The 56,069-nt window shown below is 65.6% G+C and carries 54 protein-coding genes, 2 tRNA genes and 1 pseudogene (1 of these 57 running past the window's edge); 33 read left to right on the top strand and 24 right to left on the bottom strand.

From position 1 onward, the window contains the following. From C477_RS03030 to C477_RS03020, 3 genes are all read right to left on the bottom strand, one after another. Positions 1-531, bottom strand: the 5' portion of a protein-coding gene (locus C477_RS03030) for a hypothetical protein (protein ID WP_008892956.1). 69 nt of this gene lie to the left of the window's left edge; the window shows 531 of its 600 coding nt (coding positions 1-531); its start codon is at positions 529-531; its stop codon lies beyond the left edge, outside the window. A gap of 150 nt (positions 532-681) precedes the next feature. Further along, positions 682-1,095 (bottom strand): RNA-binding domain-containing protein, encoded by a 414-nt coding sequence (locus C477_RS03025; RefSeq protein WP_008892955.1) that lies wholly within the window; start codon positions 1,093-1,095, stop codon positions 682-684. Continuing rightward, positions 1,092-1,688, bottom strand: a complete 597-nt coding sequence (locus C477_RS03020; RefSeq protein WP_008892954.1) for an AAA family ATPase — start codon at positions 1,686-1,688, stop codon at positions 1,092-1,094. The genes C477_RS03025 and C477_RS03020 overlap by 4 nt, the downstream gene beginning before the upstream one ends. 364 nt (positions 1,689-2,052) lie before the next feature. Here C477_RS03020 and C477_RS03015 point away from each other — a divergent pair, with 364 nt between their 5' ends. The 3 genes from C477_RS03015 to C477_RS03010 all read left to right on the top strand — a co-directional run bounded on the left by C477_RS03015 (position 2,053) and on the right by C477_RS03010 (position 2,782). After that, positions 2,053-2,436, top strand: coding sequence for a hypothetical protein (locus C477_RS03015; RefSeq protein WP_008892953.1), 384 nt, complete (start codon positions 2,053-2,055; stop codon positions 2,434-2,436). Positions 2,437-2,512: 76 nt separating this feature from the next. Further along, positions 2,513-2,656: a hypothetical protein gene (locus tag C477_RS23255; protein WP_008892952.1), complete on the top strand. Its 144-nt coding sequence runs from the start codon at positions 2,513-2,515 to the stop codon at positions 2,654-2,656. Positions 2,657-2,707: 51 nt separating this feature from the next. Then, positions 2,708-2,782 (top strand) — tRNA-Arg (locus C477_RS03010). Positions 2,783-2,940: 158 nt separating this feature from the next. On the opposite strand, the gene C477_RS03005 is transcribed toward C477_RS03010, so the two are convergent. Then, positions 2,941-3,363 (bottom strand): hypothetical protein, encoded by a 423-nt coding sequence (locus tag C477_RS03005; protein WP_008892951.1) that lies wholly within the window; start codon positions 3,361-3,363, stop codon positions 2,941-2,943. A gap of 418 nt (positions 3,364-3,781) precedes the next feature. Between C477_RS03005 and C477_RS03000 the strand changes: the two genes are divergently transcribed. Both C477_RS03000 and C477_RS02995 read left to right on the top strand, forming a co-directional pair. Beyond that, entirely contained in the window at positions 3,782-5,020 is a 1,239-nt protein-coding gene (locus C477_RS03000; protein WP_008892950.1) for a C45 family autoproteolytic acyltransferase/hydolase, read from the top strand. Between the two features lie 203 nt (positions 5,021-5,223). Then, positions 5,224-8,388 (top strand): thermonuclease family protein, encoded by a 3,165-nt coding sequence (locus C477_RS02995; RefSeq protein ID WP_008892949.1) that lies wholly within the window; start codon positions 5,224-5,226, stop codon positions 8,386-8,388. Between the two features lie 76 nt (positions 8,389-8,464). Here C477_RS02995 and C477_RS02990 read toward each other — a convergent pair whose 3' ends face one another. Next, positions 8,465-9,556, bottom strand: a complete 1,092-nt coding sequence (locus C477_RS02990) for a glutamate-cysteine ligase family protein (RefSeq protein ID WP_008892948.1) — start codon at positions 9,554-9,556, stop codon at positions 8,465-8,467. A gap of 407 nt (positions 9,557-9,963) precedes the next feature. On the opposite strand from C477_RS02990, the gene C477_RS02985 reads away from it, so the two are divergent. The 4 genes from C477_RS02985 (at position 9,964) to C477_RS02970 (ending at position 12,484) form a co-directional block, all read left to right on the top strand. Then, positions 9,964-10,584: an FAD-dependent oxidoreductase gene (locus C477_RS02985; RefSeq protein WP_008892947.1), complete on the top strand. Its 621-nt coding sequence runs from the start codon at positions 9,964-9,966 to the stop codon at positions 10,582-10,584. A 5-nt stretch (positions 10,585-10,589) separates the two neighbouring features. Beyond that, the gene (locus tag C477_RS02980; protein WP_008892946.1) at positions 10,590-11,210 is read left to right on the top strand and encodes a VOC family protein; all 621 of its coding nucleotides are present in this window, start codon (positions 10,590-10,592) and stop codon (positions 11,208-11,210) included. Beyond that, positions 11,207-11,875 (top strand): alpha/beta hydrolase, encoded by a 669-nt coding sequence (locus C477_RS02975; RefSeq protein ID WP_008892945.1) that lies wholly within the window; start codon positions 11,207-11,209, stop codon positions 11,873-11,875. Before C477_RS02980 ends, C477_RS02975 begins: the two co-directional genes overlap by 4 nt. 99 nt (positions 11,876-11,974) lie before the next feature. Then, complete coding sequence (locus C477_RS02970; RefSeq protein ID WP_008892944.1) at positions 11,975-12,484, top strand: hypothetical protein; 510 nt, start codon at positions 11,975-11,977, stop codon at positions 12,482-12,484. Positions 12,485-12,500: 16 nt separating this feature from the next. On the opposite strand, the gene C477_RS02965 is transcribed toward C477_RS02970, so the two are convergent. From C477_RS02965 to C477_RS24680, 5 genes are all read right to left on the bottom strand, one after another. Continuing rightward, the gene (locus tag C477_RS02965; protein ID WP_008892943.1) at positions 12,501-12,917 is read right to left on the bottom strand and encodes a universal stress protein; all 417 of its coding nucleotides are present in this window, start codon (positions 12,915-12,917) and stop codon (positions 12,501-12,503) included. 131 nt (positions 12,918-13,048) lie between these two features. Then, complete coding sequence (locus C477_RS02960; RefSeq protein ID WP_008892942.1) at positions 13,049-14,227, bottom strand: inorganic phosphate transporter; 1,179 nt, start codon at positions 14,225-14,227, stop codon at positions 13,049-13,051. Positions 14,228-14,449: 222 nt separating this feature from the next. Then, positions 14,450-15,544: an aminopeptidase gene (locus tag C477_RS02955; RefSeq protein WP_008892941.1), complete on the bottom strand. Its 1,095-nt coding sequence runs from the start codon at positions 15,542-15,544 to the stop codon at positions 14,450-14,452. A 72-nt stretch (positions 15,545-15,616) separates the two neighbouring features. After that, on the bottom strand, positions 15,617-15,751 hold the full coding sequence (locus C477_RS24685) for a hypothetical protein (protein ID WP_008892940.1): 135 nt from the start codon (positions 15,749-15,751) through the stop codon (positions 15,617-15,619). A 716-nt stretch (positions 15,752-16,467) separates the two neighbouring features. Next, complete coding sequence (locus C477_RS24680) at positions 16,468-16,593, bottom strand: DUF7859 family protein (protein ID WP_008892939.1); 126 nt, start codon at positions 16,591-16,593, stop codon at positions 16,468-16,470. Between the two features lie 498 nt (positions 16,594-17,091). Here C477_RS24680 and C477_RS02945 point away from each other — a divergent pair, with 498 nt between their 5' ends. After that, positions 17,092-18,435, top strand: coding sequence for a DUF7125 family protein (locus tag C477_RS02945; protein WP_008892938.1), 1,344 nt, complete (start codon positions 17,092-17,094; stop codon positions 18,433-18,435). 49 nt (positions 18,436-18,484) lie between these two features. Here C477_RS02945 and C477_RS02940 read toward each other — a convergent pair whose 3' ends face one another. Further along, the gene (locus C477_RS02940; RefSeq protein WP_008892937.1) at positions 18,485-19,183 is read right to left on the bottom strand and encodes a MinD/ParA family ATP-binding protein; all 699 of its coding nucleotides are present in this window, start codon (positions 19,181-19,183) and stop codon (positions 18,485-18,487) included. Next, positions 19,180-19,545, bottom strand: coding sequence for a DUF7857 domain-containing protein (locus tag C477_RS02935; RefSeq protein ID WP_008892936.1), 366 nt, complete (start codon positions 19,543-19,545; stop codon positions 19,180-19,182). Before C477_RS02935 ends, C477_RS02940 begins: the two co-directional genes overlap by 4 nt. A 258-nt stretch (positions 19,546-19,803) precedes the next feature. Here C477_RS02935 and C477_RS02930 point away from each other — a divergent pair, with 258 nt between their 5' ends. Together C477_RS02930 and C477_RS02925 are read left to right on the top strand one after the other, a co-directional pair. Further along, a complete protein-coding gene (locus C477_RS02930) occupies positions 19,804-20,817 on the top strand; it encodes a type II glyceraldehyde-3-phosphate dehydrogenase (protein WP_008892935.1) in 1,014 nt (337 codons plus the stop codon). A 110-nt stretch (positions 20,818-20,927) separates the two neighbouring features. After that, a complete protein-coding gene (locus C477_RS02925) occupies positions 20,928-21,329 on the top strand; it encodes an Hsp20/alpha crystallin family protein (RefSeq protein ID WP_008892934.1) in 402 nt (133 codons plus the stop codon). A 30-nt stretch (positions 21,330-21,359) separates the two neighbouring features. On the opposite strand, the gene C477_RS02920 is transcribed toward C477_RS02925, so the two are convergent. The 3 genes from C477_RS02920 to C477_RS02910 form a co-directional block, all read right to left on the bottom strand. Continuing rightward, positions 21,360-22,232, bottom strand: a complete 873-nt coding sequence (locus tag C477_RS02920) for an ATP-grasp domain-containing protein (protein ID WP_008892933.1) — start codon at positions 22,230-22,232, stop codon at positions 21,360-21,362. 277 nt (positions 22,233-22,509) lie between these two features. Beyond that, positions 22,510-23,040, bottom strand: a complete 531-nt coding sequence (locus C477_RS02915) for a 50S ribosomal protein L16 (protein WP_008892932.1) — start codon at positions 23,038-23,040, stop codon at positions 22,510-22,512. Positions 23,041-23,285: 245 nt separating this feature from the next. Continuing rightward, positions 23,286-23,516, bottom strand: a complete 231-nt coding sequence (locus C477_RS02910; protein WP_049914183.1) for a hypothetical protein — start codon at positions 23,514-23,516, stop codon at positions 23,286-23,288. A gap of 562 nt (positions 23,517-24,078) precedes the next feature. Here C477_RS02910 and C477_RS02905 point away from each other — a divergent pair. From C477_RS02905 to C477_RS02895, 3 genes are all read left to right on the top strand, one after another. Beyond that, positions 24,079-25,257: a CBS domain-containing protein gene (locus C477_RS02905; RefSeq protein ID WP_008892930.1), complete on the top strand. Its 1,179-nt coding sequence runs from the start codon at positions 24,079-24,081 to the stop codon at positions 25,255-25,257. A 155-nt stretch (positions 25,258-25,412) separates the two neighbouring features. Further along, positions 25,413-26,441 (top strand): ABC transporter ATP-binding protein, encoded by a 1,029-nt coding sequence (locus tag C477_RS02900; protein WP_008892929.1) that lies wholly within the window; start codon positions 25,413-25,415, stop codon positions 26,439-26,441. After that, on the top strand, positions 26,441-27,244 hold the full coding sequence (locus C477_RS02895; protein WP_008892928.1) for an ABC transporter permease: 804 nt from the start codon (positions 26,441-26,443) through the stop codon (positions 27,242-27,244). Before C477_RS02900 ends, C477_RS02895 begins: the two co-directional genes overlap by 1 nt. Before the next feature lie 77 nt (positions 27,245-27,321). Here C477_RS02895 and C477_RS02890 read toward each other — a convergent pair whose 3' ends face one another. Then, positions 27,322-29,940, bottom strand: coding sequence for an efflux RND transporter permease subunit (locus C477_RS02890; RefSeq protein WP_008892927.1), 2,619 nt, complete (start codon positions 29,938-29,940; stop codon positions 27,322-27,324). A gap of 190 nt (positions 29,941-30,130) precedes the next feature. Here C477_RS02890 and C477_RS02885 point away from each other — a divergent pair, with 190 nt between their 5' ends. Continuing rightward, on the top strand, positions 30,131-30,805 hold the full coding sequence (locus C477_RS02885; RefSeq protein WP_008892926.1) for a helix-turn-helix domain-containing protein: 675 nt from the start codon (positions 30,131-30,133) through the stop codon (positions 30,803-30,805). A 64-nt stretch (positions 30,806-30,869) separates the two neighbouring features. Here C477_RS02885 and C477_RS02880 read toward each other — a convergent pair whose 3' ends face one another. After that, complete coding sequence (locus C477_RS02880) at positions 30,870-31,724, bottom strand: alpha/beta fold hydrolase (RefSeq protein WP_049914193.1); 855 nt, start codon at positions 31,722-31,724, stop codon at positions 30,870-30,872. A gap of 408 nt (positions 31,725-32,132) precedes the next feature. Beyond that, on the bottom strand, positions 32,133-33,149 hold the full coding sequence (locus C477_RS02875; RefSeq protein WP_008892924.1) for an NADP-dependent oxidoreductase: 1,017 nt from the start codon (positions 33,147-33,149) through the stop codon (positions 32,133-32,135). 144 nt (positions 33,150-33,293) lie between these two features. Here C477_RS02875 and C477_RS02870 point away from each other — a divergent pair, with 144 nt between their 5' ends. After that, complete coding sequence (locus C477_RS02870; RefSeq protein ID WP_008892923.1) at positions 33,294-33,998, top strand: carbonic anhydrase; 705 nt, start codon at positions 33,294-33,296, stop codon at positions 33,996-33,998. A 138-nt stretch (positions 33,999-34,136) separates the two neighbouring features. Here the strand turns inward: C477_RS02870 and C477_RS02865 are convergent, their stop codons facing one another. From C477_RS02865 to C477_RS02850, 4 genes are all read right to left on the bottom strand, one after another. Continuing rightward, on the bottom strand, positions 34,137-34,793 hold the full coding sequence (locus tag C477_RS02865) for a trimeric intracellular cation channel family protein (protein WP_008892922.1): 657 nt from the start codon (positions 34,791-34,793) through the stop codon (positions 34,137-34,139). A gap of 45 nt (positions 34,794-34,838) precedes the next feature. Continuing rightward, the gene (locus C477_RS02860; protein WP_008892921.1) at positions 34,839-37,352 is read right to left on the bottom strand and encodes a DUF2309 domain-containing protein; all 2,514 of its coding nucleotides are present in this window, start codon (positions 37,350-37,352) and stop codon (positions 34,839-34,841) included. After that, positions 37,342-38,841, bottom strand: coding sequence for a proton-conducting transporter transmembrane domain-containing protein (locus C477_RS02855; protein WP_008892920.1), 1,500 nt, complete (start codon positions 38,839-38,841; stop codon positions 37,342-37,344). The genes C477_RS02860 and C477_RS02855 overlap by 11 nt, the downstream gene beginning before the upstream one ends. A 302-nt stretch (positions 38,842-39,143) precedes the next feature. Continuing rightward, entirely contained in the window at positions 39,144-39,608 is a 465-nt protein-coding gene (locus C477_RS02850) for an Lrp/AsnC family transcriptional regulator (protein ID WP_008892919.1), read from the bottom strand. 239 nt (positions 39,609-39,847) lie between these two features. Between C477_RS02850 and C477_RS02845 the strand changes: the two genes are divergently transcribed. The 8 genes from C477_RS02845 (at position 39,848) to C477_RS02810 (ending at position 46,754) form a co-directional block, all read left to right on the top strand. Continuing rightward, positions 39,848-40,066 carry a hypothetical protein gene (locus C477_RS02845; protein ID WP_008892918.1) on the top strand — a complete coding sequence of 73 codons (219 nt, stop codon included), beginning with the start codon at positions 39,848-39,850 and terminating at the stop codon, positions 40,064-40,066. A gap of 111 nt (positions 40,067-40,177) precedes the next feature. Beyond that, on the top strand, positions 40,178-40,372 hold the full coding sequence (locus C477_RS02840; RefSeq protein ID WP_007259363.1) for a cold-shock protein: 195 nt from the start codon (positions 40,178-40,180) through the stop codon (positions 40,370-40,372). A gap of 323 nt (positions 40,373-40,695) precedes the next feature. Beyond that, positions 40,696-41,061 (top strand): cupin domain-containing protein, encoded by a 366-nt coding sequence (locus C477_RS02835; protein WP_008892917.1) that lies wholly within the window; start codon positions 40,696-40,698, stop codon positions 41,059-41,061. An 86-nt stretch (positions 41,062-41,147) separates the two neighbouring features. Continuing rightward, positions 41,148-42,257 (top strand): FecCD family ABC transporter permease, encoded by a 1,110-nt coding sequence (locus C477_RS02830; protein WP_008892916.1) that lies wholly within the window; start codon positions 41,148-41,150, stop codon positions 42,255-42,257. Further along, on the top strand, positions 42,257-43,108 hold the full coding sequence (locus tag C477_RS02825; protein ID WP_008892915.1) for an ABC transporter ATP-binding protein: 852 nt from the start codon (positions 42,257-42,259) through the stop codon (positions 43,106-43,108). The genes C477_RS02830 and C477_RS02825 overlap by 1 nt, the downstream gene beginning before the upstream one ends. Before the next feature lie 42 nt (positions 43,109-43,150). Then, positions 43,151-44,257, top strand: a complete 1,107-nt coding sequence (locus tag C477_RS02820) for an ABC transporter substrate-binding protein (RefSeq protein WP_008892914.1) — start codon at positions 43,151-43,153, stop codon at positions 44,255-44,257. Positions 44,258-44,344: 87 nt separating this feature from the next. Then, positions 44,345-45,454, top strand: coding sequence for an ABC transporter substrate-binding protein (locus C477_RS02815; RefSeq protein WP_008892913.1), 1,110 nt, complete (start codon positions 44,345-44,347; stop codon positions 45,452-45,454). Between the two features lie 67 nt (positions 45,455-45,521). Next, complete coding sequence (locus C477_RS02810) at positions 45,522-46,754, top strand: ABC transporter substrate-binding protein (RefSeq protein WP_008892912.1); 1,233 nt, start codon at positions 45,522-45,524, stop codon at positions 46,752-46,754. A 101-nt stretch (positions 46,755-46,855) separates the two neighbouring features. On the opposite strand, the gene C477_RS02805 is transcribed toward C477_RS02810, so the two are convergent. After that, entirely contained in the window at positions 46,856-49,189 is a 2,334-nt protein-coding gene (locus C477_RS02805; protein WP_049914181.1) for a methyl-accepting chemotaxis protein, read from the bottom strand. A gap of 205 nt (positions 49,190-49,394) precedes the next feature. Between C477_RS02805 and C477_RS02800 the strand changes: the two genes are divergently transcribed. Together C477_RS02800 and C477_RS02795 are read left to right on the top strand one after the other, a co-directional pair. After that, complete coding sequence (locus C477_RS02800; protein WP_008892910.1) at positions 49,395-51,461, top strand: DEAD/DEAH box helicase; 2,067 nt, start codon at positions 49,395-49,397, stop codon at positions 51,459-51,461. A gap of 148 nt (positions 51,462-51,609) precedes the next feature. Beyond that, positions 51,610-52,314, top strand: coding sequence for a DUF7504 family protein (locus tag C477_RS02795; RefSeq protein WP_008892909.1), 705 nt, complete (start codon positions 51,610-51,612; stop codon positions 52,312-52,314). 56 nt (positions 52,315-52,370) lie between these two features. On the opposite strand, the gene C477_RS02790 is transcribed toward C477_RS02795, so the two are convergent. Next, positions 52,371-52,625: a hypothetical protein gene (locus C477_RS02790; RefSeq protein ID WP_008892908.1), complete on the bottom strand. Its 255-nt coding sequence runs from the start codon at positions 52,623-52,625 to the stop codon at positions 52,371-52,373. A gap of 85 nt (positions 52,626-52,710) precedes the next feature. Here C477_RS02790 and C477_RS02785 point away from each other — a divergent pair. The 6 genes and pseudogenes from C477_RS02785 to C477_RS02760 all read left to right on the top strand — a co-directional run. Then, positions 52,711-52,783: transfer RNA gene (locus tag C477_RS02785), tRNA-Pro, on the top strand. Between the two features lie 212 nt (positions 52,784-52,995). Beyond that, entirely contained in the window at positions 52,996-53,223 is a 228-nt protein-coding gene (locus C477_RS02780; protein ID WP_008892907.1) for a hypothetical protein, read from the top strand. Next, positions 53,207-54,337, top strand: coding sequence for a hypothetical protein (locus tag C477_RS02775; protein ID WP_008892906.1), 1,131 nt, complete (start codon positions 53,207-53,209; stop codon positions 54,335-54,337). Before C477_RS02780 ends, C477_RS02775 begins: the two co-directional genes overlap by 17 nt. Further along, positions 54,321-55,103 carry a hypothetical protein gene (locus C477_RS02770; protein ID WP_008892905.1) on the top strand — a complete coding sequence of 261 codons (783 nt, stop codon included), beginning with the start codon at positions 54,321-54,323 and terminating at the stop codon, positions 55,101-55,103. The genes C477_RS02775 and C477_RS02770 overlap by 17 nt, the downstream gene beginning before the upstream one ends. After that, positions 55,070-55,330, top strand: a complete 261-nt coding sequence (locus tag C477_RS02765; protein WP_008892904.1) for a hypothetical protein — start codon at positions 55,070-55,072, stop codon at positions 55,328-55,330. The genes C477_RS02770 and C477_RS02765 overlap by 34 nt, the downstream gene beginning before the upstream one ends. 524 nt (positions 55,331-55,854) lie before the next feature. After that, positions 55,855-56,069 (top strand): annotated as a pseudogene (locus C477_RS02760) (hypothetical protein); the annotation flags it as partial.

The following is a 56,069-nucleotide window of genomic DNA, read 5'->3' as shown; positions in this document are numbered from 1 at the left end:
GTGACCGTGACTCGAGTGCTGTTCGGTCACGGTCGGCGTCAGCTCCTCGCCGGTTTCGGAGCGAAGCACCGCGTCGAACTCCTCGGGGACGTGCGCGGTAAACAGCGAGTAGAGGCCCTTGGACTCGACCTCGAGTTCGATCGCCGTTTCGCCCTCGGATTCGAAATCGACGCGGTAGAGCGTCTCGGACGAGGGTTGAACCGCGTCGCCGTCGGACACCGACGCGTCCGCCTCGTCGCGCTCGAAGAGTTCCGTCGCGGTTTCCCCCGCGTGGAAGAGCCCGTGTTCCCCGTCTTCGTCCGTCGGCACGATCGCGAAGTGCATGTCTGGATCGGGGCCTTCGTGATAGGTGTACAAGTACGTCCCCTGCTCGAGGTCGTACAGACCGCCCCACTCCCACGGCGGGTCGTCGTGCTCGTGTTCGTGGTCGTCGCCGCCGGTAATACTGTTGAGACAGCCGCTCGCGAGTACCGAGAGCGCCCCCGTGAAACCCAGCCCGAACCGCCGTCTCGTGATGTCAGTCGCGGTCATCCTACCACGACCTGTCGCCACGAGAAAAATAGCGCTTTCGTAGTCGCCGTCGATCAGTGCCGTACCGTCCGCTGCAGATCGCTGCTCGATCGAACCAACGTGACGATCCCGCTGCCCGTCGGTGGGAGTGCGGATCGAATCGGCCTAAAATCAGGCGTCGACCGGGCGGCCGTCCTCGGTCGGCGGCGCGATGTGGTCGATGTACTCCTCGACGGTCGGCTCCTCGACGCGGACACGGACGTTGATCTCGCCGAGCTCGTCCGGCTCGCCGACCGAGAAGTTGATTCGATCCATGAAGGCAGCCTGCTTCTTGAGCGCGAAACTGAACGTGTCGCCCTCGCGGTTCGCGAAGAACTCGCCGCGGGCGGTATCGAGGATCTCCTGTCGGTGGAGCAGATCGGAGAAGTGGTCCATCGCGTGCGCTTCGGCCCTGACCTCGCCGAACTCCTCATCGAGGTCGGCGTTGGGGAAGACGTTGGCCACGGCGTCGACGACCCGACTCGTGACTTCGGTGTCGTAGATCGGCGCCGTGATCTCGACGTCGACGCGGTAGATGTCGGTCATGGGTCAGTGTTGGAGACGGAGTCGGGTGTCGGTTCCGGTTCGGAGCCGGGGCCCTCGCGGATGATCGCCTCGACGCGCTCGTGGAAGGCCTCGAGCGCGTCGGTGTTCTCGACGACGACGTCGGCCCGATCCATCGCATCGTCCATCCCGAAGCCGCGCTCGCGCTCGTCGCGGGCAGCCAGTCCTTCACCGCCGTCGCTCTCGCCGGCGTCCCGGCCGCGGGCGTCGATGCGCTCGGCCCGCAGTTCGAACGGCGCCTCGATGCTGACCAGCGTGAACGCCTCGCCGAACCGTTCCTCGAAGACGTCGACCTCGGTGTCCGACCGGATACCGTCGACGAGGACGGTGTCGTGGTCCTCGAGGCGGTCCTCGATCATCGGGAGCGATCGCTCGGCGATCGCGGTCGGCCCGTTCTCGTCGCGCAGCGCCTGCGCGACCTTCCCGTGGTCCTTCGTCGGGTCGAGTCCCCGGTCGGTCGTCTCCTGGCGGACGACGTCGCCCATCGTCACCACCGGGATGCCGTGTTCGCGCGCGACGGTCGCGGCCTCGCCCTTCCCGCTGCCGGGCAGTCCCACCGTTCCGATGACGTGCATCGGAGAAATGTATCGGCGAGACGTGCATAAGCGCTGTTGTTCGTCGCTCGAGTCCACCGAGAGTGCGGCGAACGAAACGGTCGGATTGCGATCAGCGAAACGTCCGTCGGTCACGGGTATCCGACTCGCTCACAGTATGCGACACGCCCCGCCCGAAACAGATTGTCGCCGTGCTCGCGTCTGCACCCGCGACCGGACGCGTGGCGGTCGTACCCTCCCCCTTGTCCGGTGTGCAACGGCGGCGACGAGTGCAACCGTTCACTCGGCTCGCGTTACGACGGACAATTCGATACAAGCCGGACTAACAATTCGAACCGACTGTCGCCGTTATTTAGCAGTCGATCATCGCCGTCGACTGCACGCTATGACAGCTCCGAAACTCGACCGACGACGGTTCGCCGCGACAGTTGGTGCCGGCGCGATCGCCGCCCTCGCCGGCTGCAGTGACCTCGGGTCCGAGGAGAACGAATCTGACGGCGAGGACGGCGGGTCCTCCGACGGGAGCGACCCTGCCGCGAACGAGACGAGCGACGAGCCCAGCACCGGCGAGAACGACGACGCCGCACCGAGTACGGGCACGAACGACTCCGAAGACGGCGGCATGTCCGGTCCGAGCGCGGACGAGAACGACTCCGCGGGCGGCGAAAACGAGTCCGGCGCCGGCGAAACCGAATCGGACAATCCGTTCAGCGACAACGCCAGTACCGAGGACACCGAGTCGGACGCGGAACGCAACATCGCCGGCTAGAATCGGCATTAGGGACGGAAGACGGTGTCGCCATCTCGCGGCTTTTTTCGCGGTTGTCTCGGACCGTACCGACAGCGTGCTGCCCGTCTCCGCTCGAGCGGTCCCCGTGCGGAGTTGGTTCGCGGCCCTCTTCGCGGCGACGATCGTCGGCCACCGGGTAGCGATCTGGCTGGTCGACCGGTTGCCCTTCGTCACCTCGCTGTACCGGCTTCGCGGGTAGCTACGGAGAATCCACACCGCTTATACCGATCCGACATGGAATCCTACTCGAGGGCGCGTAGCTCAGTCCGGAAAGAGCGTCGGACTTCTAATCCGACGGTCGTGGGTTCAAATCCCATCGCGCCCGTGCAGCGAGGAACGCAGTGACGAGCGAACCGGCACGTGGGATTTGAAGCAGGGAGGAGCTTTGCTCCGACCGTGGTTCAAATCCCATCGCGCCCGCTTCTATTGCGAACAGTCCGTGAGCGATAGCAGTCCCCCTTCGTCGCTGAGGGCACCACTCCGTCAGGGGTCGGCGACGCTCAAGTCCGTCTCCCCGATGCTGACGTATTCGTCGCGCTCGTCGCGTTCGACGTCGATACGGAGCCGCTTTTCGGGGAGCGCGTCACCGGTCGTCAACTCGAGGACGTCGCCCGAGTCGATCCCGTCGTCCCACTCGCCGACGTACTCGCGGCTGGCGGTGTACGCCTCGCCGTATCGGCCGTCGGCGTAGGCGACTGTATCGCCGATCCGAACCCTGAGACCCGATAGATTACCGCTGACGTTCGTCGCCGTGATCCGGACCAGTTCGGCACCGTCGACCGTTCGGACGTCGAACTCGAAACTCCCCTGCGGACGGGACGGCGGCGACCCGGTCACCGGCGGTTCGAGACAGCCGGCGGTACCGACGATAGTGAAGGTCCTCAGCAGGTTGCGCCGGGCTCGCATTAGCGGGGTACTCTATCTCTCAATGCAAGGATAGTTGAACGTTTCCGATACACTAATGCCGGCCACTAACGTTAAATAGAATGTCGGCAGTGCCGGACACCGGCATCACAGTGGGGATCGGGGGGAAAGACATCGATCATCGCCACGCGCGACGATCACCAATCCCCGCTGCCGACGCGCGTACACCCTTTAGTTTAGTACCTATTTGCGCTTCGAGTCCGCTCGCGTAGTGATCAGCGTACTCGAGGAGAGTGATGAGAGGAAGCGGTCCGTTACCGCGGCAACAGGGAATCGCCACATCCTCCCCAGCCGATTCGCTCCCGTCGATCACCTGCACTGGTCGCCGAACGGCTGCCGTACCCGGCTCGGAGACTAATTCAGGCCGGCGATACAACCACCTCGAGGCCTAGCTTCCGATATGGACGACACGGCCGTCGACACTATTGCGTACGACGATGTGATCGCTGGCGTCGACTCATTCGCCGAGCACGCGCAACGGCGCGCCGAGACCGAGCGCGAGGCCGTCGAGTGGGCGATCGACGAACTCGAGTCGATCGTCGACGAGCGGGGCGTCGACCTCGAGCCGCTGCTCGAGTACGGTCGCCGCAGTCAGGAGAGCCTCCCCGATCGCCACCGGCGGGCCTACGAGGCGATGGCCGATGTGTTCGACGTCGATCCGGCGGTCTACGAGGTGTACGTCTTCGCCTACTCCGAGTTGTGCGAGGAACTTGCCGAGGGGGAGGGCCGCTCGGAGAAGAATCCGAAAGGGGTCGGAAACGGAATCGGGGAGGGGTGTACGAACGCGCTCGTCGCGCCGCTGACGGTCGATCCGGAGTCGACGACCGACGCGGGGCCGGACGCCGCCACCGGCGGCCCGCTGGTGCTCAAGAACCGCGACATCGCGGGTCGAGGAGCCCGGCCGAAGTCGGTCGTCGAACAGCCGCCGATCGACGACTACTACGGCATCCTGACGATCGACACCTGCGGGACGGTCGCGATGTTCAAGGGGGTCAACGATCAGGGGCTGGTCGCCGCGAACACGTACATCGACTGCGAAGGCGAGGGCGAGGACGTCTCGCCCGAGACCCAACTGCGAAACGGCACCGTCATCCGGATGATCCTCGAGGAGTGTGCGACCGCCGAAGAGGCTCGCGAGTTCCTCGAGTCCCGGCCCACGCGTCGTTTGATGGGCCAGACGCTGTTTCTGGCCGACGACACCGACGCCGTTCTGCTCGAGATCGACCCCGCGACCGAGCAGATATTCGTCGACGACGGTTCCGTGGTGACGCGAACGAACCACTTCGTCCGCTCGGAGTCGACCGAGGCCGAGAGTTCGACGAAACGCCGGCAGCGCGCCCTCGAGTTGCTCGAGGGCGACGAGCGCCTCGATCGGGACGATCTCTGGGCGATCGCGCGCGACCACGCGAACGGGCCGGGCGACGACTCGATCTGTCGCCACCCCGAGCCGGAGACGGACGAACCCCACGCCTTCGGGCAGCTGACGACCGCGAGCGCGGCCGTCTTCGAGGGCGGCTCGCCCGAGATCGAGGTCGCGGCGGGCAACCCCTGCGAGACCGATCGGACCCGCTGTGCGTTCGGCGACGAGGTGCCGACGGATCTCCGGACCGGCCAGCGATGGCTCGATCGCTTGCATTGAGCGGCCCCCGCTGCGCGTTCGATAGGTCAGCTCCGAGTTCTGGTTTCGGCCACTCTCTTGATTCGAGACAACAGTAGAGGGATGCTGTTGTGCGAAAACAGGAACCTGATCGGTTCCGCTGAATTCTGATTGCCCGAACCGATTACATACCGGAACGTACTGCTATTACGAACGTTCATCTAAGTCAACTAAAACGTTCACGCATGGGTTCCCTTCCGAACGGCCATGCGCGTCGACTGGATCGCCGATCGTTCGTTTCGCTGCTCGGTGCGACGACCGGGACGCTCGCGATCTCCGGGTCGTCGAGCGCTCGAGGCACCGGTTCTACAGATGCGGACGCGGACGAGGGCCTCGAAGCGCTCTCGTTCTATTCGACGGCCGCCCAGATCAGCGCCGAGTACGGCGAACTGACCGACGAGAACTACGTCGTCGCGTGGGCCTCCGAAGACGCGTACGTGACGACGACCAGCGGCGGCACCGACGAGTCCGACGTCGTCTCCTACGAGGACGGGCGCATTCCGCTGATCACGCAGGACGAGAACGTGCTGGGGATCGGTAGCGCCGGTTTCCTCAGCGACGAGCGCGGCGGGTTCGACGTCGGCAACGAGGAGTTCGTGCTCGAGGTCTGGGACGAACTGATGGGGCCCGACAGCACGGTGCTGTGGGACGAGAGCCACCGCCAGTACTGGGACCTCTCGAGTCACACCGTCTTCCGTCGCTACGCCGAGGACAACGGCTACGACCTGCGCCCGCTCGAGGAGTTCGACACCGACGGGCCGACCCTCGAGTTCTACTCGACGGCGAGTCAGGTCTCGCCCGACGACGACGCGCTCACGGAAGACCGCGTGGCGGCCGCGGACGCACTCGAGGTGCTCGCGTGGGCCGAACCGACGGCGACGAACGTCGATCGGTCGGACGCCGAACCGTACCGCTACGCCGACGACGAGCGGATTCCGCTGATCACGCGCGACGACCGCACGGTCGGGCTCGGCGCACCGCTCGCGGCAGACGACAGCGATCACGACGAGAACCGCGCGTTCCTCCTGGGCGTCTGGGACGATGTCGTCGACGGCGAGACGGTCTACTGGGACGAGAGCCACGACCAGTACTACGGGAGCTCGCGGTTCGAGACGTTTATCGCCGACGCCGAGCGCGAGGGGTACGCCGTCGAGGCCACCGACGACCTGCTGGCGCTCCTCGAGGGCTCGATGAGCGGATCGAGCGGTGCCGACGCCGCGGACGCCGACGCGGTCGTGATCACGACGCCCGCCGAGCCGTTCACCGACGGCGAACTCGCGGCCCTCGAGGCGTTCGTCGCCGACGGCGGGGCCGTCTTCCTCCACGACCAGTCGGACTTCGGCGGTCACGCCGAGACGGCTCACCTGAACGCGATCGCCGAGCGGCTGGACCTCGGCTTCCGGTTCAACGACGACCAGGTCGAGGACGGGACCTCGGGCTGGGACGACTACGTCTTCGAGACGAGCGATTTCGACCGGTCGTACCTCGGCGAGGCGGAGACTGCGGTCGGTCTCGCGGACGCCGACGGCCTCGTCGTCACGACGCCGGACCGGGCGTTCACCGATGCCGAACTCGAGACGCTCGAGTCGTTCGTCGCCGACGGCGGCGCCCTCTTCCTGTTCGACCAGTCCGACTTCGGCGGCAACGATCGGACCGGAAACTTGAACGAAATCGCCGAGCGGCTGGACCTCGCGTTCCGGTTCAACGGCGGCCAGGTCGAGGACGAGGTCCACAACGCCGGACCGGAGTACGTTCCGCTCGCAACCGACTTCTCGCCCGAGTTCGACTACTTCGGCGGCCGGGACGGCGTCGATATCGAGTTCGAGCGCGACGGCGAGTACTACGGTCGAGTCGTCCGCGTGTTCGACGGCGACACCGTCGAGGTCGAGTTCGACACCGAGTACGGCTACCGCGAGGTCGTGCGCAACGTCGGCGTCGACACCGCGGAGACGCCACCAACGGAGGTGACTCCCGAAGAGTGGTTCGGAATCCCCGACGACGCCGACGACCACCTGCACGACTGGGGCGAGCGGGCGGCCGAGTTCGCCCTCGAGCGACTCGCTCCCGAGGGCGCCGCGGTCGACGAGTCCGACCTCGAGGGGCGCCACGTGAAGGTCACATTCGACGAGGCCGAACCACTGCGGGGCAACTACGGGCGCCTGCTGGGCTTCGTCCACTACGATCCCGACGCGTTCGAAGCCGACTTCGAGAACGGTTCCTTCTCGACGAACCACAACCGGGAGATCGTCGCCGAGGGGTACGCCCGCGTCTACTCCTCGGGCTTTGCGGCCCACGACGAGTTCGCCGCGCTCGAGGAGGACGCCCTCGCTGCGGGCCGGGGAGTCTGGTCGGCGGCCGATTTCGACGCGCTCGGCGAAATTCGGAACGAGCCGGTCGAGGACCTGTACCTCCCGTCAGCCCGGAGCGTCCGCAGCGCCCGCGGCCGAAACGGCGGTCGACTCGAGGACGACCGCGTCGCGGTCGCGGCCGAGCCGAGCGCCGAACAGCGCCTCGAGACCGGCGGGATCGCGTACGACGACGGTTCGGAAATCCCGCTGGTCGGCGTCGACGAACGTCGCCGCGTCGCGCTGGTCGGCGGAATCCCGATCCACGAGGATTACGAGGCCGACGCGGCGTTCGGCGTCGACACGAGCGGCTACGGTAACTTCCCGTTCCTGACGAACTTGATCGACGCCCTCTCCGCGAGCGACGCCGACGGCGACGTTCTCATCGTCGGCGGCCAGGGTCAGTTCAACGCCGCGGGCTCGATCTCGCTCGAGGACTGCATGTACTACCAGCGGTACCTCGAGGGGGTCGGTCTCCGACTGCGACAGATAAACGATCTCGCGGCGACGCTGCCCGCCGAGATGGAGACGGAGCTACCGCGGGCCGTGTTGCTCAGCGCGCCCGCCCGGGAGCTCGAGATCGGCGAACTCCTCGCCCTTCGCAGGTACCGAAAGGCCGGCGGCGCCGTCGTCCTGCTCGGTAGCGCCGCGGCCGCCGCCGAGCACGCGCGCCACCTCAACGCCGTCGCCGCGAAGCTCCGGACGGACCTCCGGTTCAACGCGGACGCAGTCGTCGACGAAGAGCGACACCTCGGAGACGACCCGACGGTCCTCGAGACGACCGCGTTCGACGACTCGCTCCCGCTGTTCGACGCGTACGACCCCTCGAGGGACTGGACCGACGAGAAGGGGGGTGGAGACGCTCCCGGAAACAGCGGCCACGCGCCGGGTCATCGCGGGAACGGACCTGGTAACAGCCCCAACGCGCCGGGCCACGGGAATCACAGCGGTCGCGGGCGTCGCAAGAAGGGGCGCGGACGATCCGGCTCAGGATCGTGGTTCTGATCGCAGACCGCTAACTCCGACCGCGGTCACGGTCGAGAGCCGCTTCGGCTCCGCGTCCGCTCGACGCGGCGCTCCCTCAGGCGCGAACCCGACGCCGCTCGAGGTCGGCCTCGAGTCCCCGTGCGGCCTCGAGCCGCAGTTTCTTCGCCCGGCGTTTCGAGAGCCGCTCGTCGGGCAGTCGGCCGGCCAGCGGGTCGTACGCCGACGGCGTGAACCCGAGGTTCTGCAGATAGTTCCGGACGCTCGCGTCCTCGAGGCCGTCGTGGATCGCGGCGTCGGTGACGGTTTCGACGGTGTCGAACGACGGGAGGGTCACCGAACCCTCGTTGTCGCCGTGGGTGTCGGTCGGGTCGCCGTCGCCGATCGCGGTCCCGCGGGCGTCGGCGCGGCTAACGAGCGAGCGGACCGTCTCGGCGAGGCGCAGCACCTGACTCGGCAGGGCCGCGTCGGGCGAGCGCCACTCGACGGTCGGCATCGCCTGCCGCAGTCGGACCGGCGTCCAGACCGCGTCGTAGGGATCGAACGCCTCGTCGAACGCGTCGGGATCGACGCCGCGCTCGAGCGCGCGCTCGCGGAAGCAGTCGTAGGCGTTCTCGAGTTCTTCCTCCCACTCGGCAGCGCTGTCGACGTAGGGCCAGAGCTGGCCCTGGTCGGGACAGGGCTCGTAACACGAGCGCCGATAGAGGAACGGCCGGGCGCACTCGAGAATGTGCTCGCCGCGGTAGTGCGAGGAACTGTTCACGAGCGCGAAGGCGGGATCGAGCGCCGTCAGCATATTCAACTGGTCGGCGACGTTCGATTGCTCGAAGTGTATGTGCGTGCCCGCACAGACTCGCGCGTCGTCGAACGCCGGGCCGACGATCCGCCGCTGGAGGTCGGTCCCCCGCTTGTCGCGGTAGGGGATCTCCGACGGGGCGGCGTGCAGCGGCGTCGCCAGCGGGACGAGTCGCTTGTCCCGTTCGCGGGCCGCGTCGACGATTTCCCCGATCAGACCGAGGAACTCCTCGCGGAGCTCGGCCATCGACGAGCAGGGCGTCGTCTTGATCTCGAGCATCGGTTCGACGAACTCTGGATCGATCTGTTCGGAGTAGTCGAGCAGTGATCCGGGTGAAACCAGGTCGCCGTCGTCGTCGATAACCCAGTACTCCACCTCGAGGCTTGTGTTCATGGATGTCTCCGTTAGGCTGCGGTATCGAGTGGCCCTCGAGCAAGCCGTCACCGGGCCACGGTTGATGGACGGCGCCGACGGCCGCGGGGGGACGGGGTCGCGGGCCGGCGCCGGGTGGTTCTGTTCCGTACTGTCAGGATTGACCGGTTTTGCTTGAACCGGTTGAGCCTGCGCACGCCAGGGCGATATTAGTGAGTACAGGCCGCTCATCGCAAAAATACGGACGGTTCGGTGAGAGGGTTTGTCCGCTCGAGCGATACGTCGATCGCGGATCGGCGGGTGCGGGTCGACCGTCGGGGCGACCGTCCGCTCGCCGTTCGATCGCCGCGCCCGGTAACACGCGTGTTACGTAGTTGGCCCGGCGTCTCTGCGGGGTTCATACGGCTGCGGTAACATTCTGTAACCACATGAGCGACGAGACGACTGCGGACGAACCCGAACGGAACGCATCTGTGATCGTCGTCGGCGGCGGTGTCGCCGGCCTGAGTGCCGCGCTCTTCACCGCGAAGAACGGCCTCGAGACGACGGTGTTCGACACGGACGAGACCTGGATGCACAAGGCGCACCTGTTCAACTACCTGGGGATCGGCTCGGTCGGCGGCAGCGAGTTCATGGCGACGGCCCGCCAGCAGGTCGACGACTTCGGCGCGGACCGCCGGCAGGGTGAGGAAGTGACTGCGGTCCGCGAGTCCGGCGACGGTTTCGCCGTCGAAACCGACGAGGGCGAGTACGAATCCGATTACGTCGTCCTCGCGACGGGCGCCAACCGCGACCTCGCGGAGGAACTGGGCGTCGACTTCGCCGAGGACGGCACCGTCGACGTCGGCGTCGAGATGGAGACCAGCGTCGAGGGCGCCTACGCGACGGGCGCGATGGTCCGCCCCGAGGAGTGGCAGGCCGCCATCGCCGTCGGCGACGGCGCCGCCGCAGCACTCAACATCCTCTCGAGCGAACGGGGAGAACACTACCACGACTTCGACGTTCCCGCGGACGCCGAGCGCGTCTTCGGCGAACTGGTCGCGGAGTAACACCCATGTCACAGGATCACCCCAACCCAGTCACGCCCGAACTGCCCGACAGCCCCGTCCACACGACCGGAACCGACCACATCACCATCTGGGGGAGCAATGAGGCCGACACGATCGAGTTCTACCGCGACCTGCTGGGCATGCCCCTCGTGCTCCGCCAGCCGAACCTCGACGACCCCTCGCAGACCCACCTGTTCTTCGACACCGGAGACGGGCGCATCCTCACCTTCTTCGTCAGCGACGACCGGCCCTCCGCCCGCGGCCAGCGGGCCGGCGTCGGCGCCGTCCACCACCTCTGTTTCAGCGTCGACCCCGACGAGTACGAGGACACGATGCAGGCGCTCGAGGACGCGGGCCACGGCTACAACGTCTTCGACCGAGGTATCTTCCACTCGATCTACACCCGCGACAACAACGGCCTCGTGATCGAGCTCTCGACGGACAAGTACGAGATTCCCGACGACCGCCGCGGCGAGGTCTTAGCGAAGGCCCAGGAACTCCGCGAGGCGGACGGCGCCGACTACGCCAAGGACGAACACCTCCGCGGGGCGATCGAGGCGCTCGGCCTCGAGGTCGTCGAACACGACCTGCCCGACGCCGACGCCGGCGTCGGTGGTGTCGAATGAGCGCCGGCGACGGCGCCGACGGCCCTCACCAGGGCCAGCCCCTCGTGACGGGCGGCACCGCCCTCGAGGACGCCGAGGCCGCGATCGTCCTCACCCACGGCCGCGGCGCGACCGCCCAGGGGATGGTCCAGATGGCGAACGAAGTGGGTCGGGAGGGCGTCGCCTTCCTCGCGCCGCAGGCGGCCCGGAAGACGTGGTACCCCAACTCCTTCCTCGAACCCGTCGAGCGCAACGAGCCCGGACGAACCTCGGGCCTGCGGGCGATCAGCGACGCGATTTCCGAGGCCACCGACGCCGGCATTCCGACCGAGCGCATCATGTTGATGGGCTTCTCGCAGGGGGCCTGCCTCGCCAGCGAGTTCGTCGCCCGCAACCCGCGGCGGTACGGCGGCCTCGTCGCTCTGAGCGGCGGCCTCATCGGCGCGGACGTCGACCCCGACGACTACCTCGCCGACGATCCGGACCTCGAGGCGACACCCGCCTTCCTCGGCTGCAGCGACGTCGACCCCCACATTCCCGAGGAGCGCGTCCACGAGACGGCCGACGTCCTCGAGTCCATGAACGCCGCCGTCACCAAACGGCTCTACGAGGGCATGAGTCACGGCGTCAACGAGGACGAACTCGAGTTCGTCTCCGGAATGGTCGCGGACCTCGTCGATAACTGACGCTCGGCCGCCGCCGCCGTTCTCCGCGACGTTTCGCCGCGAGTGATACTCACTCCCGCCGTGACTGGCGCTTATCCTCCTCAACGGCGTAGGACCACTATGGCACCGAACGGCGCGGACCGGCGCGGTGCGAAGCGGCGGACGGTCCTGTCGGCAGTGGCCGGCGCGGTCGCGACCGTCTCCGTCGCCGGCTGTCTGGGCGGCGCGGATTCGGAAAAGGAAGACCCCGAGCCCGGACTCGATCAGGCGACGGCGGTCGAGGGCGACACCGACCCCGAGGCGTGGCGCGACGTCGAGTCGCTCCGGTTCGACGGCTACGTCGGGGGATGGCTCGGCCTCGAGCCGAGCGCGATCGAGGGGGTCGAGAACCCGACGCTCGTCCTCGTCGAGGGCCGCGAGTACGAGGTCACCTGGGAGAACAAGGACGGCATCCACCACAACTTCGCGTTCTGGGACGACGAGCGGGAGGTCGTCGAGGACTACTCGACCGACGGCACCGACGTCGAGGGCGAGCGCGAGACGCTCGTCTTCGAGGCGACCCCAGAGATGGACACCTACCGTTGCGAGTACCAGCCGGCGGGACAGAAGGGGCCCGTCGAACTCATCTGACCCCTCGAGGGGGCGCTCACCGGACGAGGGTGACTGAGACGGGGGCGCGCCGGACGATCCGTTCGGCGACGCTGCCCAGCAGGATTCGAGAGACGCCCTGTCGGCCGTGGCTGCCGACGAGGATGTGATCGACGTCGTTTTCCTCCGCGTACTCGACGACCTCTCGAGCGGGATCACCGGAGGCGACGTCCATCTGGAAATCGACGCCGCTCGTATCGACGAGTTCCATCAGGTCCTCGCGCAGTCTCGCGGCGGCTTCCTCCTCGCGGTCGTCGAGCAAGTCCTGAATGGCCCTGATGCTCGCTTCCGTGTAGCCGTCCGCGAACTCGACGACGCGCAACAGGATGATCTCCTCGTCGGCGTACTCGTCGAACGCGTATTCTACTGCCTTCTGTGCGGGCGCGGAGCCGTCGTATGCGACGAGGACTTTCATGGTTGCAAATAGCGCGTCCGCTGATATAAACCCGTCCGCTGGGCCCCGGGGATCGGACTCGGCGTCTCGGCGCCCGCTCGAGCGACCGTCGGCCGTCGCCGCCGAACGGGCCGATCGATCGAAGGGAGCGCTCAGTACCTGAAGAGCGGAACGAACTCGAACAGCACGAACGCCCCGACCGTCGCGACGAGCGGGACGACGTTCTGCATCACGACGACCCGGGCCGTCGTCGAGGGATCGAACAGCGACGCCGCTTCCGGCGCGTCGGCGGCTTCCTGCGTGCTGGACGCCGGCGAATCGTGCTCCCCGTCGGCGTGCTGGCCGCCGACGGCGGTCGGCGCGTCCTCGCTGCGGGAGACGTCGGAGAGCGTCGGCGTCCGGGACGCCCGTCCCCACCCCAGTCCGACGATGCTCATCGTCGCCACGATGACGAAACTCGCGGGAATGCCGACCGCCGAGAGGCTCACGACGATTGCCGAACTGATGACGGCGACGACGATCGCCGCCGGCAGCGGCAGCGCCGTGATGTCGTTGCCAAGCGTCTCGAGGGTCCGCCGGGCGATCGTGAACGCGCCGACGGCGACGGCGGCCGAACCGAGCAGGAGCAGCGGATCGAGCTCCAGCTCGCCGGTCGCGTACAACGGCGCGACGGCGTTGGCGATGTTACTCGTTCCCGATGCGTAGGCCATCAGACAGCCGACGGCGACGACGGCGATCGCACCCGATAGCTCGCGCCGTCCGTCGGTCGATTCGACGACGGGTTGCGGCGTGATTCCCGACGAAACCACCCGTACGAGCGGTCGCTCTCGCCGACCTTCCTCGAGCGCGAGCCACGCCCGCAGCCGCGGATACCAGTACCGGCCGACGACGGCTGCGACCCAGAAGCCGACGACCGGCGCGACGAGCCACCACGTGACGATCTCGCTCAGCACTGAGCGATCGAGTTCCCCGGCCGCAAATCCCAGCGCGGCGACCGCGCCGACGGCGGTCATCGACGTCGAGGTGGGGACGCCCGCGTAGTTGCCCAGGAACAACGCCCCGCCGATCACCAGCAGGACGGCGGCGCTCGAGCGAAGCGTGAAGACCGACTGATCCCGAAGAAGATCGCCCGCGAGCGTATGGACGACTTCCGGACCGACGGTCAGGGCCCCGAGCGCGAAACAAACGGACATGAGCGCCGCCGCGACGCCCTTCCCGATCACGTCGGCGCCGACGGCGGGCCCGAACGCCGGCCCGGTCGTCGAGCCGCCGATGTTGTAGCCGACGAAGAGCGCGACGAGAACGCCGACGCCGAGCAACAGCGCAGACATCAGTGTATTGTCCGTCGATACGTTATGCGAAATATTTGTGGATTATGGATGTGACAGAGTCTCCCCAACGCTGTCATACCGCTCTCTGTTCACAGGTTCGAAGCGTCCGTCGCAGGCGCAAAACCGTCGATAAAAACTACCGAAGGCGCACGGCGCTTTCGAACCCTCGCTTGCGCCGTCGTGCGCGAGAAGGCCGCTTACTCACTGCGTTTGCTCGCGGTCCTACTGTTCGAATCCGTCCTCGAACCGGAACGTCCCGTCGCGCTGCACCACTTCTCCGTCCACTTCGATGACCGAATCCTCGCTCATGTCGACGATCATGTCGACGTGGACCGCCGAATCGTTGGCCTCGTTGCCCTCGCCGACGGTGTCGTCGTAGGCCCGGCCGACCGCCATGTGGACCGTATCGCCCATCTTCTCGTCGAACAGCATGTTGTAGGTGAACTGATCGATGTCGCGGTTCATGCCGATGCCCAGTTCGCCGAGTCGGCGCGCGCCGTCGTCCGTGTTGAGGACTTCCGTGAGGACCTCTTCGTTCTTCGCCGCCGAGTGATCGACGACCTCGCCACCCTCGAACTCGAGGTAGACGTCCGTGATCTCCCGGCCCTGATGATAGAGGGGCATGTCGAACAGCACCTCGCCCTCGACGCTGTCGGGTTGGGGCGCGGTGAAGACCTCGCCGCCGGGCAGGTTGTGCTCGCCGTGGTCGTTGAGCGTCGGGTTGCCGGCGATCGACATCGTGACGTCGGTCGTGTCGCCGCTTTTGATCCGGATCTCCTCGGCGGGATCCATGATCTCGACCATGTTCTCCTGGTGTTCGCGCTGTTCCTCCCAGTCCTTGTTGACGGCGTCCCAAACGAAGTTCTCGTAGCCCTCCGTGCTCATCTCGGCCAGTTGGGCGTTGGCCGGCGCAGGATACTGCGTGAGACACCAGCGCTTCGAGAGGCGTTCCTCCAGGATCGGGCGGTGGGCCTGCTGGTAGGCCGCCTGCGTCTCGGGGTCGACGTCACTGGTCTGGGTGACGTTGTCCGAGGCACGGATGGCGATGTAGACGTCCGTGTTCCGGATGAGCGCGAGTTCGTGCTCGGGCGTGTCGAAGTCCTCGTCGGCAGCCCGCAAAAAGGCCCGCCGCTGGCGCTCGCCCGTGCGTTGGCTGACCGTCACCGGGTTCGCACCCCGATCGCCAATGACCTCGTGGAGGGCGACGACCAGGTCCTCGGCGATGGGGTGGGCGTCGACGACGACGTTGTCGCCTTCCTGCAGATCGACCGAGTGGTTCGCGATGACCTCGGCGTGCTCGCGGATACGTGGGTCCATATGACAGACGTCTGGGACCGCGGGGATACCGTTTTCGCATCGACACCCGGTTCCGGGGTCGCCGCGTTCCGACTAGTCCCGGTTCGAGAGGGAGATCCCGAGGTAGATCGCCGCGATCGCACAACCCACGCCGCCGCCGAACGCGAGCGCGAACGGCGACTCGAGGCTGACCTCGCCGTCCTCGTCGACTGAAAACCAGAAATACAATTAGTCGAGTTGACCGTCTCATCCCCGAACGCGGTTTATCTGTAGCCGTCGGCGTTCACGAGATCAGTTTACCCGCAATCTCTCAGGGAATGTTCTTATGAGAAATAGAAGTCTATCGTTCCGATTGGGGGATAAACATCAAGCCATTAGTAGAAACGTTGCGGATAGCGATAAATTCGGACACGATTACGCAACTGCGAAGATGGTGCAGTCCATTGAATCCGTGGTTCGTTCGAGTTTTTCACCTGATCAATTGGAGTAGTAGCCGTGATCCCGATACGAGCACTCCGAGTAGGGAGATACCGATCAAGACCAAAAATATCCGCATCGAGGGATCGTCCAAATAGCCATATGTGCCTATCATCCCACAAAGAGCGAACAAGCCGGTCTCCAGCAGCCGTGATTGTAACGGAGTGAAGTCAATCATTAAATTCTGTCATGGAATTCTGGCAGTAATAGATTACGCAGTCTTTTACTGAGATTAAATATCGTAAGCTGGAACTGGCATTACTACCGTCCAATAAATCTCGATTTCTACGCCGCACCCATTATTTTAGTATATTAATCTATATAATATTCGGGAGCTGTACTAATTGCAGTAGTCACCGGCACCGATACCGCTCTAGCACCGTCAAAGAAATTATCAGTTCACTGATTTCAGAAGTAGTAGCTCCTGCTGCTAGGGCCCAAACCGCATGATGAAATCGAGTCTTCGATTACCGCATTCCATCTCGGAACTCGAGGATGGTCCGTCGGACGAGCAGGTACGAGAAGAAGATCAATGCGAGGAGGATCACCACGATGGCGATGATGACGGGGTCGTCGGGGATGAAGTCGAACATACTGGAGGTATCGTGCCAGCGCGCAAAATCGTTTCGACCGCGGTCACGTGTTGGCGACGCAACCCGATTCGGGCGCGATCGTTGCGTTTGGCGACCGAAATAAACTCAAATCGACGTTTCACCTTGCGCTGACTATATTCTTCGGTGGAACGTAGTCGAGCGTGCGTCTCGGTCGCGGCCCGCGACGGCGCGATCGAGACGGATCGCCCGCGGCCCCGCTATCACCCTCCCATCCCCGACCGCTTCGATCCGACGCGGGCGATCGACGGCCGCGCCGTCGATGCCCTACTCTCTCCAGTCGCGGTTCCGACGGGACTTGGGACGCGACGGTCCCGCTGACGTGACGGTTTCTGTGGATCGCCTCCGGAGTCGGTTTCGTCTCGTACGACGCGTCGATAGCAGCCTCTCGATCGGTCCGCGACGGCTCTCGAGCAACGGGACTAGTATTCGGCGGCTTCGTGTGCACGTTCAAATAGGAAGCGGAAGCCTAACCGAGGCATGATCGCAATCGCCGGTGCGAAAGGTGGCTGTGGCAAGACGACGACGACGCTGGGCCTCGCCGAAGCGTTCGGTCGTGGCGGAACGCCCGCGCTCGCGGTCGACGCCGACCGACAGCTTCCGAACCTTCACGTCAGGGGTGGCATTGATCGCGAACCGACGCTCGCGGCGGCACGCGGAGAAGACGACGTCCTGCAGGTCGCCCAAAAGGATCCGCGGTCGTCGAACGTCGCGTTGCTCCCGGCGCCCAAATCCTCCGCGCAACTCGATACGGAGACGGCCCTCGATGGGCTGGCGCCCGACTCGGTGCAGTTGCTGATCGACTGCCCGTCGGGCGCGGGCCCCGACGTCGTCGATCCGCTCTCGGTCGCCGACGGGGTGATCGTCGTCACGACCGCGGACGACCGGAGTCTGGACGCCGCCGAGACGACCGTGGAGATGACGAACCGGCTCGGCGTCCCGGTGCTCGGCGCCATCGTCAACCGGTCGTCCGACGTGCCCGATACGGTCCGGTCGTGGGTCGATGTACCCGTACTGGGCGTCGTTTCCGAAGTCGACGACCCGCTGTCGGCCGACGACTCCCGGGCCGTCTACGACGAGATCGTGCGGACGCTCCAGACGAAGAACGCGACGGCCCGGACGCCGCCGGCGTCCGCCGACGAACTGCTGGGGACCGGCGTCGACGCCCTCGATCGCCGACTCGGCGGCGGCGTCCCGCCCGGCACCGTCGTCGCACTGACGGCCGATCCGGCGAGTCAGAGCGAACAGTTCCTCTACCAGACGACGGCCGCCCGCGGCTCGCTGTACGTCACGACGCGTCGCTCCGAACGGAACGTCGACCGCGCGATCGAGGCGTCGACGCTCGAGACGGGCACCCCGACGGTCCGCCGGATCGACGGCGAGGGAGCGGCGCCCTTCGACCGGTTCCGGGAGTTCCTCGACAAGCTTCCCGATGGCGCGAACCTGCTCGTCGACACCGCGAGCGCGCTCGAGCGACGGGACAGGGAGGCGTACGTCGCGTTCATGAACGACCTGAAAGACGGAATGGTTGAGACCGACGGCGTCGCCGTCCTCCACTGTCCGACGCGAACGGTTCCGGAAAACCGCGAGATCACGACCCACTTCGCGGATGTCGTGCTCGAACTCGAGACCGTCTCGTCCGGCGCCGACGCGGACGTCGAACACTACCTTTCGGTCCCGAAACACCGCGCCGACTGCGGCTTCTCCGAGACGATCGAACTGCGCTTCGACGGAACGTCGAACGCGATTACGGTGCCGGCCGACGGGGAACTGGCCGCCGGCTCCGATTCGGGCGTCGCCGGCGAGCATCAGGCGGACGAGTAACAAGCTGAGAGACGTCCCGACGCCACGCCGTCGCGTGGTCGTTGGTCGATCAGCGCACGCCGAGACGGCTCGAGAGCCGCCGTTCGGACCGTTCGACGGTCCGGGCGATCCCGTCGAACGCGCCGACCGCCGGACAGTCCGGATCGACATCGTCGACGGGCAGCCACCGCGACTGGGCGTCGTCGATCGTCGCTCGAGTTTCGACGATCGCGGTCGTCGCACCGAACGTCTCTTCGACGCGCCTCGCGAGATCGTCGTCCTCGTCGCGGTCGGCCAGGTTGAGGACGATCGACGCGATCGGCGTCTCCAGATCGGCCGCGACGCGTCGCGTCCGGACGGCATCGACGAGCGCGGCTTCGTCGGGCGTCGTGACGAGGACGGCGAGGTGAGCCGTCTCGAGTTGCGCCCCCACGTCCCTCGCGAGGCCGGCGGGACAGTCGATGACGACCCGGCCGTACTCCCGCTCGAGTCGTTCGACGACGCGGCCGAGCGCGGAGAGATCCGCCGCACGGGCCCCGGCCAGCGTCCGCCCGCAGGAGAGGTAGCGAACCGGTCCGAACCGTTCGACGGCCGCGACCGGGTCGGCGCGGCCGGCGAGGACATCGTGGAGGTCGGGGCCGGTTCCGGGCGGGAGGTCGGCCGTCGCGAGGTCGCCGTCGACGACGACCGCGTCGAGTTCGTACCCGAGGTTGAGCGACGTCGTCGACTTCCCCACCCCTCCCTTGCCGCCGGTTACCGCGACGATCATAGCTCCCGCGAGAGGACGTCGGTCGTCGGCGCCCACTCCTCGAGGTCGGCGAGGACGGTCTTCGACGAGGACGACTCGTCGCCGTCCGCTCGGCAAACCTCAACGATTTCGACCGGCGACTCGATCGGGGGCGCCGGACTGGCGAATCCGAGGCCGCGCGTCCGGCCCGGTTTGACCGTCCCCGTCCACTCGTCGTCGTCCCATTCGGGGGCCGCGACCGACCCCGCCCGCGGCGGCCAGATCGGTCCCTCGAGTCGACTCCGCAGGCGAACCGTCTGCGGCGTCGACCGAGTGTTGGTGACAGTCGCCCGGACCAGCGTCACGTCCTCGCGTCGCTCACACGTCGCTTCCACCTCGACCATGCCACTATTATCGCGCCCAATGACGTATAAATTACATCACCAGTACGGTGATGCGTCGCCCTTCGAACGAGGGAGTAGCGGAATCTCTGGCGCCGACTCGCATCGCCGGCGACCGGCGCGATACCGATCCAGCCGCCGTTCGCGACCGTTCCGGCTCGCTGAATCGCTACGGAAATCTGCATAAAACTCTCTTTCGAGTTAAAATCGGTCGAGAAGCCTCGAAACGGTTATCCCCCTCGGTAGTGGACTCCCGGGTACATGATCCAGGTCGCGATCAACGGCTACGGCACGATCGGCAAACGCGTCGCGGACGCCGTCCGCGAACAGCCCGATATGGAGGTTCGCGGCGTCGCCAAAACGCGTCCCAACTTCGAGGCCGAGACGGCCGTCGACAAGGGATTCCCGCTCTACGCCGCCGTCGAAGAACGAGCCGATCGGTTCGAGGAAGCCGGCCTCGAGATCGCCGGTCCCGTCGAAGACCTCGTCGACGCGGCCGACGTCGTCGTCGACGCTACGCCCTCCGGCATCGGCGCCGAGAACAAGTCGATGTACGAGGAGTACGACACGCCCGCGCTCTACCAAGGCGGCGAGGACGCCGACCTCGTCGACACTAGCTTCAACGCTCGTTCGAACTTCGAGGACGCGACCGGGGCCGATCACGTCCGCGTCGTCTCCTGTAACACGACCGGCCTCTCCCGCGTGATCGCGCCCCTGCGGGAGGCCTACGGCGTCGAGAAGGTCCGCGCGACGCTCGTCCGGCGGGGCGGCGACCCCGGCCAGACCTCCCGCGGCCCGATCAACGACATCCTGCCGAACCCGGTCACGATCCCCTCCCACCACGGTCCCGACGTCGAGACCATCTTCGACGATCTGGACATCGACACGTTGGGCATGAAGGTGCCCGCGACGCTGATGCACATGCACAGCCTGAACGTCACCCTCGAGGAGGAAGTCGACGCGAGCGAGGTTCGCGACCTGTTCGCCGATGAGTCCCGCCTCTTCCAGATCCCCGAACGGATGGATATCGACGGCAGCGGGAAGCTCAAGGAGTACGCGCTTGACGCGGGTCGCCCGCGCGGCGACGTCTGGGAGAACTGCATCTGGGAGGAGTCGGTTTCGACGGTCGGCAACGACCTCTACCTCTTCCAGGGGATCCACCAAGAGAGCGACGTCGTCCCCGAGAACGTCGACGCGATCCGAGCGGTGCTGGGCGAAGCCGACGCGGAGGAAAGCATCCAGACGACAAACGAGACGATGGGAATCGGGCTGTAGCGGCGCTGTCGCTTCCTCGCGGCTTCGTCATCGCCGTTCGTCGGTTTCGTTCACCCCAAACAACTAGTGACGACAGAAAGTTTTTGGCCCGCGGTCCACTATCGTTTCGCATGCGCCGAGACGACCGCGACGAACCCTTCGACGACCTGTTCCGCGAGATCGAACGAATGATGAACGAAATGATGAACGGCGCGGACGCGAACGTCGACTTCTCCTCCTCGAGCGACGTCGGTAACGGCTTCGGCATGGACACCCACGTCGATATCCACGAGACCGACGACGAGCTCCGGGTCGTCGCCGATCTCCCGGGCGTCGAGAAGGACAACATCGAACTCGAGTGCGACGGGAAGACCCTGACCATCTCCGCCGAGAGCGAGCACCGCCAGTACGACGAGCGCGTCTCCCTGCCGACCCGCGTCAACGAACACACCGCTTCGGCGACCTACAACAACGGCGTCCTCGAAGTCGTCTTCGATCCCGCGGAGCAGTCTTCGGGTATCAGCCTCGAGTAATCCGGGCCGTCGCGGTCGGTTTCCCCGTTTTCACTGCCGGTCGGCAGCCGTTCGAATTGCGTCCGCGAGTCGATCGTAGAAGTCCGGTTCGTACTTCGTTTCGTCGTCGATCGTCGGCCGCGCGTTCGTTTCGTTAACCACCAGTCGGTCGTCGGTCTCGAGTAAATCGACGCCGAGGAACGGGATTTCGAGCTCCGCTGCGACCCGCTCGGCCAGCTCGCGGTACTCCTCGGGCAACTCGACGCCGGTCGCCTCCGCGCCGCGGTGGACGTTGTGTTTCCACTGGCCCTCGGCAACGGCCGCGTCGGGTAGTCGCCGCTCGACGGCGCCGACGTACTCGCCCTCGAGGACCATCACGCGGTAGTCGGTCGCGTCGGGGAGGTACTCCTGGACGAGAAACGACTGGTCGCCCGTCGCCTTGTAATCGTGGACCAATGAGAGGTAGTCGCAGATCCCGAGGAAGGAATCGAGGTCGTGAGCCTTCGCGACGCCGACGCCGCGGGTCGTCGAGTTCGGCTTGACGACCACCGGCGGATCGAACCGCTCGAAGACGGCGGTCAGTTCCGCTTCGCCGACGTCGTTCGAGACGTAGACCGACTCCGGAACCGGCAGGTCGGCCCGCTCGAGTCGCGCGATCACTTCGGCCTTGTTCCGCGAGGTCAACACCGTTTCGTGGTCGTTGAGCCACGGGATCTCGAGCAGGGCGTCGGCGACGCCGCCCTCCATGAGCCGGCCGGGGTAGACGAACCCCACGTCGTAGTCGTCGGGGTCCCACGGCGGATCGCCGAGCGCGATCGTGCGCTCGCGCACGGGCACGTGATGAACCCGTATTCCCCGCTCGGACAGCGGCTCGCGCATCCGCCGGAACGTCTGTTTCGCGTTCGCTACCGCGAGATCGATCATAGTCGGCACTCGGGAGTAGAGGGACAAAAAGGTGCTCGAGACGGGCGGACTCGAGGCCGTAACCGTGGCCGGGAGTGCGTCTCGAGCAGACGCGAGAGACGCACGACTCAGGGAAGGGTAGGCACTACCCAATTACGACCGCGAGCGACCGAAGAGAGCGAGCGGACCGACGACCGACGTGGAGAACGCTATGCGTTCGGAACGGAGGGAGGAGTGTTTTTAATCGAATTTTTGCCGAGGGCCGCCAACGGCGGCCCGCAGAGCAAAACTTCGTTCTTTAGGCGATAAGCTGCTCTTCGCCCTTCTCGACGACGACGCGACACGGCGGCGAGATCTTGTTGTAGGCGCGACGCATCGCCTCCTTGGCGAACTCGGCGTCGTCGACGTCACACCAGATGGTGAAGATGCGCTCGCCGGCGTCGATACGCGCGGCGGTGCCGACGATCTTCCCGAAGGCCTGTCGCATCCCGTCGGAAACACGGTCCGCACCCGCACCCGTCGCCTGCTTGTTCTCGCGGATGACGTGGTGGGGGAACTTCCGGAGGATCATCTTGTAGTTGTTCTCGCCGGCGCTTTTCAGCATGTGGCGATTGGCCGAGAGGCGCGAGGCCTCGAGGCTCCCGTGGCGGAGCTGAACCTCTTCCTCGGTGATGAGGCTGATCTGGACCGGGTAGTCCTCGGGATCGGCGCTGATGTCGCCCATCTTGTGCTGTGCAATCTTGGAGCCCGGGATGCCGGTGATGTACTCGCGTCGCGTGTAGGCCGGCTTGCTAATCTCCCGGTACATTGAGGCGGGTTTGTCGGACATGGTTGTGGTTACTTACGAAAACGCAGGCCTACCGTGCGGATAAAGGCTTCGAAGCACGCGCTGGATGCGGGTCCGCGGCCACGTACGTGGACGAACGGATCGGCAGTATTGGAATCCGACCAGCAGTTCGGAATCCGATGCGATCGAGTCCGTCCTCGAGGCCGGGTCGGACGACAATCGACGAGCCGGCGGCTCGGTGACGAGCGATCGGTGCACGCCCAACGCGGCACGGTCGGTGCTGAAAATCAGCGAGTCGGCACGTACGTTCCGTCGCACTTCTCGATCAGCTGCTGGCTCGAGAGCGAGTTGCAGACGCTCAGGATGTCGATCTTCCGCATGGAAAGCACCTGACCCAGTTCGTCGACCGTTGCCCCGTCAGTCGCCTCGAGGTAGAGGTAGACGAGCTTCCCCTGTGCGGAGTTGAGTTCGGTCGGTAGTTCGGTGAGTCCGGGATCGGTGTGGGTCTGTTCCATCATCGTATTTACACAATCGACGAACATCTGTATAAAGTTATTGCACACCGAGTCCATATTCGGAAAAGAGTCCTAGTGACATTATATGCCTTAGAATACGGATGTCACAGTAGCTACTGAGACGAGAAAGTCCACTCGGCGCATGTGAGCGGTTCTCTCTAGCCGAGTCAGATATTCACGAGAGGAATCACCGTACTGGAACTGGAAAATGACTGCGGGCGAACGTTGCCGGGAACGACTAGAAACAGAATAACTGTGTATCACTTTATCACAGTATTGGTAGCGAGAAATCAGGCACCTGCAGAGCGTATAAGGAATATTAATACTGGATGCCAGTAATGCGACAATGGCCGTATCGAGCCTCCCTATTCATCGATTCCGGCAGATTTCGGCTCGAGCTCTAATCTCGGTGATAGTCGAGCGAATCGAGCGAACAGCGGTCTACTGGCAGTCCGATCCCGCTGGGCGCCCGGCGAGTACGCGACGGGGCCGAGAATCGGGGACAAACGGCGACCCACCCCCCTCCGTCGGCGTTTTTAAGGCCTTTCCACGGGTAACATGGGGCATGCCTCGGAGTTTTCGAATCGGATCCCTGTTCGGGATTCCGATCAAGTTGGACCTCACGTTTCTGTTGGTGCTCCCGCTGTTCGCCTATCTCATCGGCGAACAGATCGAACCCGTCGCGGGGCTGCTCAACGACGGGCTCGCGGCGGGCATCGACGTCGGCGCGATCACCGCCGGGACGATGCCGTGGCTACTCGGCCTGACCGCGGCGATCGGGCTGTTCGTCGGCGTCGTGCTCCACGAACTCGGCCACTCGCTGACGGCCCAGCGCTACGGGTTTCCGATCGACTCGATCACGCTCTGGCTGTTCGGCGGCATCGCCGCGCTCTCGGAGATGCCCGAGGACTGGCGACAGGAGCTCACCATCGCCATCGCCGGTCCGATCGTCTCCGTGCTCGTCGGCGTCGGTTCGTACGCGCTCTTTCTGGCGGTCCCCGAAAGCCTCGACGGCGCCAGGTTCGTTCTCGGCTACCTCGCTATTCTGAACGTCGTGCTCGCGGTCTTCAACATGATCCCCGCGTTCCCGATGGACGGCGGGCGGGTTCTCCGCGCGTTTCTCGCCCGCAGCCGCCCCTACGCGACGGCTACCCAGCAGGCCGCCGGCGTCGGCAAGCTGCTGGCTGTCGTCATGGGTCTGATCGGACTCATGCAGTTCAGCATCATCTTCATCGGCGTCGCCTTCTTCGTCTACATCGCCGCCTCGAGCGAGGCCCAGCAGGTGACGATGAAGGCCGCGTTCCAGGACGTCACCGTCGGCGACATCATGACGCCCGCCAGCGATCTCCACACGGTCGAACCCGAGACCACGGTGGCGGAGCTGGTCCAGCGGATGTTCACCGAGCGCCACACCGGCTACCCGGTCATCGACACCAGCGGGTTCGAGGGCGAACGCCTCGTCGGACTCGTGACGCTGACCGACGCCCGCGAGATCGATCCGGTCGAACGCGACGCGTTCACGGTCGACGAGGTGATGACGACCGACCTGCGGACGATCACGCCGGACTCGGACGCGATGACGGCGATCGAGGAGATGCGCGAGAACGATATCGGGCGGCTGCTCGTCGTCGAAGACGGCGACCTCGTCGGCCTAATCTCTCGATCCGACGTGATGACCGCCTTCGACATCGTTCAGAAAAGCGGCGCGGTCAACCCCAGCAGCCAACTGCGGGCCGCGGACTGATCGGTGCGACGGCGGTCGATCCATCCGCCACGACGGCCGACTCATTCGCCTCGACGACGCGCAGTCGACCGACGAACCGGCAAAACCGTCCGAAACGGCCGCCTCGAGGGCCGCAATCAACATTCTTAACCGCGGTCGGGGCCGACTCACCGCCGATGCCACCGGCCATCGAGACGACCGATCTCGTGAAGGAATACGGCGACTTGCGCGCGCTGCAGGAGCTGTCGCTGACCGTCGAGGAGGGCGAGTTCTTCGGCCTGCTCGGCCCCAACGGCGCGGGCAAGACGACCTTTATCAACACGCTGGTCGGCCTGGTCCGCAAGTCCGGCGGCGAGGCGCGGGTCTTCGGCCACGACGTCGAGGCGGAGTACCGACAGGCCCGCGACGCGATCGGACTGGCGCCACAGGAGTTCAACGTCGATCGGTTCTTCCCCATCAAGGAAGTGCTGATGCACAAGGCCGGCTACCACGGCGTTCCCGAGGACGAGGCCGCCGAGCGCGCCGACGAGGTGCTCAAGCGCGTCGGGATCTACGACAAGCGCGACGAGCGCTTCGACTGGCTCTCCGGCGGGATGAAACGTCGCCTACTGCTCGCGCGGGCGCTAGTGACCGATCCCGACCTGCTCATCTTAGACGAGCCCACGGCCGGCGTCGACGTCCAGTTGCGCCACGATCTCTGGGAACTCGTGACGGAACTCAACGAGGAGGGGACGACGATCCTCCTGACGACCCACTACATCGAGGAGGCCGAGCGCCTCTGTGACCGGGTCGCGATCATGAACGAGGGCCGGAAGGTGACCGTCGCGACGCCGGACGAACTGAAGGAGCGCGGTACCGACACGATCTCCGTCCGCCTCGAGTCCGGCGTCTCCGCGAGCGCGGCGGCCGACCTCGAGACCGACCTCGGCGCGTACGCCCACGAGGTGACGACGACCGGCGACAGCCTCGAGGTCCGCGTCGACGACGGCGGTTCGACCGCACCGCAACTGTTGAACGACCTCGAGGCGCGGGGCCACGAGATCGCCGACCTCGAGATCACCCGCACGTCGCTCGAGGAGATCTTCGTCGATCTGACCCGGAGTGACGACCGGACGGTGACCCGGTCGTCGGCTTCGAGCGCGGACGGGGCGGACGAAGCAGATGAGAGCCGTCCGTCCGAGCGCGAACAGGAGGGGGTGGCCTGATGCTGTCGGTCGGCTTCCGCGCGCTGTTCCGGCGCGAGGTGCTGCGGTTCGTTCGCCGTCCGAAGAACACGTTCATGCCGCCGGCGATCACGAACGTCCTCTACTTCGCCGTCTTCGGGTTGATCCTCGGCGGCCGGATCGATCAGATCGCTGGCTTCGATTACATCCTCTTTATCGTCCCCGGGCTGGTCGTCCTCGGGGCGATTTCGAACGCCTTCGAGAACGCCTCGTTCTCGATCTTCCACGGCAGGTGGAACGAGTACATCCACGAGACGCTGACCTCGCCGCTGTCCTACGCCGAGATGGTCGTCGCCTACGTCGCGGCCAGCGCAGTGCGGGGGCTCATCGTCGGCGTCATCATCGCCGTCGTGGGCCGGCTGTTCGTGCCGATCAGCATCGAACACGGTCTGTTCCTCGTGGCCACGATGGTCGTCATCACGGCGCTGTTCGCCGGTTTCGGGATTATCGGCGGGCTCGTCGCCCGCGACTTCGACGATCTGACCGTGATGAACCAGTTCATCCTCCGCCCGCTGGTGTTCTTCGGCGCCGTCTTCTACTCGCTCGAGACGTTCGAGCAGAGCTGGCAGATCCAGATATCGCTGGTGAACCCGATGGTCTACATGGTCGACAGCGTCCGGTACGGACTGCTGGGCCACTCGGACCTAATTGGCGTCGGCATCCTCCCCACACCGTACACCGAGTTCGCGCCGCTGTTCGCGCTCGGGGTGCTCACGGCGGCTACCGTCCTCGTGCTGGCGATCGACGTCTACCTGTTCAAGATCGGCTACGGGCTGACCGACTGATGGCCGGTCTGACGCTCGCTCGCCGTCTCCCTTCTCGCCGAAACTGAACCGCCCTCCGACTCGAGCGGTTCCGCCGGTCAGTCGTCGCCGGCGACCGCCGTCGGCTCCGACTCCGTCACCGTGCCGGGACCGTATCGGACCCAGCAGGCAAGCAGGCTCGGTAACACGACGACGCTGGCGAGGAACGCGTACGCGATCCCGATCGCGAGGCTGATCCCGAACTGGCGGAGCGCGGGGAGCAGGGCGAGGCCGAGCACGCCGAAGCCGGCCGCCGTCGTGACGGCACTGCTCAGGAGCGCGCCGCCGGTGCCGACCACCGTCCGGCGCAACGCCGTCGCCGCGTCGGCGCCGCCCTCGAGTTCCCCGCCGAACCGTTCGGTGACGTGGATCGCGTAGTCGACGCCCAGTCCGAGCGCGATGCTGCCGACGAGCGCGGTGACGGCGTTGATCGGTATCCCGAGCAGCGCCATCGTCCCGAGCAACCAGCTCACGGCGGCGGCCACGGGGACGAGCGTGACGGCACCCAGCGATGCCCGCCCTCTCGTCGCGCGGAAGACGGCGGTGAGCAGGACGAGGATCGCGACGACCGTCACCGCGAGGCTTTGGGCGACGGTCGTCGCGAGTTGCTCGGAAGTCTCCGTCGCCACGAGTGGCTGGCCCGTGGCGGTCGCCTCGAGGGCGTCGGTCTCGAGGACCGTCGCCGCGTCCTCGACCTGCTCGCTGATCGTCGAGGCGTCGGCAGTGCCGTCGACGGCCATCGTGAGCCTGAGCGCGACGTACTCGCCGTTGCTCCGGTGGACGTACCGGTCCGCCAGCGACGGGTTCGCCTCGAAGAAGGCGTCGTACACGGCCTCGAGGTTCCGGTCGGGGACGCCGTCGCCGTCGCTGTCCGCCTCGCGGAACGTCTCGTCGAACGCCTCGTCGGTCGCCGCGGTGCGTTCCATCGCCGACAGCGGCGAGTCGACGGCGGGGTCGCCCGTCGGCCGGTCGACCGTCACCGGCGTCGCGGCGGCCTCCGATTCGGCCGCTTCGAGGCGCTCGAGGGTCGCCGGGTCCGTGATGGCGCCCTCGATCAGGACCTCGCCCCGCTGGTCGGGCGTCCGAAACGTCCCGTAGACGTACTCGCGGTCGCCCTTCAGGTAGTGGTCTCCGGGCCGTATCGGGTCCGGCAGTTCGTCGGTCCACGCCGGCGGCTCGTCCGCCATGAACGTCTCCGCCGAGTAGGACGTCTCGAGCTGCGTCGCGCCGGCCGCGCCGCCGGCGGTGACCAGGAGCGCGACCACGACGACCGCGACCGGCGCTCGACGGGCCAGCCCCGACCCGCCGGCCAGCAGTCCGCCGACGCGGCCGCCGGTGCCGACGGCTCGATCGGAGCGGTCCCAGCCGCGGGCCGCCAGCGCGGCGTCGAGTTCGACCTTGCAAGCGGGGACGAAGCAGCCGAAGACCACCAGCGTCGTCCCGATGCCGATCGCGGCGACGACGCCGAACTGCCGGAGATCGGCCGCCGGACTCGTGAGGTTCGCCAGAAACCCGATCGCCGTCGTGACCGTCACGAGCGCCAGTGCCGGTCCGACGCCGTTCAGCGAGCGGGTCATGGCGGCGCGGACGTCACTGCCGTCGTCGTCGCTGCCGTTGTCACCGTACTCTTCTCGATACCGCATGACGACGTGGAAGGCGTAGTCGACCGACAGCCCGATGAGCAGTATCGGGATCGCGACCATCACCTGATTGAACGCGATACCGGCCCAGCCGATCGTTCCGAGCGTCCAGACGAGCACGAGGACGATACCGACCAGGCCGAGGGCGACGTCCAGCGGGTCTCGGTAGGCGATCGAGAGCGTCCCGACGACGAACAGCAGCGCCAGCGGGCCGACGATCGCGAGGCTGTCCTCGATCGCCGCGTCCTCCTGTTCGCCGACGAGTCCGCTCCCGACCATCACGTAGGTCTCCGGTCCGGACCGGGACTTCGCGATGTCGCGAGCGGCGACCTGCCCCTCGGCGACGGTATCGGAGACGGAGACGTCGGTCCGCACCGGACCGTCGGTCTCCTGTGTGAGGACGAACGCCCGCGCGTCCGCCGTCGCCGATCCGGTGTCGTACGTCCGCGACAGCAGCGAGTAGACCCGCTCCCGCTCGGGATGGTCGCTGTCCGGATCCGTGATCCGTTCGACGATCCGCTCGACCTCGCCGTCGTCCATCGACTCGAGGGCGGCGATCTGCTCCTCGAGCGTCGGTTCCGTCGATGGCCGTTTCTCATCGTCCTCATCGGCTTCGTTCCGTCTCTCGTCGTCGCGAACGTCGTCCTCGGTGATCGCCGTCGCGGCGACGATATTCGCGATTCCGCCGGTTCGCTCGGCGACGAGCGTCTCGTTGACCGACTCGTTGGCCACCAGTTCCCGCTGGAACTCGAGTTCCCGGAGCAGCGACTCGCGGGAGAGCGCGTTGCCGCTACCGTCGCCGTCGTCGTAGCGGACGGCGATCACCGACGTCGTCGCGTTGACCTCGCCCGCCGTGAAGTTCTCGGCGACGTAGTCGTCGGCCGCCGCCGACTCCGACTCCTCGTCGATCGTGATCTGGTTGGACTCCTCGAGGCCGGTCACGCTGGCGCCGATCCCGACCGTCATCACCAGTACCAGCAGGATCACCAGTCGACTGCGTTCGGTGACGACCGACGCGAGTCGGTCTAGCCGCTCCATTCGATGCGTCCCTCCGTCGAGATCGCGTTCATGTTCGTGTCCGTCTCCGTCTCCGCTTTCGCCTCCGCGTCTGTGACTCGCGTGCGTTCGACCATCGGATTCGTATGCGAACCCACCCATCGACCCGAGGAAGGGATGCTGCGAGGTATGGACGGTGGTTTTATAAGTCGCTCTCGGGCAGAAGGGGTCGATGAAGCTCATTCGCGGACGGGCCACCGTCGACCCCGACGCGGCGCCGAGGTTCTACAACCTGCTGGCCAACTCCGAACGGATCGCGGAAGCGCGGCTCATCGGTGGTAATCCCACCCGCGAGGGCGTGGAGACGCTGCTGTACGCCCTCGAGGGCGATCCCGAGCGGTTCCGCGCGGAGGCCACGGAGACGCCCGGTATCGAGTCGGTGGATCTCTCCGCCACGGAGGACGGGTGGACCTACGCCATCGTCGAGGCGCGGCCGCTGGCGACGCCGATGTACGAGACGATCCACCGGGCGCGGATGCAGTCCGGTTTCGTCGCCCGCAGACCGATCGTCTACCGCGACGGGGCCATCCACTTCCGCGTCGTGGGCGACCCGGAGTCGCTGCAGGCCGCGTTCGACCGCGCGAGCGACGCGGTCGACGTCCGGATCGACGAGATCGAGACCGTGCGCGGCGATCCGGACCGGCCGGCGGCGACGCTGAGCGAGCGCCAACGCGAGGCAGTCTCCGTCGCGCTCGAGTTGGGCTACTACGATCAGCCCCGCGCGGCCACCCACGCCGATGTCGCCGCCGAACTCGAGTGCGCGCCGGCGACGGCGAGCGAACATCTGCGCAAGGCCGAGGCCAAACTCGTCCGCGCAGCGATGGAGCGGAGCGGTTCGGGCGTCTGAACGGTCAACGGTCGTCTGCCGTCCCACGATCGACTCGTCGGCGCTGAGAATCGTCTGGTCGGGCTCACGCAGACGGTTCGACGACTGCGTCGCGAACCCGACACAGCGTTCCCAGGTGATCGTCGTCGACCTCCTCGAGGTCGATGGCCGTCCGGTCCTCGTATGTGGCCCGGACCGGTCCGATCGGGACGTTTTCGTCCTCCGCTCCGTGCCAAACGGTCAGATCGACGGCGTCGGCATCGGGCAGCGGCAGCGACCAGTCGCTCGCGATCGTTCGGCTCTCGCGGACCGCGCCGGAGGACCCGTTAGACAGTCCGGTACGGAAGTCGCGACCGACGATGCGGGCGATTTCGTCGTCGACGGATCGATCGGTCAACTGGTCGACGACGACCCGGTCGCCGCGGAGTCGGGCGACGAGCGCACTGACCCGGAACACGGCACCCAGCAGGTGCGGAAACCGAACGAGCGAGCCGAACGGACTCTCGTCGTGGTCCGGCACCGGCCCGCCGATCACGCCGACATCGGTGATCCGGTCAGGGTGGTCCGCGGCGACAGCCAACGCGTACGGGCCGCCGCCCGAGAACCCCGCGACCGCGAACGACTCGAGGCCCAGCGTGTCCGCCAGCGCCCGGCAGTCCGCGGCCCACGTCTCGAACGTCCCGTCCGGATGGGGATCGGACCGACCGTAGCCGGGGCGACTCGGCGCGATCACGCGAACGCCGTGGTCGTGGGCCGACGCCGAGAGCAACGCCCCGAGCCGTGAGGAACCGGGCGTTCCGTGGTGAAAGAGCAGCGGCGCGCCGTTCCGATCGCCGTACGTCGCGAACGCCAGCGTGCGACCGTCGGGGAGCGTAATCGACTCCGGCTCGGAACTATTCACACGTAGATTAAAACTAAATGACCCTTTATCGTTGCGCATCGCGATACCCATGATCCGATGCGGCGGACACCGGTCGCGTACGGACGCCGCTCGATCCGCGACTGGGTACATAACCCACACCGAGGTATTCGGTGATACCGACTCTTCACGTTAACACTATTCGGCGGACATGCACGGTCGCTCGATGAGAGCGATCGAAACGGCGAACGAATGCCCGCGTCGCGAACTGCGAGAACGATCTGAGGGGAGACTGGTATCTCATCATCGTCGCGTCCGTTCTCGTCATCCCCGAGCTCGTCCTGTCGCAGCTCCTGATACGGGGAACGCTCCGGGTCGGCGATTCGGGATATCTCCCGCGGAAGTCGTCGCGATGCTTCCCGACGTCCTGATGGGCGCGCGACGGGACTGTGGAACGCCGCCCGCGGGTGGACACGGGCCGCAGTAGCGTCAGTCCTCGTAGTCGGCGATCTTCACCAGCTGCTTCCCGATGTTCTCGCCCTCGAACAGCCCGAGGAACGCGTCGGGCGCGTTCTCGAAGCCTTCGACGACGTTCTCGCGGTACTGGACGTCGCCGTTCTGGACGAACGTCGAGAGCCGCTCGAGCGCCTCGCCCCACCGTGGCTGGTAGTCGCTGACGAGCAACCCTTCGACCGTCGCGCGGCTCTCGATGAGTTTGGCCAGCTTTCGCGGGCCGGTCGGGACCTCGGTCTCGTTGTAGAGGGCGATCTGGCCGCAGACCGCGACTCGGGCGTCGACGTTCAGCCGGGGCCAGACGGCGTCCGTGATCGGGCCGCCGACGTTGTCGAAGTAGACGTCGACGCCGTCGGGACAGGCCTCGTCGACCGCAGTCGAGAGGTCGTCGGTCTCCTTGTAGTTGATCGCGGCGTCGAAGCCCAGTTCCTCGGTGAGCCACTCGATCTTGGCCTCGCTGCCGGCGGTACCGACGACTCGAGCCCCCGAGAGACGAGCGAGCTGGCCGACGACGGAGCCGACCGCGCCCGCGGCCGCGGAGACGACGACGGTGTCGCCCGGCTTCGGGTCGCCGACGTCGTTGAGGCCCCAGTAGGCCGTCACGCCGGGCATGCCGAGCACGCCCAGCGCCGTCGAGATCGGCCCGCGGTCCGGATCGACCGGCTGGAGTTCGTTCGCGTCCGCGACGGCGTGTTCCGCCCAGAGGAGGTCGCCGGTGACGATATCGCCCGCCGAGAACTGGCTGGCGTTGGACTCGAGGACTTCGCCGACGACGCTCGCTTTCATCGGGTCGCCGACGTCCCACGGTTCGGCGTACGATTCCGCGTCGCGCATGCGACCGCGCATGTACGGATCGACGGACTGGTAGAGCGTCTTGACGAGCACCTCGCCGTTATCGGGTTCGGGACGGTCGACGGTGACGAGTTCGAAGTCGTCGCGGGTCGGTTCGCCAACGGGACGGCTCGCGAGTCGCCACTGTCTGGTCTCTGCCATACGCGTACGAGGGCGCCCCGACGGGTGAACGTTGGGCTCCCGGAAGATGACGAACGGTTGACCGTCGATCCAGACGCGAGGTCGGTGCGGCCGCGGTCAGCAGCGAGTCGAACCTTTTTGGTCGCCGTTCGTGTACGTCTCGTTATGGGAGGCGATCGGGACACGCTCGAGGAGCTGCTCGCCGGCAACGAGCGCCACGTCGAGGCGTTGCCCGAGGACTACTTCGCGGCGGTGCAGACGGACCAGCATCCGACCGTCGTCGCGATCTGCTGTTCGGACTCGCGGGTCTCTCACGAGGGTATGTGGGGCATCGAACGCCCGGGTGCGGTCTTCACGCCGAGCAACATCGGCAACCAGATCTGGGACGAGGACGGCGGCGAGCGGATCGTCGACGGCGGCGTCCTCTACCCGATCCACCACACCGGCACCGACGTCGTCGCCGTCGTCGGCCACACCGGCTGCGGCGCCGTCACCGCGGCCTACCACGTCGCGACCGGCGAGGAGCCGCCGGGCCCGCAGGGCGTCGATAAGTGGGTCGACCAGCTCGTGCCCATCGTCGAGGAGGCCATAGAGAGCGGCCTCGTCGACACCGACGCCGACGACGACCGAGTGGTCAACCAACTCGTCGAGTACAACGTCGACTATCAGGTGCGCTCGCTTTGCGACGCCGCGGACGTTCCCGACGACATCGACGTCTACGGCTTCGTCTACGACTTTCAGGGCGTCTACGGCGACGAACCCGGCCGCGCGTACCTGGTCGCCGCCAACGGCGAGACAGACCCCGACGCGCTCGCCGATATCGTGCCCGAGGGCTACGAGGCGACGGCCCGCAGTCTGCTCCACCGGTAGCGAGGGGCCGGTTCGAAACTGGGCAGGGGACCGAACGCGGGGCCGGTCTCGAGAGCTACCCGAGGGAGAACTGTTTTTCTCAAATTTGCCGCTCGAGACCCCCTCTCCCGTACTGCGTTTCTCACCCGTTCGACTGGGTCACTGTTCGACTAACCCTAAGCCCTGTATCGTCGGCAGCGTCCAATCGTACGTGACTGCGGCTAACCGCGTTACCACGGTCACGCCCGCACAGATTCCGGCGGCGGTGTTCCCGGAGACGCCGGCGACCGCCGCGATAACGTACGCGCTCCCGCCCAGTACCGCACAGCTCGCGTAGAAATCGTCGAACAGGATGAACGGAGCGCGATCCAGGAGGATATCGGCGAACACACCGCCTCCCACCGCGTTGATCGTCGCGATACCGACGACGCCGAACACCGACACGCCCGCTTCGGTGGCGACGATCGCGCCGGTCGTGGTAAACGCGGCGAGTCCGATCGCGTCCGCGACCAGCGTGGTCGGATGCGTATCCGGAGCCGTGAGGACGACGCTCAGCGCGATTGCTAACCCGACGCCGAGCAGTCCCAGACCAATTTCGATCGGGGACTGAAGCGCTAACGGAACCCGCGTCACGAGGACGTCGCGCGTCGCCCCGCCGGCGAACGCCATCGCCAACCCGACGATGGTGATCCCGAGCAAGTCGAACTCTTCCCGAATCGCCTTCGATGAGCCGACGAGGGCGAACGCGATTAACCCGATCGTGTTCATCATCGCGAACGGATCGCCGAACAACGCCGCGAGGAGACTCTGCCCCATTGCCCCTCCCTAGTAGAACGGGTGTCTTGAGTGCTCCGAGACTCCTCAGTCGTCGTCCGCCGTCTGCGGGGTCGGCGCGGGCTCGGTCTCCGGTTTCGCCGTCGCCTCGGGTTCGACCTCGAGGTCGGTCTCTGCCGCCCACTCGAGGTCGCCGGCGTACTGGAAGACGGCGTTGTCCTGCTCGGGGTCGACGACCGTCAGGTCGCCGATCCAGCCGTTGTCGAGCAGCGTGCGCACGTCCTCGTGTTCGCGGAGGATCTCGGTCACGCGATCGACCGGCGCGTGGATCACGGCCGTCAACCGCAGCGGCTGGTGGTACGGCCGGTCGTCGTCGACCTTCAGCGACTGGAGCGGCAGGCCGGTCATCAGGTCCCCGCCGTTGCCCTGCAGAACGCCGACGTTGCCGATCGGGTTCTGGGTGATCTTCGAGCCGCTGCCGTAGACCGCGTTGTCGACGGTCGCGAAGTAGTACTGGTTGTTGATCCACTGAGTGACGACCAGCGGCCCGGTGAAGATCGCCTCGAGGGCGTCACCGTCCGGATCGGTCGTCCAGTCGTAGGAGTGGAGGAACGCGCGCCCGTCGAGGTTCCGGTCTTCGGTTAGTTCGCGGGGACCGATGACGAACGAGGCGTTGCCGGCCAGCCCCCACTCGGGACGTGCCTCGGCCCAGTCGGCCGCCTTGCGTTCGACCGACGCGACGCCGGCGTCCGGATCGCCGCCGGTCGCGTCGTCGGTGCGCTCTGCTGCGGCCCCGGCGCGGGCGCGCTCGAGGTCCGCGCGCAGGGACGTGAGATCCTCGCTGTGGCTCTCGGGCACCGCGTCGTCGAACAGTTCGATCTCGTCGGTCGTCGTGTTGTGCTCGCCCGCGAGGAAGACGGTGTCCTCGGGGACGTCGATCCCGCGCTCGCGAAGCTCAGCCTGCACGTCCTCGTCGTTGCAGATCTCGGCGAGCACGCGGGCGTTCGGGCCGCCCGGGTTCCCCGCACAGGCCCCGCAGTCGAGACTCGAGGCGAAGGGGTTGTTCGTCGTCTCGCTGGCGTGGCCCGCGAAGACGACCAGGCGAGCGAACGCCGTCCACCCCATGAGTTCGAAGGCCGTCGCGGCGTACTCGACCTTCTCCTCGAGGGTCATCCCCTGCGGGAGGGCGTGGTCGGCGTGGCCGTGGTCGGCGTACGCGTCGTAGTCGACGGCCGGGGCGGCGGCCTCGTGGTAGCTCGGCACGCGCTCCTCGACGGCGCGCTCGAGTTTCGCGATCGCCGAGGGCGACAGCGTCCGCGCGGCCATCGCCGAGCCGTAGGCGCTGCCGGCGCCCTCGACGAACGTGAATGCGGCGACGGCGTTGTTCTTGAGCGTCGTGAAGTGTTTGCGTGCCGCGTTCGCCACACCGGTCCAGCGGTCGCGGGCCGTCGCCGCCTCGGCTTCCTCCCCGGGACGGTCGACGACGCGGTGTTGCGGGTCGACGATCGGCGGGCAGGCGTCGCTCTCGGCGTACGAGTCGTACTCTCGATGGCGCATCGGAACCCCGAAGAAGCCCGCGTAGCCGTGGGTCTCGTAGGGACCCTGGGCCTCGATGTGGCGGCGGATCACCTCCGAGCGGGTGTCGATGCAGAACACGAGCTGTGCGGCCGGTCGTTCCCCGTCGTCGGCCTCGGACGGGTCCGTCACCGAGTCGTCGATCCCCTTGAGGAGGCGCTCGCGGTAGCTGCGCTCCCACGCGGTCAGCCAGATCTCGGGCAGAGGGATCTCGTCGTCCGCGTCGCTCGCGTCGTTCGCACTGGCGACGGTCGTCGCCTCGTCGCCGTCGTCGCCCGCATTGGGGTCGATCGGCGCGTCCAGCAGGTCGGCCAGCGTCAGCCGCACCGCCAGATACTCCGGCAGCGTGATCGGGTACTGCTCCTGCCAGGCGTTGGCGTCGGCGTCGGTCCGCTGCTTGATGAACCCGCTCCAGCCCGGGAGCGCGGCGAGGTGGTGCTCGAGGACGTCCTCCCAGCGTCCTTCGGGGAAGTCGCCCAGCACCGCCTCGAGGGCCTCGGTCGCCGTCTCGGGAAGGTCCTCGGGGTCGTCACAGCCGGGCACGTCCCCGTCGTGGGGAGCCATCTCGCGCCACGCGGCGTAGAACCCCGCCTCGCGATCGGGCATCGGCCACTTCGACTGCCCCTGATCGAGGAAGGCCGCGAGCCACTTCGTCAGCACGCGGTCGACGGCCGCAATCGCGTCGTCGGTCTCGGAGCCGCGTTCCGCCTCGGCTTCGGCCATCTCGTCCAAGAGCGTCTCGGGCTCCCGGTCGATGCCGCGGGCGTCGAGTTCCGCCTGAAGCGCGTCGGGATCGATCCGGCCGGTCTCCCACGCCTGGCGGAAGACCGACGGATGCGGGTAGCCGCGGCCGCCGAACAGGCGTTCGCCCTCGGCGACGGCTTGATGGAACGGCTCGTCCTCGAACCCCGAGAGGGGGTTGGCCGTGACAAACGAGTGCAGCGGCCAAACGGAGCCGATGCGCTCGGCCGCGCGGTCGATACGCTCCTCGATGCGACGACGGTCGTCGATTTCCTTACGCGTCATTGTAGTCCTCCTTGTCGGTGAGCACGGTGTTCGGATCGGGTTGGGAGAGGTTCAAAAGCGAGACGTAGAGGCGCTTGCTCGAGCGGTACCAGCCGAGTTCGGCCACGAGATAGGCGCCGACGAACAGGGCGACGACGAGGTAGTGGGCGATCGTCATCTCCGTCGAGACGTGGGTCATCGGCACGCCCGACAGCATCGTCGAGACGGCGTTGAACGCGATGGCGTAGCCGCTGATCGCGGTCAGGACGACCAGCGGGGCGCTGACGAACCTGACCGACGCCGGCAGGGTCGAGCGCCGGAGGATGTCCCGTGCCGCGGTCAGCGTCGTCAGGACCACGACCAGCGTCAGGATGGTCCCGCTGTTCAACTCGAGGCTCGTCGCCTTCCCGGTCAGCACGCCGAACAGGACGCCGCCGCCGACGGCGGTCAACAGACTGACGGCGATCCCGGAGAAGCCGAGGTGGGTTTGTTTCCCGTCTTTCGGCACCGCTTGCTCGACGGCGGCGCCCGACGAGAGGAAGAGGTACGCCTTGTAGAAGCCGTGGAGGACGAGGTGGGCGATCGCCGCGGCGAAGAAGCCGAGGCCGCACTGCAGTATCATAAAGCCCATCTGCGCGATGGTCGAGCAGCCGAGCTTGCGTTTGACGTCCGTCTGGACGAGGATCATCGCCTGTCCGAGGAGGGCGCTGACGGCGCCGAGCAGGACGACGAACGACATGACGGCGAGGTGGTCGGCGACCACCGGAGCGAACCTGGTCAACAGGAGCCCGCCCGCGTTGACGAACCCGGCGTGCATCAGGGCCGACGCCGGCGTCGGCGCCGTCATCGACGATAGCAGCCAGTTGTGGAAGGGGAACAGGGCGGACTGGATAACCGCTGCGAGGACGATCCCACCGGCGGCGACGAGGCCGACCGTTCGCGAGACGCCCTCGAGGGCGCCGAAGATGCCGGTGAGGGTGGTCGCGCCCGTCGCCCAGGCGAGGAGGGCCAGCGAGGCGGCCAGCAGGCCGCTGCTGGCGAGGAAGTACCGACGAGCGAGGGCGGCCGCGGCTCGGGCCTGCTCCCACTCGCGAACGTGACCGATGAGCGACGCCATGAGCAGCCCCATCGCCAGCCACGCCGCCGCGAACAGCGCGACGTGGTTCGCCGCGGTCAGCGTCATGACGACGAGCGTGAACCCGAGAACGCGATAGTAGAACCGATCGATGTGACGATCTCCGGCCATGTAGCGCCGGGAGTAGCTGTGGACGATCCCGCTGAAGAAGGTGACTACGACCCACATCACCGCGGTCAGCCCGTCGACGCGCAGCGCGCCTGCAAACTCCCAGCCGGCTCCGTTCCGGGCCGCCAGCGCGAGTACCCCGACGCTGAGGGCGAACAGCGTCCAAACCGTCCGCGTCGCCGCTCGCGGAACGAGCGAGGTCGATGGCGTCGGTTCGGAGAGTTGTGCGACGGCGTCGTCGGATGTGGGTGCACTTTCGTCGGTCATGCTTCGATTTCGCGCTCGACCAGCGCGGGATCGCGGCCGGGTCGCGCCGAACCGGTCCCGGCAACACTTGCACCGCCGGTCGTCTTCACCCAATATACGAACAGACTGGTTATTATAGTCTTTGGTTCGAACAAAACGTTCGCCCCTCGCTCTATAGCGGACGATCGTGATAAACACGGCACTCATCGCGAATGTCTCAGTCAGAGAACGTCTCAGTCGACGCTCGTGAGAATCGCATCGAACGGGACGAGAACGGGCGAAACGGCGCGGTGTCCGTCCGGAAACGGAGTCCGTTCGTCGCGTTACTGGGAGGAGAATTCGTCGAACGACGTCGACTGGTGGCTCCGCACGAGCACTTCGTCGGTGATCGTCAGCCCCATGTCCGAGATCTCCTGTGCGATCGGCGTGATCTCTCGGTCGTTCTTGACGACGGCCGTCACGAGCAGGTTCTGCTCGCCCGTGACTAACTCCTGTACCGAGACGACGCCGGAAATGTCCAGTAGATCGTCGATGTAGTCGCCTCGCTCCGGAATCGACGCCGTGCAGTAGAGGAGCATCCGGATCGGATACCCCGACTTCGTGTAGTCGATGTTGGCGCTGTAGCCCTTGATGACGCCCTCCGACTCCAACCGCTGGATGCGTTTGCGAACGGTGCTCGAGGACGCGTCGGTCCGCTCGGCGATCTCACTCGACGAGAGGTTCCGGGCTTCCTCCTGGAGCGCGTAGAGAATCTCCCGATCGACCGCGTCGAGATCGTAGTCCGTCATACGGTCCGTTTGTCCGCGACGGCTATAAGGAACTTCTGTTGACAAAACGCAAGGATCGCCGTTCGTACGTCGACTCGCCGCGCCGTGCGCTCGAGGAGGCTTGCTACCGTCGTTGTCGGCACTCACGACCGCTGTCATCGCACTCCCGCTATCGCTGTGGAACTCGCCGCTACCGTTCTCGGGAGGCGAGATCGTCGCCGTCGGTACCGTTTTGCTATTCGCACGCGCATTCCCCTCGCATGCGACGGTTCCTCGAGTCCGATACGGGGTTTTACTACGCCGTCGGGCTGTTCACGGTTCTCGTCTTCCTCGGCGGACTGGTCGTCCTGGCGGTCGTCAGCCCCGGCGACATCGGTGCGATCGAACTCGGCGGACTCGTCGTCGGCTTCTTCCTGTTCATCCTGATTTTCTTCGTCTCGGTGACGGTCCATCGACTCGAGGACCGCGACGAACGGTGACCGAACGACGATTTTCGACGAAACGGGGGCGATGGCCCGCCATACCCTCGATATCGAGAGCTGAGTCGAGCCGCAGGCTTTATCAGTGTCGCGGCGTTCTCTTCAGAAGCAATGGCGAAAGGAACCGTTGATTTCTTCAACGACACTGGCGGCTACGGATTCATCGAAACTGAGGACGCGGACGAGGACGTCTTCTTCCACATGGAAGACATCGGCGGCCCGGACCTCGAAGAAGGACAGGAGCTCGAGTTCGACATCGAGCAGGCCCCCAAGGGCCCGCGCGCGACGAACGTCGAGCGCCTGTAAGGCGAATTCGCGGAGGTATCGGCACTTCAGAACTGTATTTTACACCGGCCAGCGGCGGCGCCGTCGTCAGCTGCGGTATAATCGAAATCCCGGCGGAGCGGTATCGGCGCATACGTGTTGGGATAGTTATAAGTTTGCCCGAGATCGTAGTCGACACCCATGTTCGCCCCTGCAATCGGCGTTCCCGAACGCTCGATCATCCTCTTCCACCTCGCGCTCGTCCTCGGGACCCTCGGCGGCGTCTAGTATCTCCTCGCACGACTGCGCGGCGCGCTGTAGCGATCGACCCGGATCGTTTTGTGGGTTCGGCGCCGAGTCGAGGTATGTCCGACCCGCTGATTCGGCGTCGCGACGAGATCGAGTACGAGTCGGTCGACGCGGCCGACGGCCTCGAGAAGGGCGTCCTCGTCGGCGACGACCACGGCGCGCCCCACTTCGCGATCCGCCGGTTCGTCCTCGAACCCGGCGCCGAGGTGCCGAAACACACCAACGACGTCGAACACGAACAGTACGTCCTCGAGGGCGAGTACACCGTAGGCATCGGAGACGAGGAGTACGCGGTCGAAGCCGGCGATTCGCTGCTCATCCCCGCGGGGACGGTCCACTGGTACCGCAACGAGAGCGACGAACCCGGCGCGTTCATCTGTGCCGTCCCGAACGGCGACGACGAGATCGAACTGCTCGAGTGACCGTCACGGGAGGCGGACGGAAGGGCCGTCCCGCCTCGGTCGGCAACCACAAGTACTAAACGTCTTTTAGGATAACCTAAAACCCGATGGTAGAAGCGCAGTCGGTCGGCGAGCACGCGGCGACTCGGGACCGGGAGGGTTGGGTTACCGGGACGCTCGTGCTCTTCTGTTTGGCGAGTACGATCATCACGGTCGTCGCCGGACTCGTACAGGTGACGTTCGGAGAGTACTCGATGACGTTCGTGGAGGCGTGGTCAGCCGTGTTCGAGCCCACGGTGCTTTTCAACCTCGAGGCCTGGTCCTCGTTTCTCTTCGGCACCGAGCTCCCCGAGATGAGCACGGACAGCGTCGTGGTGTGGAACCTCCGGCTCCCTCGCGTCTTCGTCGCGATTATCGCCGGCGCGACGCTGGCGATCTCCGGGGCGATCTTCCAGGCAGTGACGCGAAACGAGCTCGCCAGCCCCTTCGTGCTCGGGGTTAGCTCCGGCGCCGGGTTCGCGGTGCTGGCGACGCTCGTCGTCTTCACCGGGCTCGCGCCGTACCTCCCGCTGATCGCCGCGCTCGGCGGGACCGTCGCCTTCCTGGTCGTCTACGGGATCGCCTGGAAGGGCGGGACCAGCCCCGTTCGCCTCGTGCTCGCGGGCGTGATCGTCAACATGGTCTTCCAGTCGCTCCAGCAGGGGCTGTTCTTCTTCGTGGACGACCTCGGCGTCGCCCAGACGGCGATCGCCTGGCTCACGGGCTCGTTCACCGGCACGGGTTGGGGAGAGGTCCGGATCGCCCTCATTCCGGGCATCGCTGCGATCGCCATCGCGCTCGCCAGTTCGCGACAGTTGAACGTCCTGTTGCTCGGCGAGACCACCGCCAAGTCGCTGGGGATGCGCGTCGAGCGCGTCCGCTTTTTCCTCTCGGGGATCGCCATTCTCGCGGCGAGCGTCGCGATCGCCGTCGCGGGCATCGTCAGCTTCTTCGGCCTCGTCGTCCCGCACATCGTCCGGAACGTCGTCGGCGGCGACTACCGACAGCTGATGGTCGGCTGCCTGTTCGCCGGTCCGGCGCTGATGGTCACCGCCGACGTCGGCGCCCGCCTCGCGCTGGGCGGAATGCAGATGCCCGTCGGCGTCGTGACCGGGCTGGTCGGCGGCCCCTACTTCCTCTATTTGATGCGCAAGCAGCAATCCATGGGTGAACTATAATGGCACAGAACAAGACGCAGATGACCCAAGAACGGATCACCGACAGTGACGGCGTCGCGGTCGAGAGCGCGCTGGTCGGCGAGGACCTCTCGTTGAGCTACCCGACGACCGAGGAGACGATCGTCGAGTGCGCCCGACTGGACATTCCCCAAAACGCCGTAACCGCACTCGTCGGGCCAAACGGCAGCGGGAAGAGTACGCTGCTGAAGTCGCTCTCGAACCACCTCGAGCCCGAACGGGGGACGGTCCGAATCCACGGCAAGGAACTCGACACGTTCGACCGGAAGGAACTGGCCCGCGAACTGGGCGTCCTCTCCCAGGAGAACGACTCGCTGGGTTCGATCACCGTCGAGGATCTGATCTACCACGGCCGCTACCCGCACCGCGGTTTCTTCGACAGCGTCAGCGAGGAAGACCACGCGGCCGTCGAACGCGCCCTCGAGTTGGCGGGGATCGAGGACCTCCGGGACGCCGAACTTGGCCAACTGAGCGGCGGCCAGAAGCAACTGGCCTGGATCGCGATGGTGTTGGCCCAGGATACGGACGTCCTCCTGCTCGACGAACCGACGACGTTCCTCGACGTCCACCACCAGTTCCGCGTCCTCGAGACGATCCGCCAGTTGAACGAGGAGAAGGGGGTCACCGTGGCCGTCATCCTCCACGACATCGCCCAAGCGGCCCGCTTTGCGGACTATCTGGTGGCGATGCACGACGGGGAACTGTACGACTGGGGGCCGCCGGAGGAAGTCGTGACCGAGCAGCTGCTGGCCGACGTCTTCGGCGTCGAGGCGACCGTTCAACACGAGCCCGAACTGCAGGTGTTGCCCCGTCGAGCGCTACCCGAGCGCTAACAGTCGGAAAAGCTATACCGTTTTAGGCCAGCCTAAAGCATAATGGCAACCGACGACGGAACGACGAGACGGACCGTGGTGAAGACGACCGGAGCGCTCGCCGGTCTCGGCATCGGCGCCGGCTGCCTCGGCGAGTCCGGGTCGTCGAACGAGGGGAGCACCTACTCGGTGACGATGGAACCGGTCGGCGAGGTCGAGTTCGACGGCGTTCCCGAGACGTGGCTCCCGTACACGGCCGATTACGCCGACATGGGCGTCGCGCTCGGTCAGGGGGACGGGCTGGTCGGCATCGGCCAAGCTCACCTGTACGGCACCCACTACTACGACGAACTCCCGGGCGTCTCGGTCGACGCGAGCAACCTCACGGAACTCTGGGACGGCGCCACCGGACAGGAGGTCTTCTACGAACTCGACGCTGACGTCCACCTCATCGATCCCAACTTCATGATCAACCGGCTCGGCTGGAGTCGGGACGAGGTCGACGAGATCGCCGACACCGTCGCGCCCTTCATCGGGAACACGATCTTCTCGGCCAGTTACGACTGGCACGACTACGATCGCTACACGCTGTACGAGGCCTTCGAGAAAGTCGCCGAACTGTTCCAGGAACGCGAGCGCTACGAGGCCTTCGCGACGCTGCACGACGAGGTGATCGCCGACCTCGAGTCGCGGCGGCCGGAGGAGAGTCCGTCGGTCGCGGTGCTGGTTCCCGCTTCGGAGGAACCCGAGGAGTTCTACCCGTACCTCATTGACGAGGGGACGCAGTCGAAACACTGGACGGATCTCGGCGTCCGCGACGCGCTGGGTGCCAACGACATCGAGGATGCACAGGCCGGCGGCGGCACGGTCGACTACGAGACACTGCTCGAGATCGATCCCGACGTGATCGCCGTCCGGCAACAGGGTCAGGTCACCGAGGAGGACTTCGAGAACGGGATCGTCTCCTTCCTCCGCGATCACGACGTCGCGAGCGAACTCGAGGCCGTGCGAAACGACCGCGTCGTCTACGCGGGCATGACCTACCAAGGGCCGATCATCCACCTGTTTCAACTCGAGCGAGTAACACAGGGACTCTTCCCGGACACGTTCGGTGACGAGGACCTGTTCGACCGACAAGCCGTATCCGATATTGTCGCTGGTAATACATAACTCGACGGCCCCGTACCGTGCGTCGAGCCCAGTTCTGGCCGTATTAGTTCGGAACACTTTTGATGGTTTAGGCTAACCTAAAGGTTGATGACCGACGAGTCCACGTGGACGAGACGCAACGTCCTTCGAACGAGTGGAGCGATCGCCGGCGTGAGTGCGATGGCCGGCTGCATCGACTCCCTCGGGTCCAACGACGACGACGACGCCGAATACACGGTTTCGATGCCGCCGGTCGGCGAGGTCGAATTCGACGGCGTCCCCGAGGCGTGGGCCGCCGGCACCGGGGATTGGGCCGACATGGGGATCGCACTTGGCCAGGAGCCGCCGGCGGCCCTCTATCTCGCCCGGCGCCTCCACACGGGCTATTACGACGAGATTCCCGACGTGAGCGTCGACCCGGACGAGATCGACTCGCTCTGGGACGACAGCGAGTTAACCCGCGAGGAGGTCATGGAACTCGCCGAGGACGTGGATCTCTTCGTCATGGACCCGAACTTCCTCGAGGGGCGGGCCGACTGGAGCCCCGACGACATCGACCAGGTCGAATCGACGGGGACGCCGTTCTTCGGGAACTCGATCACCTCCCGGGACTACCCGTGGCACCAGGACTACGACTACCTCACGATGTACGAGGCCTTCGAGAAACTCGCCGAAGTCTTCCAGGAACAGGAACGCTACGACGAGTTCGAGACGCTACACGAGGACTTCCAGTCGGAACTCGAGAACGTCGTTTCCTCGGGCGACCAACCCGAGGTCGCCGTCCTGTACCCGCAGTTGGAGGATGACTCGTTCCTCCCCTACCTCGTCGACGAGTCGACGACTTACAAACACCTGCAGGACCTCCAGGTCGAGGACGCACTCGCGACCTCTGACGTCGAGGACTTCCACAGCGGCCGCGGATCGGTCGACTACGAGACGCTCCTCGAAGTCGATCCGGAGTACATCCTGGTTCGCACCGAGCAATACCTCTCCGAGGAGGAATTCCAGCAGAGCATCGTCGAACCGATCCAAGGCCACAACGTCGGGCGGGAACTGACAGCCGCCCAGAACGGCAACATCTACAAGACCGTCCCGTTCTATCAGGGCCCGATCATCAACCTCGTCGCCACTCAGCGGTTGGCCGAGCAGCTCTACGGCGTCGAGGACGACCTGTTCGACCCGCAGGCCGTCAGCGACATCGTCAACGGCGACTTCTGAGCGGTCCACTCGGTCAGTTCGGATACGTATCAAAACTAATTTGTTAGCATTAATATATTATCCGGCAATGGCCGGTAAACGACGGTGGGGGCGACGCGATGTTCTCCGAACGAGTGGCGTCGCTATCGTCGGCGCTGCGACGGTAGGCTGTCTCGGCAGCGACGGGGACGGCGGCAACGGCGAGGCCGACGACGACGGCGACACTGGCGACAACGTAACCGATGCGAACACCGCCGGTAGCAACGGGACCGACGGGACCGACGATACTGACGCTACCGACGAGACTACCGACACCGACGAGGACGACGAGGAGCCGTCGGACGACGGGTCGTACACGGTCTCGATGCCGCCGGTCGGTGAAGTCGAGTTCGAGTCGGTCCCCGAGACGTGGGCCGCGAACAACGGGAGCTGGGTCGATATGGGGGTCGCGCTCGGGCAGGAGCCGCCGGAGGCCCTCTATCTCGCGTGGCGGTATCACACGGCGTATTACGACGCCATTCCCGACGTGAGCGTCGATCCGGACGGGATCCACTCGCTCTGGGAGTACGGACTGGCCGTCGAGAAGTTCCTGCAAGTTGCCGAGGCGGTGGAGTTCTTCGCCATGGATCCGGAACTTCTCAAGAATCGTGGCGACTTGACTGCTGACGATATCGCGCAGGTCGAATCGACAGGGACGCCTTTTTTCGGGAACAGCATCGTCTCCCAGGACTACAGGTGGCACGACGACTACGACTACCTCACGCTGTACGAGGCCTTCGAGAAACTTGCCGAGGTCTTTCAGGAGCGCGAGCATTACGAAGCGTTCGCGTCGCTACACGACGAGTTTCAGTCGATCCTCTCGGACACCGTCCCCGCGAACGTCCGACCCGAGGTTGCCGTTCTGTGGCCGCAGGATGAGGAATCGTTTTTGCCCTCTCACATCGACGGGGGGACGAGTTTCAAACACCTGCGGGACCTCGAGGTCGAGGACGCGCTCGCGTCCCACGAGGTCTCCCACTACGGACAGATCGATTACGAGACGCTCCTCGAGGTCGATCCGGAGTACATCCTGCTTCGCAGCGAGCAGTACCTCACCGAGTCGGCGTTCCAGGAGCGCCGCGTCGAGCCGATGCAAAGCCACAGCGTCGGGCAGGAACTGACGGCCGTCCAGAACGGCAACGTCTATCGGGCCGGGCCGCTCCATCAGGGGCCGATCATCAACCTCGTCGTCACCCAGCGAATGGCCGAACGGCTCTACGACATCGACGAACAACTGTACGACCCGCAGGCCGTCAGCGATATCGTCAACGGCGACTTCTAACCGACCGCTGTGTCCCAGTCGAGGTCGCCCCTCGAGGGCTCGAACGCGTTTTCGGTCGCAATCTCCGGCGCAGCGAGAAGCGACTGTAATGTGTCCCGCGCTCACTCCTGTCCGTCCCACGTGAACGTCCGGTCGCCGTCATCCCCGTGGTCGCCCGTCGCGTCGTCATCGGCGGCCTCGAGCGCCGGATCGCCCTTGAGCGCCGCGTCCGCGTCCGGTTCGTCCGTCACCTCGAAGGTCGAGAGCGCGTCGGAGAGCTCCCGTGCGCGCTCGGACAGCGACGTCGCGGTGTGAGAGACCGTGACGAGCGACGAGGTCTGTTCCTCCGCGGCCGCGGCGACCGTCTCCGCCTCGGCGCTGGTCTCTTCGCCGATCGCCGTCACGTCGTCGGTCATGGAGACGACTTCCTGCGTCGCGGCGGCCTGTTGCTGGGTCGCCGCCGAGATTTCCTGAATCCCGTCGTTGGTCTCGTCGGCGAACTCGGAGATTTCCTCGAGGGCCGCGACCGACGTTTCGACCGCGCTGCGGTGGTCCGCGATCCGCTCGTCGGTCTCGCGGACGACGGCCGCTACTCGGCTCGCCTGCTCGTTGACCCGCTCGAGGCGGGCTTCGATGTCCGTCGCCGCCTCCTGGGTGTCCTCGGCGAGGGACTTGACCTGGTCCGCGACCGCGATGAACTCCGCGTCGTCGGAGCGCGAGCGCGCCGCCTCGATCGAGGCGTTGAGCGCGAGCATGTTCGTCTCCCGGGTCACGTCGCCGATGAACGCCAGCAGGTCGTCGATCGCCTCGAGTTCGTCCTCGAGTCGGTCGACCTCTGCGACGGCCTCGTCGGCCTCCGCTTCGATGGCGTTCATCCCGTCGATCGCCCGGCGCGCCGATTCGCGGGCGTCCGTGCTCGTGGCGGCGGTCCGTTCCGCGAGCGTGGCCACCTGCGAGGAGGTCGCGGCGATCTCCTCGGTCGTCGTCGAGAGCTCGTCGACTTCGTCGGCGATCGCCGCGAGCTGCGTGCTCTGGCGTTCGGCGCCGTCGGCGATCTCCTGGACCGACGTCGTCACCTGCTCGGAGGCCGACCGTACCTCGGTGACGCCCTCGGCCGTCGACTCGGCGCCCCGGTCGACCGCGTCGGCGAACGCCCGCGTCGCGGCGACCGTCGCCTCGATGTCGTCCATCATCCCGTTGAATTCCCGGGCGACCGTCTCCATGGCCTCGCTCTCGTCGTCGGGTTCGAGTCGGCGCGTGAGGTTACTGTCGGCGCAGGCCCGCATCGTCTCGCCGTACTCGTCGGCCGTCCGCTCGAGGTGCCGGGAGAACCGTTCGGACTCGGTCCGCGCCCGCTCGGCCTCGGCGCGGGCCGCTTCGGTCTCCTCGAGGCGCTCGCGGAGCGACCGTCGCATGCGGTCGATCGACCGGTGTAACTCGCCGAGTTCGTCGCGCCGGTCGGACTCGACCGACTCCTCGAGGTTCCCGTCCTCGATGGCCGCCGCTCGCTCGGAGAGGTCCCGCAGCGATCGGGCGGTGTTTCGGCCGACGGTCGCGCCGAGCACCACGATGCTCGCGAAGACGACGCCCAGCATGGCGAGGATCTGCAGCGAGACGTCCGACTGCAGCGAGTAGGCCTGGGCGGCGGGGACGCGGGTCGTCATCGTCCACTCCCCGTTTCCGTTCTCGATCGGCGCGTAGCCGACGACGGTCTCGCCGTCCGCGTCGGACTCGATCGACGTCGTTCCGGCGCCGCCGCCGACCGCGCTCGCCTCGAGGACGTCGTCGCGAAGGAGCAGCGAGCGGTCCTCGGCGAGCACGACGGTCCCCGAGCCGTCGACGACGACCGCGTCTTTCGTACCGTCGTCGGTGATCACCGCTCGAGACAGCGACTCGAGGTCGACGAGGCCGACGACGACGTGGTCCGAGTCGCCGGGGACGGTGCTGACCGCGAGCATCGCCGGCCGTCCGTCCGCGGTCTCGAACGTCTCGGTGAACGTGACTCGCCCCTCCGCCTCGATCGCGTTCGAGAGCCGTTCGTCGGCCGCCTCGCCGAGGCGACCGTCCTCGACGACGGCGTCCGTTCCGGCCTCGACGTCGACGGTCCCGTTCCCGGCGTCGACGTAGTACGCCCCCTCGAAACCGGGGCGTTCGTTCAGCCGGTGTAACGAGTCGGAGATCGAAACGCGGTCGTCGTTTCGAAACTCGAGCGATCGAGTGAGCGATGCCAGATTCCGCTCGGACGATTCCAACCAGCCGTCGAGCCGCTCGGCGTCGCTCTCGGCGTTGTTGACCAGCCGCGACTCGACGTCGTCCTCGAGTTCGGAGCCTGTGTGTGCGTAGATGACGCCGCCGAACACCCCCACGACGAGCAACACCACGAAGAGCGCGGCACCGAACCGGAGTGCGTAGCTGCTTCGAACGCCCGGAACTCCCCGTAACGGATTCAAATCCATCGAATTGGGAACTCAATCATTCCTACGTGTAATTCACTATTAGTGATATATGCGGCTATAGTCCGCTCGTCGGCGGTACGAACGAATACGTCGTCGCCGTCCGCCGGGGCACAGTGAAACCGACAGTGGGGGTCACTCTCACGGCTCGCGCTCGAGTTCGGTGCAGTCCGAACCGCTGAAATACCGTCCCGCCGTACGGCCACTCGTGTCGAAGCAGGTCCAGGAGGTCGAAACGATCTTTTGTCACGCGACTGGCGACGATTACCTCGTCGTCGTCGAACGCGACGGAAAGCGACTGTTCCGGGCGAAGCTCGGACTCTCCGAGACGTCGGCGGGCCCCCGACCCGCGAAGTTCCGGCTGAAGCAGGGCTCGAGCGAGGAGCCCCGCCAGCCCGACGAGTTCGTCGAACTCGCTCGCCGCGCCGGGCGGATCCGCATCTCCGAGCAGACCGCCCCCGAGAAGCGCCGCGAACTGCGGGAGATGCTCGAGGGCTACCAGCTCGAGGACAAGACCAAGGCCGTCCGGACCTGTCGCTACTGCGCCTCCGCGGGGCGGTACTCGCCGATCACGACCGAGACCGCCGTCAAAGACGACAACGATTGGATCTGCCGCGATTGCGCCCGCCAGGAACTCGAGCGCCAGCTCACCTACTCGGGCAGCGGCGAGGTGACGGCCGCCGCGAAGGACCGCCTCGAGGACCTCATGCTCGAGGTCCAGGACTTAGAGCGGATCGTCAACCTGCTGCAGGGACAGTTAGATCCCGACCTGACGAAGTTCGATACCATCTCGGCGACGACCGACGAGGTCGACCCCGTCCGGGTGGACTCGCTGAACCTGCATCCGGGGCTGCAGAACCTGCTCGAGGACCGGTTCGAGACGCTGCTGCCGGTCCAGAGCCTCGCCGTCGACCACGGCCTGTTCGACGGCGACGACCAGATGGTCGTCTCGGCGACGGCGACCGGGAAGACGCTGGTCGGCGAGATGACCGGGATCGACCGCGTGTTAAACGGCGAGGGGAAGATGCTCTTTCTCGTGCCCCTCGTCGCGCTCGCGAACCAGAAGTACGAGGACTTTCAGGACGAGTACGGCCACCTCGTCGACGTCTCCATTCGGGTCGGCGCGAGTCGCATTTCGGACAACGGCAACCAGTTCGACCCGAACGCCGACGTCATCGTCGGCACCTACGAGGGGATCGACCACGCCCTGCGGACGGGCAAGGACATGGGCGACATCGGGACCGTCGTCATCGACGAGGTCCACACCTTGAAGGAGGAGGAACGGGGCCACCGGCTGGACGGCCTGATCTCGCGGCTCAAGTACACCTGCGAGCAGCGTGCGAAGCGACGGGACGACTACGGCGGCGCCCAGTGGGTCTACCTCTCGGCGACCGTCGGTAACCCCGAACAGCTCGCGACGGCCCTCGAGTCGAAACTCATCGAGTTCGAGGAGCGTCCGGTCCCGATCGAGCGCCACGTCACCTTCGCCGACGGACAGGAGAAGGTCCGCATCGAGAACAAGCTGGTCAAACGGGAGTTCGACACGGAGTCCTCGAAGGGGTATCGAGGGCAGACGATCATCTTCACGAACTCCCGCCGGCGGTGTCACGAGATCAGCCGGAAACTGGACTACTCGGCCGCCCCCTACCACGCCGGGCTGGACTACAAGCGACGGAAGAAGGTCGAACGCCAGTTCGGCGAGCAGGAGCTATCGGCGGTCGTGACGACTGCCGCGCTCGCAGCGGGGGTCGACTTCCCGGCCTCGCAGGTGGTCTTCGACTCGCTGGCGATGGGGATCGAGTGGCTCTCCGTCCAGGAGTTCCACCAGATGCTCGGCCGCGCCGGCCGACCCGACTACCACGACAAAGGGACGGTGTACGTGCTGGTCGAACCCGACTGCTCCTACCACAACTCGATGGAGATGACCGAGGACGAGGTCGCGTTCAAGCTCCTCAAGGGCGATATGGAGTCGGTGATGACCCACTACGACGAGGCCGCCGCCGTCGAGGAGACGCTGGCGAACGTCACCGTCGGCGGCAAGGCCGCCAAGTCGCTCAACGACCGCATGCTCGGCGACGTCCCCACCAAACACGCCATCGGCAAACTCCTCGAGTACGACTTCATCGACGGCTTCGAACCCACGCCGCTGGGGCAGGTGGTCACCCAGCACTTCCTCGATCCCGGCGAGGCCTTCGCCCTGCTGGACGGCATCCGGAAGGACGCCCACCCCTACGAACTGATCGCCGACCTCGAGTTGCGCGAGGACGACCTGTAGTCGTCCCGTCGTCGCCCTTGAGTCGGTCCGAACTTCAACTCCACACGTATCGGCCGGAACCCTTTTGCCGAACCTATCAGCGGCCGGAACGGTAAAGAGTGCGTCGTCCGAGATACGAGTAGCGCCGGGGACCAGCCCGGAGAGACCAATGGAGCCAGCAACCCCTTCCGCGATCGATCCGCCGGCGAACGTCTTGCTCGTTCACGAGAAACAGTGCGAGCCAGCCGTCTGTCCGGATCTCTGTCACGACACCGGCGCGACGGCAGATCTCAGGGTTTCGTTCGCGGATAACCGACCGGATCGACCGGATCCGGACGCGGTGACCGGGAAGATCGGCCTCCTGACGGTCGGAGACGTCCTGATCGAGGACACCGCCGAGTCGGCCCGCGACTTCGAGGAGCGCGTCGTCGTCGACACGGTTCGCGATCCGACCGACCTCTCCGCCATCGGTGTCGCCGTCAGTCGGTTCTGTAAATACTGGTCCGACGAACAACTCACGGTCTGTTTCGATTCGCTGGACGCCTTGCTCCGCTCGACGCCGCCGAAGGACGTCTTCCAGTTCGCGCACGTGTTGACCAATCGGCTCTCGAGCGTCGACGCGTACGCGCACTTTCACTTCGATCCGACGCGCCACGAGGATCGCGTCGTCTCGACGTTCGGGGAGATCTTCGACGCGATCGTCGCCGAGGAGGGCAGCGAGGAATCGCTGCCGGAAGCGACCGACGAGGAGGTCGCCGATCTGCTGGCGGCGTGGACCGACGGGGCCGACGAACCCGACGGCGAGTTCGAGTTCGCCGTCGAGCCGTCGACCGAAGCGACCGACGAGGATATCGCGCGGCTGCTGGGGAAGTGACGGTCGGTCGGGACCGGGGCTGGCGACCGGGGGGTCGCCAGGGGTGGCGATAGCGACTACGGAACGAAGGCGACACCGAACAGCGCGAACAGGAGTACGACGGCCGCGCCGAGGATCCCGCCGAGGCCGACGATCACGAGCACGACGGGCGTGACGGCGATCGAGAGGCCGAAGACGACGTGGCTGAGGAACAATACGAGGAGTCCCGCGACCGCGTTAACGATGAAGGGGGCGAGCGCGCGGACGAGAACTGCGGCGACCAGCACGCCCACGAGGACCGCAATCAGGACGAGGATCTCGAGACCTGTCATGTATGCGGCGGTATCACGTCGACCGCCAAAACCGTTCGGCCGGTAACGAAACCCTTTATGATGTGCACCTTTTAGGGGGGAGTACGGGATCGTGGGTTAGCTTGGTATACTTCGGGCCTTGGGTGCCCGTGACCCCGGTTCAAATCCGGGCGATCCCATCCTCTTACGGCGGTTTTCGGTAGAACGGTTGCGTCTCCAACATTTTTACGTCCGGTTAATCAGGGGTGGTGGCAGTGAGTCGTGTCGTCGAACTCGAGCCCCCTGTCTGCGAATTCTGTGGATGCTACATCGTAACTGATGATCAGTTCTGCCCCGCGCTTGAGGATGGGAGGTGCCAGCCATGACGGCCCCTCGAAACCGGCAGTGCACGATGTGTACGGCCGAGGCCGTTGATCCAACGGACAAAATTCCCCTCTGTGATGAGCACCTAGCCGCTGCGACTGGGGAAGATCAATCCTCCGGCGAGCAGTCCGAAAGGTATACTGAGACTGCATCTAAGTTCGTCGGTCCAATTGCGGACGCGGACTTCCAGAACCCTGAGAACGGCGTCTACTACACGACGACTTACAACGAGACAATGGATGGGCGCACGGGATAAGATGCCCATCTCACCGTGGGCTGATCCTGACGCGCCCGCTGAGTGTTCGAAAGACGGCCACACTACGGCAGACGTGTGCGATTGCAACGCCCGTTGGAAGTGGAGTTATGAAGAGTACTACGTCACGGGCGAGCAGTTGGATATGTTTCTTGAGGATCCGAAATACCGTGGCGAAACCACGGGTCGGACGTTCATCCAGCAAGAAGACGACCCGTATGCGTTCCTAGACGGCGACGGCGTTGTCTGTCCTGAAACAGGCGAAGCACATCCGGCGTTTATCGCCATTCTCACCCGGTTGGGTATGACTTACACCGACATTTCAACGTCGGCGAGTAGCGCCCACGGACAATATATCGGTGAGATTCTGATTGAAGATAAGGGGCAAGTTTCCTTCGAGATCGCCACGGAGCCATGGGCCGCTAACGAGGACGTGCCGGTTATAGAGATTTACGCCAATAAACACGTCAACGTCACCACGGGAAAGCACGTTCCAGGGACGCCGCTCGAGACAAAAGAGTGGGACGCAGACGTTCTGGAAACCATCCTCAAGGCCAACGGCTACGAGGATGAACCAGAGATTGAGCACGATACCGACCGGGACCGCCCGGAACGGGAAGGATACGAAGCGGAGGCGAGAGACGGCGACGAGAGGGCATCTGACGTCCGGAATATCCTCTTGGCCGTGGACCGGATTGAGCCCCGTGACATGTCGCTCTCGACCACACAGACTGGCACGGATTCGACCGGATGGACGACGCGGGATCCGAGTTACCGGCGTTCAGAGAGTGGTAAGAGCTTGCACTACAACGGCGAAGGTGCCTTCCATGACTTCCGAGAGGGGGAAGCCTTCGGCGTATTGAGTCTATTCGCTGCCGAACAAGGTATTATCAACAACCCATGGGATCCCCTGTCCGGTTCGGATTGGTGGGAAGCCGTAGACGCCGCGCGTGACGCCGGTGCACCGATCCCCGAGTTCGATGCGGAGAGGACGCGGAACCTGTTTCAATGTCTCTCTCAAGCGATTAGGTGCCTTAGACACGGGGGAACGGAAGCGATACGTACAGTCACCTGGCTACGAATGGCCAAGTACGTCGAAGGTGTGCGACCAGCTTGAGGATGAAATCCTCCGTACCGTCCGTTCCCGATCGGCATCCGTGATTGACGCCCCGACGTCGGTTGGGAAGTCCTACACCACGGCCACGACGCCGTGGCTTAACCATCCTGATACGACGGGTGAGCAACCCGTTGTCCATCTCCATAAGACGCGCAAGGCCCGCGACGCGGCAGCGGCCGACTTGAGTAAGGCAAACGTCTCATATCGAGTGTTGAAGGGTCGAAAAGAGCGTTGTCCGGTCGCTGCGGGAGACCATGATCCGAACCCGGACGGCGAGGACCCGGACATTGTTATCACGATCAACGGAATGCCTGCTCGAGAGTGGCTTGATGTAATGTGTGATGGGAAGGGGATACCGTTCTCTGTTGCGCACCAGTACCTCGCCGAGAACAACGACCAGAACGCGACGCTGCCGTGTGAGCACGACGATACAGAGTGCCCGGCAATGGTCCAGTGGGACGGCATCCCGCGCAATGACGACGGCCACGCTTCGGTCGATGTAATCCATGCAACGCACGCTTTCGCCCGCGTTCCGTCGCTGGTTGAGGGTTGCAACGTCATCCTTGACGAACAGCCGGACTTCGCTGTTGATCTGACTCAAGACGAGATCCGCCGGGGAATTACGACTTATCTGAAGGCTGTAAACGCCACCAGGACGACGTTCGAGGAGTTCGTTGATTTGACTACCCCGTTTGAAGAAGGCTTCTCCGACCTCGAAGCGGTCGGCGAGAAATGGACGAAGCGCTCGAGGAGGAGACGGGCATGATGTGGTATCTCAAAAACGACGATTCCCATGCACTCGCCCCGGCGCTGGCACAAGCCGTCTGGGAATCACTCCAGGAAAGTGAACCGGGAGGGAATGGGCGACAGAGTGCAACAGCACTCTATGAACCACCGCGTTTTGACGACTACGGCGAGGACTATCTGGCCGATCGCGTGACGGTCGTTATTGACGACAATTATACCATCCAGACGGTCCGCGGGACACCGTAGTTCGACGCTGTACGGTCTGTGGTCGGCTTAGACGCCCATCCAAGTATGAACCTCTGCAACTGAACACGGTACCGGAGACCAGTCATGTTTCCCTATTGGACCCGACTGAGCGGCAACTATGGCGACGCTTTGAGCGTGGTCTTACTGGTGTCCTGGTCAGTGATACAACCCGCCCATTCTCATCAGGGGAATACTTCGATAAGGACAGTACGTGGAGCCGATCGACATCGTCTCGCTGGCGTCCATCTTCATGAGGTCGTCCTCAACCTTCGGTCCGACGGTCGGTCGGAAGCCGACCGCGAGATCGCGATCGAATCCCGGTTGCTACTGTCCCCCCTCTCGATGTCGTATCGGGACACTTGTCTCTCATGAAACTATTTTGTGCCCATCATTTCACTCACGAGCGACCGTTTCCCCGATGAAATCTCTAGACAGAGGTATATATCTCCGCTAAGGCCGTGTAATTCTCCTCTAAGACATGTGTAATAATACACTCGGAACGAGTCGCTTCGATACCGAGACAGATGGATATCATCATCACCATCCAGCACGCGGCGAACGTTCACCTCTTCAAGCACGTCGTCCGCGACCTCGAGGCTGCGGGTCACGACGTCCACGTGTTCGGCCGCGAGAAGGGGGTTACGGGGGAGCTCCTCGACGCCTACGACATCGATCACGAACTGCTCTGTGGGGAGCCCGACGGCTGGCTCGGACTGGGGCTGACGCAGTTGCGCTACGA

The organism is Haloterrigena salina JCM 13891, from assembly GCF_000337495.1.
In the GTDB taxonomy this organism is placed as follows: domain Archaea; phylum Halobacteriota; class Halobacteria; order Halobacteriales; family Natrialbaceae; genus Haloterrigena; species Haloterrigena salina.
The sequence above is the reverse complement of the archived record's forward strand: the minus strand, read 5'-3'. Positions and strand labels throughout refer to the sequence as shown.

Excerpts from the sequence above, each read along its gene's own strand:
- C477_RS02815 (WP_008892913.1), top strand. The coding sequence starts at position 44,345 with ATGACCGACGAGTCCACGTGGACGAGACGCAACGTCCTTCGAACGAGT.
- C477_RS02990 (WP_008892948.1), bottom strand. The coding sequence starts at position 9,556 with ATGAACACAAGCCTCGAGGTGGAGTACTGGGTTATCGACGACGACGGC.
- C477_RS02860 (WP_008892921.1), bottom strand. The coding sequence starts at position 37,352 with ATGACGCGTAAGGAAATCGACGACCGTCGTCGCATCGAGGAGCGTATC.
- C477_RS03020 (WP_008892954.1), bottom strand. The coding sequence starts at position 1,688 with ATGCACGTCATCGGAACGGTGGGACTGCCCGGCAGCGGGAAGGGCGAG.
- C477_RS02895 (WP_008892928.1), top strand. The coding sequence starts at position 26,441 with ATGCTGTCGGTCGGCTTCCGCGCGCTGTTCCGGCGCGAGGTGCTGCGG.
- C477_RS02970 (WP_008892944.1), top strand. The coding sequence starts at position 11,975 with ATGGCACCGAACGGCGCGGACCGGCGCGGTGCGAAGCGGCGGACGGTC.
- C477_RS02820 (WP_008892914.1), top strand. The coding sequence starts at position 43,151 with ATGGCAACCGACGACGGAACGACGAGACGGACCGTGGTGAAGACGACC.
- C477_RS03000 (WP_008892950.1), top strand. The coding sequence starts at position 3,782 with ATGGACGACACGGCCGTCGACACTATTGCGTACGACGATGTGATCGCT.
- C477_RS02940 (WP_008892937.1), bottom strand. The coding sequence starts at position 19,183 with ATGATCGTCGCGGTAACCGGCGGCAAGGGAGGGGTGGGGAAGTCGACG.
- C477_RS03025 (WP_008892955.1), bottom strand. The coding sequence starts at position 1,095 with ATGACCGACATCTACCGCGTCGACGTCGAGATCACGGCGCCGATCTAC.
- C477_RS03005 (WP_008892951.1), bottom strand. The coding sequence starts at position 3,363 with ATGCGAGCCCGGCGCAACCTGCTGAGGACCTTCACTATCGTCGGTACC.
- C477_RS02930 (WP_008892935.1), top strand. The coding sequence starts at position 19,804 with ATGATCCAGGTCGCGATCAACGGCTACGGCACGATCGGCAAACGCGTC.
- C477_RS03015 (WP_008892953.1), top strand. The coding sequence starts at position 2,053 with ATGACAGCTCCGAAACTCGACCGACGACGGTTCGCCGCGACAGTTGGT.
- C477_RS02780 (WP_008892907.1), top strand. The coding sequence starts at position 52,996 with ATGTGTACGGCCGAGGCCGTTGATCCAACGGACAAAATTCCCCTCTGT.
- C477_RS02905 (WP_008892930.1), top strand. The coding sequence starts at position 24,079 with ATGCCTCGGAGTTTTCGAATCGGATCCCTGTTCGGGATTCCGATCAAG.
- C477_RS02870 (WP_008892923.1), top strand. The coding sequence starts at position 33,294 with ATGGGAGGCGATCGGGACACGCTCGAGGAGCTGCTCGCCGGCAACGAG.
- C477_RS02925 (WP_008892934.1), top strand. The coding sequence starts at position 20,928 with ATGCGCCGAGACGACCGCGACGAACCCTTCGACGACCTGTTCCGCGAG.
- C477_RS02790 (WP_008892908.1), bottom strand. The coding sequence starts at position 52,625 with ATGACAGGTCTCGAGATCCTCGTCCTGATTGCGGTCCTCGTGGGCGTG.
- C477_RS02980 (WP_008892946.1), top strand. The coding sequence starts at position 10,590 with ATGTCACAGGATCACCCCAACCCAGTCACGCCCGAACTGCCCGACAGC.
- C477_RS02935 (WP_008892936.1), bottom strand. The coding sequence starts at position 19,545 with ATGGTCGAGGTGGAAGCGACGTGTGAGCGACGCGAGGACGTGACGCTG.
- C477_RS02835 (WP_008892917.1), top strand. The coding sequence starts at position 40,696 with ATGTCCGACCCGCTGATTCGGCGTCGCGACGAGATCGAGTACGAGTCG.
- C477_RS02845 (WP_008892918.1), top strand. The coding sequence starts at position 39,848 with ATGCGACGGTTCCTCGAGTCCGATACGGGGTTTTACTACGCCGTCGGG.
- C477_RS02880 (WP_049914193.1), bottom strand. The coding sequence starts at position 31,724 with ATGCGCAACGATAAAGGGTCATTTAGTTTTAATCTACGTGTGAATAGT.
- C477_RS24680 (WP_008892939.1), bottom strand. The coding sequence starts at position 16,593 with ATGTTCGACTTCATCCCCGACGACCCCGTCATCATCGCCATCGTGGTG.
- C477_RS02955 (WP_008892941.1), bottom strand. The coding sequence starts at position 15,544 with ATGGACCCACGTATCCGCGAGCACGCCGAGGTCATCGCGAACCACTCG.
- C477_RS02960 (WP_008892942.1), bottom strand. The coding sequence starts at position 14,227 with ATGTCTGCGCTGTTGCTCGGCGTCGGCGTTCTCGTCGCGCTCTTCGTC.
- C477_RS02850 (WP_008892919.1), bottom strand. The coding sequence starts at position 39,608 with ATGACGGACTACGATCTCGACGCGGTCGATCGGGAGATTCTCTACGCG.
- C477_RS02855 (WP_008892920.1), bottom strand. The coding sequence starts at position 38,841 with ATGACCGACGAAAGTGCACCCACATCCGACGACGCCGTCGCACAACTC.
- C477_RS02915 (WP_008892932.1), bottom strand. The coding sequence starts at position 23,040 with ATGTCCGACAAACCCGCCTCAATGTACCGGGAGATTAGCAAGCCGGCC.
- C477_RS02945 (WP_008892938.1), top strand. The coding sequence starts at position 17,092 with ATGATCGCAATCGCCGGTGCGAAAGGTGGCTGTGGCAAGACGACGACG.
- C477_RS02985 (WP_008892947.1), top strand. The coding sequence starts at position 9,964 with ATGAGCGACGAGACGACTGCGGACGAACCCGAACGGAACGCATCTGTG.
- C477_RS02890 (WP_008892927.1), bottom strand. The coding sequence starts at position 29,940 with ATGGAGCGGCTAGACCGACTCGCGTCGGTCGTCACCGAACGCAGTCGA.
- C477_RS02920 (WP_008892933.1), bottom strand. The coding sequence starts at position 22,232 with ATGATCGATCTCGCGGTAGCGAACGCGAAACAGACGTTCCGGCGGATG.
- C477_RS02900 (WP_008892929.1), top strand. The coding sequence starts at position 25,413 with ATGCCACCGGCCATCGAGACGACCGATCTCGTGAAGGAATACGGCGAC.
- C477_RS02830 (WP_008892916.1), top strand. The coding sequence starts at position 41,148 with ATGGTAGAAGCGCAGTCGGTCGGCGAGCACGCGGCGACTCGGGACCGG.
- C477_RS02975 (WP_008892945.1), top strand. The coding sequence starts at position 11,207 with ATGAGCGCCGGCGACGGCGCCGACGGCCCTCACCAGGGCCAGCCCCTC.
- C477_RS02865 (WP_008892922.1), bottom strand. The coding sequence starts at position 34,793 with ATGGGGCAGAGTCTCCTCGCGGCGTTGTTCGGCGATCCGTTCGCGATG.
- C477_RS02875 (WP_008892924.1), bottom strand. The coding sequence starts at position 33,149 with ATGGCAGAGACCAGACAGTGGCGACTCGCGAGCCGTCCCGTTGGCGAA.
- C477_RS02825 (WP_008892915.1), top strand. The coding sequence starts at position 42,257 with ATGGCACAGAACAAGACGCAGATGACCCAAGAACGGATCACCGACAGT.
- C477_RS02965 (WP_008892943.1), bottom strand. The coding sequence starts at position 12,917 with ATGAAAGTCCTCGTCGCATACGACGGCTCCGCGCCCGCACAGAAGGCA.
- C477_RS02885 (WP_008892926.1), top strand. The coding sequence starts at position 30,131 with ATGAAGCTCATTCGCGGACGGGCCACCGTCGACCCCGACGCGGCGCCG.
- C477_RS02840 (WP_007259363.1), top strand. The coding sequence starts at position 40,178 with ATGGCGAAAGGAACCGTTGATTTCTTCAACGACACTGGCGGCTACGGA.
- C477_RS02765 (WP_008892904.1), top strand. The coding sequence starts at position 55,070 with ATGGACGAAGCGCTCGAGGAGGAGACGGGCATGATGTGGTATCTCAAA.
- C477_RS02795 (WP_008892909.1), top strand. The coding sequence starts at position 51,610 with ATGGAGCCAGCAACCCCTTCCGCGATCGATCCGCCGGCGAACGTCTTG.
- C477_RS02910 (WP_049914183.1), bottom strand. The coding sequence starts at position 23,516 with ATGATGGAACAGACCCACACCGATCCCGGACTCACCGAACTACCGACC.
- C477_RS02810 (WP_008892912.1), top strand. The coding sequence starts at position 45,522 with ATGGCCGGTAAACGACGGTGGGGGCGACGCGATGTTCTCCGAACGAGT.
- C477_RS02775 (WP_008892906.1), top strand. The coding sequence starts at position 53,207 with ATGGGCGCACGGGATAAGATGCCCATCTCACCGTGGGCTGATCCTGAC.
- C477_RS02805 (WP_049914181.1), bottom strand. The coding sequence starts at position 49,189 with ATGGATTTGAATCCGTTACGGGGAGTTCCGGGCGTTCGAAGCAGCTAC.
- C477_RS02995 (WP_008892949.1), top strand. The coding sequence starts at position 5,224 with ATGGGTTCCCTTCCGAACGGCCATGCGCGTCGACTGGATCGCCGATCG.